Below are 57,671 nucleotides of genomic sequence, written 5' to 3'. Positions count from 1 at the left end.
GCAGGCGAGAAAGACGGCGACGACAACAGCGCGCTGACCGGAACCGGGGCGCGATGGGCGTGTGTACATCACGAATTGAACCTCCCCCGCCGGGGCGGGTGCGCGTGGCATCCAAGGGGGTGATGGCCAGCAGGCGACAGATATCGTACCCTTCCGGCGCGAGAAAAGCACTACCCGCCCCCATCGCGCCCCCAAACCCGACATGTCCTCCCATTCGCGCGCCCTTCGTGGGACGATCCGGATCGCCCCGGTGTTCGCGGCGTTCATGCTCGCGGCGTGTAGCCGTGGCCCTGCGCCGCGGCTCGTCCCCGACCGCGCTCCCTATGACGTCATCATCGAGAACGGGCGCATCGTTGACGGGAGCGGCAATCCGTGGTTCGCCGGCGACCTCGCCATTCGCGGCGACCGCATCGCCGCCATCACCATTGCCGGCGGCTTGCGCAACGCCACGGCGCGGGAACGCATCGACGCTCGCAATCGCGTCGTAGCCCCGGGTTTCATCGACATCCAGTCCCACTCGTGGGATGCCTTCCTCTGGCAGGATGGACGCGTCCTCTCCAAGGTCACGCAGGGCGTCACGAGCGAGATACTCGGCGAAGCGACGACCCCCGCGCCGGCCAATGCGCACGTCGACACGCTCCTCGGCGCCGACGCCTTCGCCCCCAGGCGCGCGGCACTGCAGCCCGGCTTTCACGGTTCCCGCGGCTTTGGCGCCTGGCTCACGGCCATGGAGCGCAACGGGATCTCGGTCAACGCCGGATCCTACCTTGGCGCCACCACCGTACGCGCGTACGTCATGGGGCAGGCGCCCGGGATGCCTAACGCCTCGCAATCGGACACGATGCGCGCGGTCGTCCGGCGCGCCATGGCCGACGGCGCCTTCGGCATCTCCACCGCACTCATCTACCCGCCAGGGTCGTACGCCAGCACCGGCGAGTTAGTCGAGATGGCGAAGGCCATGGCCCCCTTCCAGGGGGGCTACATCACCCACATGCGCTCGGAGGACGACTCGCTCTTCCAGGCCATGGACGAGGCCTTCCGCATCGGGCGCGAGGGCGGCGTGCGCGTCGACATCTATCACCTCAAGGCGTCGAACCGCCGCAACTGGGGCAAGGCGCCCGCCATGGTCGCCAGGATCGACTCGGCGCGCGCCTCCGGCTTCGACGTTGCCGCCACCATGTACCCCTATCCCTTTTCCGGCAACAACCTGGGCGAGTGCTTCCCCGACTGGGCCGCCGAGAACGGGAAGCTGATGGACAACCTGCGGAATGCTGACACACGCGCGCGCATCGTGCGCGAGATGACAGACATGAACGGGGCGCCGCTCTGCCAGCTGGAAGGGCCCGGCGCGTACATGATCGGCGGGTTCACCAGGGCCGAGCACAAGCAGTACGAAGGGAAGTACCTCGCCGACATTGCCACCGCGATGAACCGCCCCTGGCCCGATGCCGTCATCGAGCTGATCCTCGCCGAAGGGCACGACCTCGACAAGATCAACTTCACCATGTCCGAGGAGAACGTGCGCATGCAGCTCAAGTCCCCCTGGGTCTCCATCGGCTCCGACGCCGGCGGCGTCGATCCCGACAGCACCACCATCGTCGTGCACCCACGCTCCTACGGGACCTATCCGCGCATCCTGGGGCGCTACGTGCGCGAACAGCACCTCCTCACCCTCGAGGATGCCGTGCGGCGCATGAGCGGCGCCGTGGCCTCGCGCCTGGCGCTGCGCGATCGCGGCCTCCTGCGCGAAGGGCTGTTCGCCGACGTCGTCATCTTCGACCCCGCCACCATCATCGACCGCGCCACGCCGCAGCAGCCGCACCAACTCTCCACCGGCGTCGAGCAGGTGTGGGTCAACGGCGTCCGCGTCCTGCGCGATGGGCGCCACACCAACGCCCGCCCCGGTCGCGCACTGCGCGGCCCGGGATGGGATGGCACCGTCGTTCGGTAATCGCTCCCTCCGATCCAACGCACCGTGATCAGGAAACTGCTCGCCGTATTCGCCCTGGTCGTCGTTGCCCTGGGCGAAATCGGTAGTTGGCGCGCCACGCGACTCGTCCCGCATCCGGCGCCCGTCGTGCCCCCCGACGCGGCATTCGACGACAAGGCATCGGTCATCGGCATCCTGGAAGGGGTCGACCTCCTCCTCGCCCAGGGCTTCGCGCCCACACGCACCGTCCTCCTGGCCTTCGGCGCTCATCTCGGGAGGGCATGGAACCAATGAGCGGGCGCCGCTGGCGGACTTCGCGCACGGGATCAGATTCTGGGCGCAGTTGATCCGGAACGCTCAATAGCTGCCCTCCGGCCCTTACTTTGCTGTTCCCACCCTGATCGCCCCGCCTCCCCCCTCTCGTCCTCTCGTCCTCCCGTCCTCTCGTCTTCTCAAGAAAGGTGGCCAAGCTCTGCCCGCAATGTGGTAAGGAGTACGGCGACGACGATCGGTTCTGCACGATCGACGGCGCGGCCTTGGTCGCGTCCGGCAGTGGTGCCAACGCGCTGATCGGGACGGTGCTGGCCGATCGCTACCTGGTGAAGGAGCGCCTGGGCGAAGGGGGGATGGGCGAGGTGTACCTGGCGGAGCACGTGCGCATCAAGCGCAAGGTGGCGGTCAAGCTCATGCGCTCGTGGATGCTGGGCGATCCGGTGGCGGTATCGCGCTTCCACCGTGAAGCGGAGAATGCCTCGCAGATCTCACATCCCAACGTCGCCCAGATCTACGACTTCGGCGAGACGTCGGACGGGATGATCTACCTGGCGATGGAGTTCGTGCCCGGCGAACCGCTCTCGTCGATCCTGGACCGCGAGGGGCGGCTGCACACGGTGCGCGCGGTGGAGATCATTCGGCAGACGTCGGAGGCGCTGGTCGCCGCGCACGGGATGGGGATTCTCCATCGCGACCTGAAGCCGGACAACGTCATGGTCGCGCGCACGCGCGCCGGGACCGACCTGGTCAAGCTGGTCGATTTCGGGATCGCGCGGATGATGAGCCGCGGGACGCAGCAGTTCACGTCGACGGGGATGATCGTCGGCACGCCGGACTACATGAGCCCCGAGCAGCTGACGGGCGATGTCCTGGACGAGCGTTCGGACCTGTACGCCCTCGCGCTCATTGCCTTCCGCGTCCTCACGGGCTCGAGCGCCTTCAAGGCGAGCGGGGGGGGCGACGCGCTCATGGCGCGCATGCTGGGCAAGCCGCGCGCCCTCGGCGAGGTGCTCCCCGAGGTCGAGTGGCCGGCCGGGCTGCAGGCGGCCTTTGACCGTGCGCTCGACGTCGAACCGTCGGCTCGTTATGCAGACGCGATGGAGTTCGTGGCAGAACTCGATGGTGCGGTGAGCGAGATGCCGTTGACCGAGGAGGACCAGGCGTACCTCCTCCTCCTTTCGCAGCGCATGGCGACGCCGAGCCGTGGCGGGATGGCGATCGACAGCTCCACGCCGGTGCGCTCGATGTCGGCGGTGCGCGGTTCGCTCAATCCCACGCCCACGTCGGGGGAGCGCTCGGTGAGCGTGGTGACCCCGCCCAGCGAGTCGCAGGCGATTCCGCGCCCCACGCTCCCGCCCACGACCGTGTCGCCAGCCGCAACGCCCGGCGTGGCGGGCGACGGCGACACGGGAGAACGTCGCGCGCCGACGGTCGAGACGGCGGCATCCCGCGCCATCGAGCCGGCGCCGGACGTGACAAAGGCCACGCCGACCGTGAAGGTGCGCCACGCCGGCGCCACCACCCCGCTCCCGGCGGTGGGCGACGGTGCCGACGCGAGGCACCTCTCGCCACCGAGCGAGCGGCCGGCCGCTGCCCGGGGCGGGAAGTTGGGGATGCTGGCCGCAGCCGCGTTAGGCATCGCGGTCCTCGGCTTCGCCGCCACGAAGATGCTGGGAGGAAAGGGGGAGCAGCCCCCGGCGGTCAGTGCCGCCACGGACTCGATTGTCAGCGAGGTAGCGCCCAGTGCGAGCGACAGCGCACCGTCCGCGACGCTGCCGGCGGCCGCGGGCGCCGACAGCGAGTACGTGCAGCGCGCGCGCAGCGGCGTCCTCTTCGTGACGTCATCGGCAGGGCGTGGGAGCGCCTTCCTGGTCGACTCGGCAGGCATCTTCCTCACCGCCGCGTCGCTCGTCCCCCCCGACCAGCGCGTGGACGTCTTCATCGACGGCGAACACTCGGTGAAGGCCAGCGTTGCCTCCATCGACAGCGCCAACGGCGTCGCGGCACTTGTCGTCTCCCCACGCCGCTGCCGGCGCTGCCGGACGCTCGACGTGGGGCGGCGCGACACGACGGCCACGGCGGCCGCGGTGGGCGACTCGCTCCTTGCGCTGCGTGTCGTGGGGCGCAGCACCGTGACGCAGCAGCCGGTGGTCGTTGCCAGGGTGAGCGGCACCACGCTCGCCGCGGCGGGGGCGGTGGGCAACGCGGCGTTAGGTGCCCCTGTCCTCAACCCCAGGACCGGTGGGGTGGCGGGCATCGTCACCCGCCGCCGGGGGAGCACCGCGATTGTCGGCGCCGGCGCCCTGCGTTCGCTCCTGCACACGGCGCGCGGCGCGGCGGCGGCGATCGTCCCCGACACCACGCTCACCCGTTCGTGGCCGGCGCGCCCCGTTCCGTCAGATGCAATCGCCGCCGCCGAGGCGGGAAGCGTCGACCTCCAGCAGTACCGCGTCACGCAGGGCGGCTTCGACGTGCTGGCCATGACGCCGCAGCTGCTGGCCTGGCGCATGGCGAAGTCGGCGCCGGCGCCGTCGGACAACCCGTTCGACATCGGCGCCAGGACCCCCGCCGGCCCTCCCGATCCGCTGCTGGAGTGGAAGGCGTGGCGCGACTACCGCGAGGAGCGGCGTGCCGTGGTCATCCTCGAAGTCTCTCCCGACAAGGCCGCCTATCCGCAGCGCCCCGACAAGCCGCTCGATGCCAGGAAGGGCGACTTCTACTCCATGAGCATCACCCGCAACGGGACGCCGCTCATCCCGCTCGAGAGCCAGACCATCCACGCCGTCGGCAACCCGGACGCGTACAAGCGCGACCGCAAGAGCGTCCCCAACGCCGGGATCTACGTCTTCCATCCCTCCGACTTCGCCGATCCCTCGGCGGCGTACCAGGTGCAAGTCGTCGATGCGGACCAGAAGCGTCGCGTGACGATGTCGCTCACACCGGCCATGCTGCAGTCGATTGCCCGCGACCTGGGAGGGTGGCTCAGGTAGCGCGCTGCACGATCGCGTTTGGCGATCGCGCGGCTGCGTGGAGTTGGGGCGTGACGTTCGGTGGCGATGCGGCGTGGTGTCAGGCGTTCGCCAGCGCCTCGCTCGCCAGGCGCGCACACTCCGCCAGCACCGCCGCCCCCACCAGGATCGAGCCGTCGGCGGCGTAGAAGCGCGGCGAATGTGCGGCGATCGACGCCCCGCCCGGTTCGCGCGCGCCGATGCGCAAGAAGCACCCCGGGATCTTCTCCATGTAGAAGGCGAAGTCCTCGCCCCCCATGTTCGTGATCCCGAAGGGGACGACCGCGTGCTCGCCCAACACCGTGGTGGCCGCCTGCCGCGCCCATGCCGCCTCGCGCACCGGGTTCACGATCGGCGGCGTGCCCAGTTCGAGCGACACCTCGGCGCGCACGCCGTACGCCTCTCCCACCTGCGTGGCCAGTCGCGTCACCTCCTCGCCCAGGCGTCGCCGCGTGTCCGGGTCCATTGCCCGCAGCGTCCCGGTGAGCGTGGCCGTCTCGGGAATCACGTTAGGCGCGACCCCGGCGTGTACGCTCCCCACGGTGCACACGGCGGGGGCGGCGGGGTCCAGGCGACGGGCAACGATGGTCTGCAGCGCCGTGATGACCGCGGCGGCAGCGACGACGGCGTCGGCCGCCTCGTGCGGGCGCGCGCCGTGCGCGCCGCGCCCCACGAGGGTGATCTGGAAGCTGTCGGCCGAGGCGGCCAGCGGGCCGGGCTCGGCGATGACCTGCCCCACGTCGAAGCGCCGGTCGACATGCCCGCCGAAGATCGCCGCCACGCCGTCCAGCGCACCACTGGCGAGGATGGCGGGCGCGCCGGCGCCGATTTCCTCCGCCGGCTGCAACACGACGAGGACGTCGCCGCGCGCCGGGTGGCGCACGAGGTCCATCGCCGCCCCGATGGCCCACGTGGCGTGCACGTCATGCCCGCAGGCGTGCATGACGCCCGGGACGGCAGACGCGTAGTCGAGTCCAGTCTCCTCGTGGATGGGGAGGGCGTCGATGTCGCCCCGCACCGCCACCACCGGCGCGAGCGGATCGCGCCCCTTGAAGCGCGCCACGATCCCGGTGTTCGCCACGCGCGTCACCGTCCCGCCTAACGACTCGGCGACCGCAGCGAGTCGGTCCGAGGTCGCGTACTCCTTCCACGACAGCTCCGGGTGGCGATGCAGCTCCCGGCGCAGCGCCACCAGGCGCGCCAGTTCGTCGTGCGTGAAGCGATCCCGCGCCCGCGCCGGGGCGTCGAGGTGGATCGGGACCCCCGTCGTCGGCGTGCTGATCACCACCGGCGAACTACTCACCCACGCGCTCCAGTCGCACCGTGAGGTCGTCGATCCGGTCCAGGTCGACCGTGACCCCGATCCCCGCGCGATCGAGCGGGACGGTCACGTAGCCATCCGGCGACATGGTCCACTCCGGCGTCACCACGTCGCGCGCCCAGTAGCGCGCGCTCGGGCTCACGTCGCCCGGCTTCTGGAAGTTGGGGAGCGAAGCGAGCGCCACGTTGTACGCGCGCCCGATCCCGCTCTCCAGCATCCCGCCGCACCACACCGGGATCCCGCGCGATTCGCAGAAGTCGTGGATGGCCAGCGACGGGCCAAAGCCCCCCACGCGCCCCGGCTTGATGTTGATGATGCGCCCCGCGTCGAGCGTCACCATGTCCTGCGCCCGGGCGAGCGAGGTGATTGACTCATCCAGGCAGACCGGCGTCTTGAGGCGGCGCTGCAGCTCGGCGTGCCGGACGATGTCCTCCCAGTCGAGCGGCTGCTCGAACATCATCAGGTTCAGGTCGTCCATCGCCACCAGCGCATCGGCGGTTTCGAGCGTGTAGGCGTTGTTGGCGTCGGCCATGATCGGGGCGTCGGGAAACGCCGCGCGCACCGCGCGCACGTACTCCACGTCCTTCCCCGGCTTGATCTTGATCTTGATCTTGCGATACCCCTCGGCCAGGGCCGCGCGCGCCTTCTCCACCAGCTTGTCCGGCGACGCCTGGATGCCTAACGAAATCCCCACCGGGATGCGCTCGCGCGTCCCGCCGATGAGGCGGGCCAGCGGGATCTGCAGCCGCTCGGCCTCGACCCCCCACATCCCCATCTCCACCCCCGCCTTGGCCATGTTGTGCCCGCGAAAGTCCTGCTCCAGCACCGCGTGCACTTCCCCCGGCGCGTCGAACCGCTTGCCAAGGACGCGCGGCGCCACCCACTTGGTGATCGCCAGCCACGCCGTGTCGATCGTCTCGGACGTGTAGTTCGGCGTGTCGTCGGCCACCATCTCGCTCCACGCCGTGGCGCCGCTCGCGTCGCGCAGCTCAAGGAGGCAGATGCGGCGCGCGGTCATCGTGCCGGAGGAGATCTGGAACGGCTCGCGCAGCGGGAGCCCGATTTCGCGAAGGGTGATGCTGGTCAGCTGCAACATGCGTTGACTAACGGGAAACGGGGGAAAGCTTGCCCCAGCGAAGGCTGGGGGATGACGGAACGTGCTATTCCGAGGCTTCGAGAACGTAGTAGGGATATGCGTCGCCGCGCGCGCGGACAAAGCGGACGACCTTGAGGCCGCGGGCAAAGTGCGCGCCGAACGCGGCGCGGACACTCAGCCGCCACCGCATCGCGTCGTCACCGCCGGCACCCTGCACGGCCACCAGGTCGTGCGGAACCTGCACGCGCACCGAGCGCGCCGCGACATCGGCGGCAAAGGCGGGCAAGCCGTCGAGCGCCAGCGGGTTCGCCAGCGGACGGTCGTCGTCGCCCGCCAGGACCGCGTCGCTCCCCGGCGACGGCGTGAAGCGCTGCATCAGCTCCCACGCGTACACGAAGCGGTCCGTGGGTAGCTCGCCGTGCAGCGTGCTCCCCGTGTTGGCGCCGTAGATGTTCTCCACGTACTCGACGGGGCGCGCCCCAAGGCGGTTGATATTGAAGTGCGCATTGCGCGCCACCAGCGGGTCGGCCGTCCAGAGCATTGTTTGGACGCCAAGGGAAATGCACTTTTCCCGCTGGTAGTGCTTGAGCTGGTCGCCGATGTGGCGCCCACGCGCCTCCTCCCGCACCGCCAGCATGTCGGACCAGTGCGCCGGACGCCCGTCGCGAATGCCCGTCATGCCGAACACAAAGCCGATCATTCGTCCGTTACAGTCGAATGCGCCGGCGGTCACTCCGCCGATCTTCTGCGAGACGCGAAGAATTGCCCCGGGAACGCGTTCCGAAAAGCCGCGCCCCCAGGTCTCTTCCTGCAGGTCCACGCACTCGACGTACTCCTCGAGCGTGGCGAGGTCGCGGATCGTGACGGTGTCGAGCGGATTGGACATGCGGGGATCGTTGGGGCCGGTGCTCTTGCGTCCCTTCCACAAGAGTCGTAGAGTCAGGAGCCGCAGCAATTGTATACAAAATTGACCCGCGAGAGAAGAGCCGGTTTCTGCCGCACGGGGGAGGGTGCCTGATGGCCGCGTCGATGAAGGGTGCCCCGCAGCGGGCGGCACGTCCCGAACTGGTCTACCGCAAGCTCCGCGAACTCATCGTGCGCGGACAGCTCGCCCCCGGAACGCGCATCGTCGAGACCGACGTCGCGCAGCGCCTCGGCGTCTCGCGAACGCCGGTGCGTGGCGCCCTCCAACGCCTCCAGCAGGAAGGCTACATCCTCGACTCGCCGGCGCTGCAGCAGTCGCGACCCACGGTCGCCCCCCTCACGCGCGAGGACGCGCGCGAACTCTTCTCCATCGTCGCCGAGATCGAAGGGCTCGCCGCGCGCTTCGCCGCCCAGCGCCCCGCCGCCGAGCGCGAGAAGCTGGCCGCCGACCTCACCGCCATCAACGAACAGTTCCGCAAGGCCGCCGACGCCAAGCAGCAGAACCACAACCGGCTCTGGGAACTCGACGAGAAGTTCCATCGCCGGTATGTCGAGATCGGCGCCGGCCCCCGATTGCTCGCCCTCCACGACGCGGTCAAGCCCCAGGCCGAACGCTACGAACGCATCTACGTCTCCCTCCTCTCCCGCGACCTCACCCCCTCGGTGGCCGAGCACGTCACCATCATCAAGGCCATCAAGACAGGCAATGCCGACGTGGCACAGCAGTCCGTGCAGACCAACTGGCGCAACGCCGCCGATCGCCTGGGGAGCGTGATCACGAACGTGGGCGAGCGCGGGCAGTGGTGAGGATGCGTTGCGCCTGACGCCGCGGCACGGCTGACTCATCACGGCGGCCGGCGCGAGCGACCCACGCATGCACGAACGTCGCATCGGGCTCTGGGGAGCCGTGGCCACGCTGGTCGGGTACGTCATCGGCGCATCGATCTTCGTCCTCCCCGCCGAGCTGCTCCCGTCGACCGGCGCCGGGGTAATCCTGTCGTACGCCATCGCGGCGATCCCCGCCGTCTTCACGTGCGTGGCCGGAGCGGTGGTGGGCAACGCCTTTCCCGTCTCCGGGGCGTCGTACGTCGGGGTGCGCGAGACCATGTCGCCCTTCTTCGCCTTTCTCACCGCGTGGCTCATCGTCTGCGCCGGCGCGATCGGGGCAGCGCTCGTTGCCTACGGCTTCGCCGACTACATCGCCTTCTTCGTCCCCGCGATCGATGCGCGCGCCTGCGCGGTGGGGGTGGTGCTCGCCTTCGTGCTGCTCAACCTCACGCCGGTCACCGTGACCGTGGCGGCGCAGGCGGCCATGGTCGTCTTCTTCGCCGTGGTGCTGGCCGCGTTTGCAGCTGGCGGCTTCGTCGCCGGTGACTGGGGACGACTCTCGCCCCTGGTGCCGCACGGATGGTCGCCGGTCCTTGCCGGGGCGGTGGCGGCCTACTTCAGCTATGCAGGGCTGCAGGTTCTCATCGAGGTTGGCGGCGAGATCAGGGAACCGGGGCGCACGATCCCGCGCGCACTGGCCATCTCGTTCGCCGTCGTGCTCGCGCTGTATCTCCTGTTCGTGATCGCCATGGTGCTGCTGAGCGACACGACGACGCCGGCGAGCGCCAACGCGCTGGTGGGGCGCATGGCCGAGGAGCACTTCGGGGCTGGCTTTGCGCGCGCCGTGGTGCTGAGCGCGCTGCTCGCCGCCGCCACGTCGGTGAACGGGATCTTCTTCACGCAGGCGCGCGACGTGCGCGCCCTGGCGCTCGACGGGCGCCTCCCGCGCCTGCTCGCGCGGGACGAGGGGGGTATCCCTCGCCCGGCGGTGCTCGCGCTGGGGGCGGCGTCGCTCCTCGCCACCGCCGCCGGCGCGTCGATTCGCGAGTACGCCATCCTCACGGCGATGTGCATGATGACGGTGCAGGCCATGCTCGGCCTGTCGGCGTTGCGCCTGCCGGCCCGCGCTCCGGTCGCCTGGCAACGCTCGCCGTTCAAGCCTTCGCCCGCGGTGCTCGCTTTCTTTGGTTGGGGGCTCGTCGTGATCTCAATTGCCTTCCTGGCGCTGGCGGTGGCCCAGAGCCCGGGGAGCGTCCTGACCTTTGCTGGCGCGCTGGCCGCCGGCGCCGTGCTGTACCGGGTTCAACTCACGCCACGCAGGGAGGGAGCATGAAGTCGATCGTTCGAATGGCGCTGCTGGTGGGGAGCGCCGTGGTGACGTTGCCGTGGGCGGCGCAGGGGCAGGATCGCGCCCAGGACCGGCGCAAGTGGCTCGGTCCCAACCAGGTCACGTCCGACGACCCGCGCCGTGTCCCGATGCCGGCCACGCCGCGCGGCCCCGAGGGGACGATCGTGCTGCGCGGGGGGCGCCTGATCGACGGGACCGGGGCGCCAGCGCGTGCCGCCACGGTCGTCATCACGCGCAACCGCATTGCCAAGGTGCTCGGACCTAACGAGACCGACTGGCCCCGGGAGGCCCGCGTCGTCGACGTGAGCGGGAAGACGGTGCTCCCCGGGCTCATCGACCTGCACACGCACCTCTCGTACTTCGACCCGCCATACTCCAACTCGGAAATGCCGAGCGATCCCGATGGGACGCTGCGCGCGGTGCAGCGCCTGCGCTACTTCATCGAGAGCGGGATCACCAGCGTGCGCGACGTGGCCTCCGAGGGCGACGTCCCCTTCCGCCTCAAGGAGTGGGTGGCGCGGAACGACATCGTGGGGCCGCGCGTCTTTGCCGCCGGCCAGTTGATCACCGCGCCCGGCGGGCACGGCTCGGAGGGGGCGCTGGAGGTGAACAGCACCGGCTCCATCCGCACGGCGACCGGCGCCGACCAGTGGCGCGAGGCGGTGCGCGACATGTTCCGGCGCGGCGCCGACGTGATCAAGATTGCCTCGCACTTCTCGGTCGACGAGGTGAAGGCCGCGGTCGACGAGGCGCATGCGCTCGGCCTCAAGGTCACCTGCGACTGCGAGACCTTCTATATCGACCGCGCCGTCGACGCCGGCGTCGACATGATCGAGCACCCGCTGCCGCGCACCGACGACGTGATCCGGAAGATGGCGGAGCGAAAGGTGGAGGCCGATCCCACGGTCTATGTCTATACGATTCTCTTCGCCGCCTCGGGGGGTGGCTACTTCGCGTCGACGTCGCGCCGCTTCAACTTCAACGACTCGCTCAACCTCGACGTGCTGCGCCGGATGCGGCGCGCGGGGGTGAAGCTGGGCGTGGGCACCGACCTCGTGATCGACTGGTTCCGTCAGCTGCCAACGCCGTACATCAACGAGCTCAAGTACTTCACCGCGGCCGGGTACACGCCGCTCGAGGCGCTGGTGGCGGCCACGAAGACGAACGCCGAGTTGCTGGACATGGACGACAAGCTCGGGACGCTCGAGGCGGGGAAGCTTGCGGACGTGCTGGTGGTCGGCGGGCGTCCGGACGAGCGGCTCGACGACCTGGCGAAGGTGGAGACGGTGATTCGCGACGGCTGGGTGGTGGTGGAGGGCGGGCGTGTGGCGATTCCGCGTCACGTTCCCAAGTCGGGACCGGCGCCGTTCGGCGTGAAGTAGCGCCCGACATCGCCGTCGCTGGGCGCGCGGGCGCGCTGCGTTGGCGGCGCCGTGCGAACGCGGGCGTCGTGCGGGGGCGGGGAGCCGTTGCGAACGGCACGCGAAATTGTATACAATTGTGGCTCCTCCCTCCCCCAGGAGTCCGCCGCATGGCCGCGCGCGCCTCGCATGGTTCCGCCCACGTCCGCTCGCTTCGTTCCGGAGTGCTCGCTTCCCTTCGCCCGCTCGCGGCGTCCGCACTGCTGGGGCTCGGGGTGGTCGCCTGTCGTACGGCTCCCGTTTCGGCGCCGGCGCCGGCGGTGGCCCCTGCCGTGTCGGCGCAGGCCTCGCGCGAGGCGCTCGACGCCAGGGCACGACTTGGCGGCGCCGACTACGACGTCGTCATCCGCAATGGGCGCGTGCTCGACGGGATGGGGAACCCATGGATCCTGGCCGACGTCGGCATCATCGGCGGGAAGTTCGCCACCATCGGCAAGATCACCGGGCGCGGCGCGAAGGAGATCGACGCCAGGGGGCTCTACGTCTCCCCGGGATGGATCGACATGATGGACCAGTCCGGCGGCGTGCTGCCGCGCAACGGGTTGGCGCAGAACAAGCTGCTGCAGGGGGTGACGACGGCGATCGGCGGCGAGGGGGGCTTTCCCGTCCCGGCGTCGCGCATCGGCGAGTACTTCTCCAACCTGGAAAAGCAGGGCATCAGCATCAACTTCGGCAACTACTACTCGGCCACGCAGGCGCGCGTGGCGGTGCTGCAGTCGTTCAACCGCGCGCCTAACGCGGCAGAGCTCGACCGCATGCGCGCCAGCATGGACTCGGCGATGCGCGCCGGCGCGATGGGGATGACGACGGCGCTCATCTATCCGCCCAGTTCGTACAGCACCACCGAGGAACTCATCGAACTGGCCAAGGTGGCGGCGAAGTACGGCGGGACCTACGCCTCGCACATCCGCGGCGAGGGAGCGGAGGTGGTGCAGTCGGTGCGCGAGCTGATCCGAATCGCCGAGGAAGGGGGGCTCCCGGGCGAGGTCTTTCACCTGAAGGTGGCGTACCGTCCCGGGTGGGGGATCCTGATGGACTCCATCCGCCAGGCGGTGGAGGCGGCGCGCGCGCGCAACGTTGACGTCGCGGCCGACCTCTATGTCTACACGGCCGGCGGGACCGGACTCGAGGCGACGATTCCCTCGTGGGCCGCCGATGGCGGGCGCGATTCGCTGCGCAAGCGCCTCGCCGACCCGGCGATTCGCGCGCGCCTCAAGCGCGAGGTGCAGACCGGATCGCCAGGGTGGTGGAACATCATCGAGGCAGCTGGCGGGTGGGACGGCGTGGTGCTGGTGAACGCGCAGAACCCGGCCAACGTGAAGTACCAGCAGAAGACCATCGCGCAGATTGCGCGGGAAATGGGGAAGGACCCGGCCGATGCGGCGTGGGACCTCGTGCTGGAAGGGAGCGGGCGCGTGATGGCGATCTACCACATGATGAGCGAGCAGGACATCGAGACGGCGCTGCGCTTTCCGTGGACGAGCATCGGGAGCGACGCCGGGGCGGCGCTCGCACCGGGCTCGGTGGACCAGACGGGGCTGCCGCATCCGCGCATGTACGGCAACGCCGTGCGCGTGGTGTCTCGTTATGCACGTGACCGGAAGGTTCTGTCGCTGGAGGAGGCGATCCGCAAGCAGACCTCGTGGCCGGCGACGCGGATGCGGCTGGCGGGGCGCGGGTCGATCAAGGAGGGGAACTGGGCCGATGTCACGATCTTCGACCTGGCCACCCTCGACGACAAGGCGACGTACGATGCCCCGATTTCGACGCCGACGGGGATCGCGTACGTCCTGGTGAACGGCGTGGTGACGGTCGAGCAGGGGAAGCACACGGGCGTTCGCGCCGGGCAGGTGCTGTACGGCCCGGGACGCGGTCACTGACACTCGCATGGGGGACGGAATGATCAACGCACGTTGGAGGTTGCAGCTGGGCACGGCGGCGGCGCGGACGGGGGCGGCCATGCTCCTGGTGGCCGTGCTCAGCACGAGCGGCGCGGCGCAGAAGGGGAAGGGCGGCGGCGACGCCGCTCGTTATGCGAAGCTCGACGCCTACGTGGCGGCGACGATGAAGGCATGGAAGGTCCCGGGGATCGCACTGGCGATCGTGAAGGACGATTCCCTCGTCTACGCCAAGGGGTACGGGACGCGCACCGTGGGGAAGGACGAGACGGTCGACGCGAACACGATCTTCGCCATCGGCTCATCATCCAAGGCGTTCACCGCGGCGCTGGTGGCCATGGCGGTGGACGAGGGGAAGATGAAGTGGGACGAGAAGGTCTCAGCCTACCTCCCCGGGTTCGCGATGTACGACAACTATGCCTCGCGCGAGCTCACCGTGCGCGATGCGCTGTCGCATCGAAGCGGGCTCGCGCGCGGCGACTTCGCCTGGTACATCGGCGGCTTCGATCGCGCCGATCTCCTGCGTCGCGTGCGCTACCTGGCCCCGACCTGGTCGTTCCGGTCGACCTTCGGCTACCAGAACCTGATGTACCTGGCGGCCGGCGAGGCGGTGGCGGCGGTGGAACGTGCGTCGTGGGACGATCAGATCCGCACGAAGATCTTCGCGCCGCTCGGCATGACCTCGTCGTCGACGTCGGTCACCGCCCTCGCCGGGCGCCCCAACGTGGCAACCCCGCACTACCTGCTCAACGACACGCTGCTCACGGTTCAGTACAAGAACATCGACAACATTGCGCCTGCCGGTTCGATCAACTCCAACGTGCGCGACATGGCACAGTGGGTGCGCTTGCAGCTGGGGCGCGGGAAATTCGCGGGGAAGCAGTTGATCACCACGGGGAACCACGGCGACATGTGGCTCCCCAACACGCACATACGCCTCGAGGGGCCCACCGGCCGCTTCCTGGCGCCGGGGGCCAACCTCGCCTCGTACGGGATGGGGTGGTTCCTGCAGGACTTCAACGGGCGCCTCGCCGTGCACCATGGCGGCAACATCGACGGGATGTCGGCGATGGTGGCCATGCTGCCGGACGAGAAGCTGGGGGTCGTGGTCCTCACGAACCTCAACGGGACGCCGGCGCCGGAGTCGATCTTCCCGTACGTCTTCGACCTGTACACGCGCGACACGCCGCGCGACTGGAACGCCGAGTACCTGAAGATGCTCGCCCCCCTGACCGAGGCGGGGAAGAAGGCGGAAGCGGCGATGGAGAAGGCGCGCATCGCGGGGACCCGGCCGTCGCTCGAGGCGGCGAAGTACGCGGGGACGTACAACGACTCGCTGTATGGTGACGTGGTGGTCACCGCGCGAGACGGCGCGCTGCGCCTCCAGTTCGGTCGCTTTGGCGGGACGTTGGAGCACTGGAACTACGACTCGTTCCGCGTCGTGCTCGACAACCGGACGTTAGGCAAGCCGATGGCGACGTTCATGATCGATGCGGCGGGGAAGCCGTCGGAGTTGAGGCTCGACATTGCCCCCGAGGCCAGGTTCCGACTGGCGCCGCCGGCCGCCGACAGCGGCGGTCACGCTCGATGAGGAGCAGCTGCAAGCGCTGGCCGGCACGTACAAGCCGGACCAGGCGCCGTTCGAGGTCCAGGTGCAGGTGGTGGGCGGGACGGTCACGATGACCGTTCCCGGGCAGCCGAGGTACTCGCTGGTGGCGCTGACGCCCACGCGCTTCCGCCTAACGGGACCGCCAGGACTTCCCGATGGCTTCCTGGTCGATTTCGAGATGACGGGCGGGAAGGCGACCGGCGCCACGCTCGTCCAGGCGGCACCGCAACCCGCGCTCAAGTTCAAGAAGCAGGGGCGACCACACGAGACGGGCGGCGCACGATGCGCCGCCCGTCTTCTATCGGGGGCGTGCGCGACCTCAGGCGAAGAGCCCGACCTGCCCGCCGGTGTGCCAGAACATCACCGTCTCGCCGTCATGGAAGCGCCCGGCGCGGGCCATCGCGATGAGCCCGGCGAGCGCCTTGGCCGTGTACCAGTGATCGGTGAAGAGCGCCTCGGTGCGCGCGGCGAGCGACTGTGCCTCACGCGACGCCTCGCTCGGGATCCCATACCCATCGCCCACGTACGAGGCATCGGCCTCGAAGCGTGCCTCGAGGCCGAGCGCGCCGTGCGGCAGGACCAGCAACTCCTCGATACCGGCGCCGATCCCGGCGACCACGTGTGCGATGTCCGCAACGGGATCGTCGGCGCTGATCCCGATGACGCGCGTGCGGAGCCCAAACAAGGCGCAGCCAGCGAGGAGCCCGGCCTGGGTCCCGCCCGATGAGGTGGCGTGCACGATGACGTCGGGGACGATCCCCTGGCGGGCGATCTCGCCCACGCCCAGCGTCAGGCCGAGCGCGCCGAGGGGGGTCGACGCGCCTAACGGGATGATGAGCGGCTTGCGTCCCTCGGCGCGGAGGCGCTGGGCCAGCGACTCCATGCCCGGCGCGCGATCGGTGCGCTGCGCGACGTACGTGACCTGTGCGCCCAGGAGGTGGTCGAGCAGGGCGTTGCCGCTCAGTCGATCGGGGGGCGTTCCGTTGGCGACGATGTGGCACGCCATGCCGAGCCGGGCGGCGGTGGCGGCGGTGGCTCGGCAGTGGTTGGACTGCACGCCGCCGCACGTGATGAGCGTGTCGATATGCTCTCGCTGCGCCTGGGCGGCGACGAGTCCGAGCTTGCGCACCTTGTTGCCGCCGAATCCGAAGGGGAGCGCATCGTCGCGCTTGATGACGAGGCGGGCTCCCATGCCGATGGCCTCGCGCAGTCGGGGGGCGTCGTCGATTGGTGTGGGGAGCGCGCCGAGCGCGATGTGGGGAAGGGCGAGGAGTCGGTCGCGGGCGGCGGGGAGGGGCATGGGGGGCGGACGGGTGCCGGGGGAGGGGGGACGGGAGATGGGAGATGGGAGAATCTGGGGGGTGGGGTGCGGGGGCCCCCCCCGAAACCAAGATGCCTCCCCACCCCTCAACGCGCACCATCGAAACAGCTCGCATTGTACCATATCATTCCCGTCGTCCATTTGCGCACCGGCGTGCCATCGCACGGCTCCGTGTCCGCGCTAACCCCTCCCCCGCCTTACTCGTTTCCGCAGCACGTGTCCTCATCGATTGACGCCGAACTCTCTGACAAATGGCGACGAGGTCCCGGGATCTTCGTCGTCATCGATGCCCGGGGTCCCGCCGGAGAGAGCATCCACGCCATTCAGCATCGCTACGATCCCAAGCTCGCCAACTACCTCCCGCCGCACCTCACCCTGGCCGGGTCGTCGGGGGTGGGGCCGATCGACCCCCGCACTCCGCGCGAGCAGCTGCTCGAGGTGATGCAGGCGATCGCGGCGACCACGCCGCCGATGGAGCTTGCCTTCCTCCATCCCATTCGCTTCATGCAGACCGACATCATCGTCCTCCCCGTGGACCATCACGGTCCCCTGCGGGAGTTGCATGAGCGCATTGCCAGCAGCGGGCTGTCGTTCCAGCCGGCGCGCTTTTCCTTCACGCCGCACGTGACGCTCTCCTTCTTCCGGACGCTGACTCCCGTGCAGCGCCGCGAGCTGCTGGCCGTGCGGCTGGAGACCCCGCTGGTGGTGGACCACATCCGCTGCTCGCTCACCGACGAGCCACTCCCGCCGCGCCCCTTGTTCGAGCTCCGGCTCACCGGGACTACGGCAGGAGCGGTCGAGGGATGACGCGGCCCGACCGGCTCGACGCCTTCCGCGACTCGACGCCCTACCGATCGCTTGCCGACGATGCGACACCCGAGGCCGCGCATCGCCTGGTCGACCTGGCGGTGGAGTACCTCGCCACCGCTGGGGCGGGCGACGGTGCGGTGTCGCGCGGCACGCCCCCGATGCAGCTGGCGGAGCGCTTCGCCGGCGCGCTGCCGTGGGACGGTGTACCGCTCGACGTGGTGGCGCAGCGCCTGCGCGATGACGTGATGGCGGAGTCGAACCGCCTCACGCATCCGATGTACGTGGGCCACCAGGTGTCGCCACCGCTCCCCGTCGCGATCTGGACCGAGGCGGTGATCTCGGCGCTCAACAACTCGCAGGCGGTGCGTGAGATGTCGCCGGCGGGGACGATGGTGGAGCGGCAGGTGATTCGCTGGATGTGCACGCTGGCGGGCTTTGGGGCGGAGGGCGGTGGGACCTTCACGTCGGGCGGGACCGAGGCGACGCTCACGGCGCTGCTGGCGGCGCGCGGGCGCGTCATGCCGAATGCATGGGAGGAGGGGGTCGGCGCCGAAGCGCCCGTGGTACTGTGCGGCGCGCACGCGCACTACGCCGTGAGTCGCGCCGTCGGGATCATGGGGCTGGGGGTGCGGCAGGCCATCATCGTCCCTTCCGATGGCTATCGCATGGACGCGCGCCAGGTGGCGCCCATGCTGAAGCGCCTGCGCGGCGAGGGGCGGCGCGTCCTTGCCGTGGTGGCGACCGCGGGGAGCACGGCCACGGGTGCCTTCGATGACCTGGCGACGATTGCCGATGCCTGCGCGGCGCACGGCACTTGGCTGCACGTCGATGCGGCGCACGGCGCCTCGGCGCTGTTCACGGCGAGGCACCGCGAACGACTGCGCGGCATCGAGCGCGTCGACTCGCTGGCGTGGGACCCGCACAAGATGATGCTGATGCCGCTGGCGGCGGGGATGGTCCTGGTGCGCGACGCTTCAGTGCTGGACCGCGCCTTCAGCCAGTCGGCGCCGTACCTCTTTCACCAGGGGAGTGGGGCACCGGTGCTCGACCTGGGGCCGCGCTCGCTCCAGTGCTCGCGCCGTGGCGACGTGCTCAAGGTGTGGGCGTCGATCCTCCGTTACGGGCAGTCGGGAATTGCCGCGTTCTACGACTACCTGTGCGACCTCACGGCCGAGTTCCACGGCCTGGTGACGGCGCACCCGCACTTCGAGGCATTGCACCTGCCGGAGACGAACATCCTCTGCTTCCGCTTCACCGGCGGCCCCGGTGCGGCGCTGGACGAGGCAGCGCTCGACGACTGCAACCGCGAGCTGCGCGAGCGCTACAACGCCTCGGGTGCGGGATGGATCACGGCCACGCTGCTCGACGGCCGGCGCGTGCTCCGGGTGACGATCATCAATCCGCGCACCGGGCGTGATCACCTGGCGCGGCTGCTGGACGGGCTGGACGCGATCGGCGTGCAGCTGCTGCGCGAAGCCAGGGACGGCACGCGGGGATAGCGTTCCGCCGCAAGGGCGAGCGGCGCCGCGCGCCGCGTTCCAGCACGATCGCGTCCGAGGCGCCGCCGCGCGCCGCGCCGTCGCGCGCCGCGCCGTCGCCCGCCGCGTCGTCTCGCGCCGCGTCGTCCCGTACCGCGTCGTCCCGCGCCGCGCCGTCGCGTGCCGCGCGATCCCGCGCCGCGTCGTCGCGAGCTACAACGCCTTCCGGATCGCGGCCTCGATGTCCTGGTCGCCGCCGGCGCCGGCGTAGACGATCTTCCCCGCCTTGTTCACCACGATCACGGTCGAGGTGGCCTTCACGCCGTACACGGCGTCGGCCTCGCCCTTGCGATCGTACAGCGTCTCCACGTCGAAGCCGTGCTTCTCCATGTAGAGCTTCACGCGCTGCGGCGACTGGTTGAACGAGACGGCGAGCCCCAGGAACTTCACCTGCTGCCCGTACTTCTTCCTGGCGGCGAGGATCCTGGGCTCGAGCGCCTTGCAGTTCTCGCACCACGTGGCCCACACCTCGATCAGGAGCGGAGTTTTCCCGATGTAGGGGCCAATGCTGGCCGGCTGGCCGTCGAGCGTCTCGACCTTGAGGTCGGGGAGCGTCGAGCCTAACGGGAGGTCGATCGCGTGCTGCGCCCGCGCCGCGGCCGGCGTGAGCGCGAGCGCAATCCCCAGCGCGCCGGCGACAAGCACGCCGGCGACAAACGCGCCGGCGACAAGCACGCCGGCGACAAACGCGCCAGCACGCGCCCGGCGCGTCATCAACTTCAGTCGACCGATCATATCAGCAGCTGCCCCATCTTCACGAAGTAGTACTCGGCCACGCCGAGCATCACGAGCCCGAACAGCTTCTTCACCGTCACCATCCACACCCCGGCGCGCGGCAGGCGCGAGATGGCCCCCGACGAAAGCCCGACCACGACCAGGAGCGTGCACATCCCCAGGGAGAAGGCGAACAGATAGATGAAACCCAGCACCCCGCTCTTCGTTTCGGTGACCCACGTGAGGACGGCGATCATTACCGGGGCAGAACAGGGGGCGGCGACCAGCCCCGACATTGCGCCCATCGCGAACGCGCCACCGACTCGCCCCCCGGTTCCGGCGCTCGCGGCGCGCTGGAGGACAAACGAGGGGAGCCGCACCGGGATCACGTCGAACATCGAGAGCGCGGCCAGGACAAGGAGGTTGGCCATCGCGAAGTAGAGCCACGGATTGGTGCTCACACGCCCGAACATCGTCCCCGTCATCCCCGCGAAGAGCCCGAGCCCGGCGTACACGAGCGAGAGCCCCAGCACATAGCTCAGGGTGAGGAGGAGCGGGCGCACGCGCATGCTCACACTCCCGTCGCGAGTGCCGCCGCCGCTCCCCTCCGCCGCCTGGCCGCCGACAATCGCCGCGGTGATCGGGATCATCGGGTAGATGCATGGCGTGAGCGACGTCAGCACCCCCGCCACGAAAAGGAGCGGGAGCGCGGTTGCCGGCGAGCCGGAGAGGTGTTGCGCAATCGACGAGAAATCCATACGAGGGATCAAGCTAACCCTCGGCCCGAAGGTTTCTCGCGAGTGTGCGCGGGCTATCCGTGGCCGCGAGCCAATCGCAACCGGCGCCGCGCCAGCGCGCTGACCCCGGTTACGAATCCAGCGGGCGCGGGGTCGCCGGACGATCGAGGATCGCGCGCACTCGCCGCGCCAGCGCTTCGGGGGCAAACGGCTTCTCCAGCAGGTCCATCGCCGGATCGATCGCCCCCGACTGGAGAAAGGCGTTCTCGGTGTACCCCGAGACGTAGAGAACGCGCAGCTCGGGTCGTAGCTGCCGCATCTCTCGCACCAGGGCGAGGCCGCTCATGCGCGGGAGGACGATGTCGGTGACGACCATCGCGATCCATTCTTCCTCGGCCTTGAAGACGTTGAGCGCCGATTCGGCGGAGCGTGCCTCGAGGACGTGATAGCCATGGCGCGTGAGTGCGCCGGTGGAGACGCGCCGCACCCGGTCGTCATCCTCGACCACGAGGATCGTCTCGCTGCCGCTGAGGTGCATGGCCCCCTCGGAGGTGGTGCGAGGAACGCAGGCGTCGTCGCTGGCGGCACGGGGGAGGTAGACCTTGAACGTGCTCCCCTTGCCCGGCTCGCTGTAGACCCAGATGTGGCCGAGCGATTGGCGAATGATGCCGTAGCTCGTGGCCAGCCCCAGCCCGGTCCCCTTGTCGCGCTCCTTGGTGGAGAAGAAGGGCTCGAAGATGCGCGCCATGGTCGCGGCATCCATCCCGGTCCCCGAGTCGGTGATGGCGATCATCACGTGCTCGCCGGCGGTGGCGTTGAGGTGCGTCTCGGCGTAGGCCTCGTCGAGGAAGACGTTGGCCGTCTCGATGGTGAGGAGCCCGCCGTTAGGCATCGCATCGCGGGCGTTCACCACGAGGTTCATGATGACCTGCTCGAACTGCCCCGGATCGACGGTGACGGCGGCGACGTCGGGGTCGAGGAACGTCTGCACCTCGACGTCCTCGCCCAGCACGCGGGCCAGCATCTTCAGCAGGTTGCGCAGGAGCTCGTTGACGCGGACCACCTGCGGTTGCAGCACCTGGCGGCGCGAGAAGGCGAGGAGCTGGCGCGTGAGCGCCGCGGCGCGATCGGTCGCCTGCAGGATCTGCTCGATGTCGTCGCGGGCGCGGCTCGACGGGAGCTGGTCGTCGAGGGCAAACGAGGCAAAGCCGCGAATGGCGGTGAGGAGGTTGTTGAAGTCGTGGGCCACGCCCCCGGCCAGCCGCCCCACCGCCTCCATGCGCTGCGCGATGGCCAGCTGCTCGCTCACCGCCTGCTCGGTGGTGACGTCGGCGAGCGATCCGACGATGCGCTCCACCTTCCCGTCGCGTCGGGCAATGACCATGCGGCTCTCCACCGACGCGTAGCTCCCGTCGCCGCGCTGAAAGCGGAAGGCGGCCGTGAGCGTCTCCGTTCCCGACTCGGCAATCAGGCGCTGGATCTCGTGGCTGCGTCCCAGGTCGTCGGGATGAATGCGCGACAGGAACCACGTCCCGGTGGGGATGACCTCGTCAGGAGCAAAGTTGAAGAGGTCGTACAGGGCCTGCGTCCACTCCATCGTGTTGCTGTCGCCGTTCCATTCCCAGATCGCTTCCTTCGTGACGCGCGTCAGGAGGCGATGGCGCTCCTCGGCGCTACGCAGCGACTGGAGCGTGCGTACGCGCTCAGTGACATCGATTGCCTGCACCATTCGGCAGCGGCGCCCTTCCAACTCCACGTCGTGCGAGTGTATCTCCGCGAGGATCACCGTCCCGTCCTTGCGCCGGTGGCGGAAGACTCGCGGCTGGTGGGTCCCGCGCTCGATGTCGCGGAGGGCGGCGTGCACCTTGTCGCGCTCGGAGTCGGGGCGGATGTCGAGGATCGACATGGCCAGGAACTCGTCGCGCGAGTAGCCGTAGTCGGCCACGGCCGCCGGGTTCACGTCCATGAAGCGGAGCGTTTCGAGGTCGTAGAGCCAGAGGGGGAGCGGATTTCCCTCGAAGATCCGGCGATAGCGACGCTCCGATTCCTCGAGGAGCGAGAGCGCATTGGAGCTGAGTTCGAGCTCGTTGGTGAGCTGACGCACCAGCCGCGCGTTGTGAATCGCGAACGCGGCGCGTTGGGCAACGTCGGCCACCAGGCTCGCATCGTCGGCGGAGTAGGTGCGGCTCCCCCGCATCGACATGACCTGCATCACGCCCAACACCACGCCGTGCGCCCGCAGCGGCGCAACAATCACGGAGAGCGGCATGGCGGCGCGCAGGAAGTCGGCGCGAGCGGCGCTCGTTGGGGGGTACGGAAAGTCCTCGAAGGCGCGCACCTGGATGACGAGCGGTTCACCGCGCTGCAGGAGCTCATGCATGCTGCGCTCCTGCGGCGAGAGCCCGGATTCCGTCGTCATCTCGAGCGGTGGCGGCGCAGAGGCGCCGGCGTCATCGATGGCGAAGGCGACGCGCCGGAAGGCGGGGCCCTCCAGCAGGTCGATCGCCGCCGCCTGAGCAAGGCCGGGGACGAAGATGTCCGCGACGTTCCGCAGCGTGGCATTCAGGTCGATGCCTGAAGCAAAGAGCGAGGTCGTTCGCGCCAGAAGGGCGAGACGCTCGTGGCCGCCGTGAGGGTCCTGAGGGTCCAAGAAGCTCATGCCGGAGGGGGGAGAGGGCTCGCGCACGATCGCGGGCTGCGCGCGGAACGCCACGGCAGTTGCCTGACGGTTCCGCGGGGCGCACATCCGGGCGGCGCCCCTGCCTTGCTACATGAAATATCGGCGGCGCCGGCGACATGGCCAGAGTCGGTGCCGCGAGGTTGCCACTTTCGTTTGATGCGCGATCCTCGTCTCAACCCGCTTAGATTCACGCCATCACGCGAAGCCATCTCCCCAAGTACGCGACCGCCCGGTGCCGGCCCACGTTGCCGGCGCGCCGGCGTGCGGTCGCGCGTTGGCCGGTACCCTCCCCACCCCCGATTCCGTCCCGATACATGGCACCGCAGTTCATCTATGTCATGAAGGCGCTGACCAAGGTGGTCCCGCCTCAGCGCGTCATCCTCAACGACATCTGGCTCTCGTTCTACCCGGGGGCCAAGATCGGCGTTCTGGGGAGCAACGGGGCGGGGAAGTCGTCGCTCCTGCGCATCATGGCCGGGGTGGACAAGGACTGGAACGGCGAGGCGTGGGCGGCGCAGGGGACCAAGATCGGCTACCTCCCGCAGGAGCCGCAGCTCGACGCGACGCTGTCGGTGCAGGGGAATGTGGAGCTCGCGGTGAAGGAGCAGCGCGCCCTGCTCACCCGCTTCAACGACATCTCGATGAAGTTCGCCGAGCCCATGGGCGACGACGAGATGCAGAAGCTCCTGGACGAACAGGCCAAGGTGCAGGACAAGATCGACCACCTCGACCTGTGGAACCTCGACAACAAGATCGAGGTGGCGATGGATGCCCTGCGCCTCCCGCCGGCCGACGCCGACGTGACCACACTCTCCGGCGGTGAGAAGCGCCGCGTGGCGCTATGCCGTGTGCTGCTGGAGCAGCCGGACATGCTCCTCCTGGACGAACCGACGAACCATCTCGACGCCGAGAGCGTGGCGTGGTTGGAGCACTTCCTCGCCGACTTTGCCGGGACCGTCGTGGCCATCACGCACGACCGCTACTTCCTCGACAACGTGGCCAAGTGGATTCTCGAACTCGACCGCGGGAGCGGCTTCCCGTACGAAGGGAACTACACGCAGTGGCTGGAGCAGAAGAAGACGCGCCTGGCGCAGGAGGAGAAGTCGGCCAGCATGCGGCAGAAGACGCTGGAGCGCGAGTTGGAGTGGGTGCGCATGGCGCCGCGTGCCCGGCAGGCCAAGAACAAGGCGCGCCTGCAGGCCTACGAGGAGATGGCGAGCGAGGCGGCGCAGGAACGCGTGACGCAGCACGAGATCGTCATCCCGCCGGCCCCGCGCCTGGGCAACGACGTCGTCATTGCCGACCGGCTCAAGAAGTCGTTCGGCGACAAGCTCCTCTTCGAGAACGTGAGCTTCTCGCTCCCGCGCGGCGGGATCGTGGGGATCATCGGGCCCAACGGGGCGGGGAAGACGACGCTCTTTCGCATGATCACCGGCTCGGAGACACCTGACGAGGGGACGCTCAAGCTGGGCGAGACCGTGCAGGTCTCGTATGGCGACCAGACGCGCACGCTCGACGGGGCGCGCACGGTGTGGGACGAGATCTCGGGTGGGCGCGAGACGATCCCGGTGGGGAAGAAGGAAATGAACTCGCGCGCCTACGTGGGATCGTTCGGCTTCAAGGGGAGCGACCAGCAGAAGCTGGTGGCCAACATGTCGGGCGGGGAGCGCAACCGCTTGCACCTGGCGAAGACGCTGATGACCGGCGGCAACCTCCTCCTCCTCGACGAACCGACCAACGACCTCGACGTCGACACGCTGCGCGCGCTGGAAGATGCGCTCCTCGACTTCGCCGGCTGCGCGGTGGTCATCTCCCACGACCGCTGGTTCCTGGACCGCATCGCCACGCACATCCTGGCGTTCGAGGGGAACTCGGACGTGGTCTGGTTCGAGGGCAACTACGGCGCCTACATCGAGGACCTGAAGAAGCGCAAAGGGCCCGACGCCGACCAGCCGCACCGCATCGCGTACCGGAAGTTGGTGCGCGGGTAGCGCCCCGCGCGTTTGCCGAGCGCCTCCGACCAGCGGCCAGATCGCTCCTCGCGGCGGTCTGGCCGCCTTGTGACGCGGAGGTACCTTTGTGTCGTCTTAACGGGACGAGGCCCGGGCGCGCATCGGCGCTCGCCTCGCTCGGCGCGCCGTCGCGCCGTTCCGTTCATTGAGCCCTGCGCCGGACACTTCGTGGTGAGGCCCGCGTTCCTTACTCGCCCGCCGTTTCGCCACGTCTTCCCGTTACGCGAAGGGGGGCTGGCGGTGCTCGGCTATCACCGGGTGGGCGATCCCGCGCGCACGGCGTGGGATCCCGATCTCTTCTCGTCCACGGCGGATGAGCTGGACCGGCACATTGGCTACCTCAAGCGTGTGCACGGGATCGTGGGGAGCGACGAGGCGTTGCAGCTGCTGGCGGGGCGCCGGTCGGGGAACCCGGGCGGGGTGCCGCCGGTCCTTCTGACCTTCGACGACGGCTATCTCGACAACTATACGACTGCCTATCCGGTCCTCGCCGCGCATGGCGTGAGCGCGACCTTCTTCCTGGTCGTGGATTACGTGCGCGGGGCGACGGTGCCGTGGTGGGATTCGATTGCCTGGATGTGCCGGCGCGCGCGCGGCGAGGGAGAGCTGGACGGCGACGTGGCGCTGGAGGCGCGACGCGAGGCGGCGGCGCTCATCGCCAGCTACAAGTCGCTCGACGCCGAGTCGGCGCGGGCGATGCTCGAGGGGCTCCCGGCGCGACTGGGCGTCGCCGCTCCCACCAACGCGCGCGAACTCTTCCTCTCGGTGGAGCAGGCGCGGGAGATGGTGCGCGGCGGGATGACGATCGGGGCGCACACGCGCACGCACCCCATCCTCGGCAAGCTGCCCCGCGAGCAGCAACGCGACGAGTTGCGCTCCGGCAAGGCGTGGCTGGAGCGCGAGCTGGGGTGCAAGGTGGCCACGCTGGCCTATCCGGTGGGCTCGAGCGATGCCTTCACCGAGGAGACGATGCGCGAGGCGCGACGCGCCGGCTACCGCGCGTGCTTCTCGTTCCACGGCGGAATCAACGACCTGGCGCACACCGACGTGCGTGACGTGAAGCGCATCCCCGTGTACTTCGGCGTCCCCGACGACGACCTGGTGCGCCCGGACTAGTCGTCGTTTGCAGGACTGGTCGGCCGTGCGAACGCCGAGCGGCTACGCGCGCTGCGCGGCGCGGCGGACCACCCCACGCGCGTCCCCACCAACTGCCCCAGCGACGAGGCGACCGAGACGGCGATGTCGGCGGCCAGCATCACGACCGCGGCAACGCCGAACATCGGGATGTTCGGTTGGCGCGCCTGCCACAGCGCGGCCAGGGCGCTCATTCCCGGGGCGAGGAGATAGGCGGCGGGGATCCAGAGCGGGAGCATCCCCGCGGCCGCCAGCGCCACGGCGAGCACCAGGACGATGCGATCGAGGTAGCCGGCCACCACGAACAGTTGCTCGATGCCATGCGCCGCCGGCGCGCTCTGGAGGATGCCGCGTCCCCAGCGGGTGCGCTGGGCGACGAAGGCACCCAGGTGCTCCACGACGTCCTCGCGCACCTCGGCCTCGCGCACCCACCGCAACGTCCAGCCGTTGTTGAGGAGCGCCATTGCGAGGTCGATGTCCTCCGACATGCGTCCCACGGGAAAGCCCCCCGCCTGGTCCAGCGCCGTCCGACGGACCGCGAAGACGACGCCGATGATCGACGGATTGAGCCCGAGGCGATCCTTCCCGGCCAGGATGACGAGGTGATGCGTCCACCGTTCGAGCGCTGCATAACGAGCGACGAGGCTCGCGCAGGCGTTGCCGGGCGAGGGATAGCCGGTGGCCGCGCCGACGCGTGCGTCGTCGAAGGCGCCGGACAGCGCCTGCAGCACGCCGGGGCATGGCACGCTGTCGGCGTCGAAGACAACGACGAGGTCGGTCGGCGGTGCCTGCTCCAGCGCGACGGCGAGCGCCCCTCCCTTGCCGCGCGACTGCCCGAGTGCCACGGCGCTCGTCTGCGGGCGTCGCGCCGACCATGCCTGCATGCGCGCCGCGGTGTCGTCGGTGGAACCGTCGGAGACGAGGACGACGTGCACCAGTTGCCGCGGATAGTCGAGATGGTCGATGGCGTCGAGCAGGGCGTCGACATGCGCCCCCTCGTTGCGCCCGGAAACGAGGATGGCGATCGAGCGCTTCGTGTTGCGCCCGGCGGCGCGCCGCGGCAGCGACGACGCCACGATCAGCAGGTAGCGTCGCACGAGGAAGATCCCCAGCAACGCCACCACGCCCCAGTCCACCACGGCGACCAGCACGCGCATCATTCGGCCGTCACTCCAACCCGTGATAGCGGGCGATGATGGCCTTCGGCTTGCCGCTGCCGAGCAGCGCTCCCTTGTCGAGGAGGATGGCCCGGCTGCAGAACTCGGAGATGACTTCTGCCGTGTGGTTCACCAGGAGGATGGTGCGCCCCGCCGCGGCGAGTTCACGCACCCGGTTGAGGCATCGCGCCTGGAACGCTTCGTCGCCGACGGCGAGCACCTCGTCGAGCAGGTAGATGTCGCGATCGAGGTGTGCGGCGACGGAGAAGGCGAGGCGCATGCGCATCCCGCTCGAATACGTCTTTACCGGGGCGTCGAGGACGTCGCCGACGCCGGCAAACTCGACGATCTCGTCGACGCGCTGCGCGATGTCGTCCAGGCGCATGCCGAGGATCGTCCCGTTGAGGAAGATGTTGTCGCGTCCGCTCAGCTCGTGGTGGAAGCCGGCGCCGACCTCGAGGAGCGGGGCCACGGTCCCGCGCACGGTGACCGACCCCTCGGTGGGGCGCGTGACGCGCGAGAGCATGCGCAGCAGGACCGACTTGCCGGCGCCGTTGCGCCCGACGATCCCCAGGATCTCGCCAGGCGCAACGTTGAACGACACGTTGCGCAGCACCCAGGTGTGCCCGCCGGCGCTGCGCCCCTCGCCGAGCACCGCGGCCTTGAGCATGCGCAGCGGCGAGCGCATCGCCCGCTCCAGCGCCTCGTGCGCGCGCACGGGGCCGGGTCCGTGCGCGCTGGCAGGGTAGCGCTTGCCCAGGCCGCGGACCACGAGGGCCAGTTCGCGCTGGCTCACAGGCTGTCCCCGATGACGTCCTGCTCGCGCAGGACGAACCAGAAGCCCGAGACGAGGAGGAGGCACGACATCGCGATGGAGACCCACACCGCCCCCGGGAGCGCCTCGCCCGCCTGGCCAAACAGTGCCCAGCGGAACCCCTCCACCATCCCCGTCATCGGGTTGAGCCCGGCCGCCAGGTGATAGCGCTCGGGGATCGCGCTCATCGGGTACGAGATGGGGGTGGCGAAGAAGAGGAGCTGCGTGACGAAGGGGAGCATGTTTCCCACATCGCGGTATCGCACGTTGAGCACCGCCAGCCACAGCCCGAGCCCCAGCGAGGCCCCCACGGCCAGGAAGACAAACAGCGGAATGGTGACGGCGGCGATCGAGGGCACCACGCCGAAGTACACCATGAACAGCGGAACGAGCACCGCGGCGGTCAGGAAGTCCACCAGCCCGCCGAGGACGGCCGCCAGCGGCAACACCACGCGCGGGAAGTACACCTTGTCCAGCAGGTACTCGTGCGACAGGATGCTGTGCGTGGCCTGCGTGAGCCCGTGCGTGAAGTACGTCCACGGCACCAGCCCGCTGATGAGAAAGAGCGGGTACGGCACGCGCTCGCCGCTCACGCCAAACAGGCGCGCGAAGCCGACCAGGACCACCATGGTGAGCAGCGGCTGCACCACCGCCCACGCCGCCCCCACCGCCGTGGTGCGGTAGCGCAGCTTGATGTCGCGCAGCGTGAGCAGGAGCACCAGGTCGCGAAAGCGCCACAGCTCGCGCAGCGAATCGGCCAGCGGCGTGCGCCGGCCGTCGAGCACCGTCTCCACGGGCGCGGCAGGCGCGGGCGTCACGCCCGGCGTGCGCAGCAGGGTGCTCATGCGTCGCCGATGGCCGCGTGGTAGAGCGCGAGCATGTCGGGAATCACCGCCCCCTCGTGGTACCGGCTGGCACGGAAGCGCGCCAGCGCCGCCTCGGCCAGCTGCTCGCGCAGCCCGTCATTTGTCGAGACGCGACGCATGGCCTCGGCCAGCGCGGCGGCGTCGTCAGGCGCAACCAGCACTGCGCTCTCACCGTCGTGCAGCAGCTCCGGTATCCCGCCCACGCGCGTGGCGATGATCGCCTTGCGGTGGGCCATCGCCTCCACCAGTGACACGGGCAGCCCCTCGGTACGCGACGCGAGCACCACGCCGCCGGCCGCGTGCAGCACCGACGACAGCGCCTCCTGCGGCAGCATCCCCAGGAACTGCACGCGCTGCGAAATGCCGAGCGAATGGGCCAGCGCCTGCAACGCCTCGCGCTCGCTCCCATCGCCGGCGAGGACCACCTCGTACTCGGGATCGCTGGCCAGGCAGAGTGCGAGGGCGCGCAACAGGACGTCGATCCCCTTGTGCCGCTCGAGGCGCGCCACGCACACCCAGCGATAGGGCGAGTACGCGTCCGGGTTCCCCGACGCCGACTCGTGCACGATGTGGTTGGAGAGCGCGATGGGACGCGCTTCCGGAAGCACCGACTGCAGCGAGGCACACGCGTGCGACGACACACTCGACAGCACGCCGGCCGTCATCGCCAGTGCCGGGGCGATGGCCTCCCACGGCCCCCCCATGTCGGCAATGGCGACGTGCTCGGTGTACATGCTGGGCACGCCGCGCCGCTGCGCCCACTCCAGCAGCCACGCCTGCCCCAGGCGCGAGCCGTGGACATGCACCACGTCAGGCTTTCCATCGTTGGCCGCGACGCGCTCCATCTCGCGGACGAGCGCGGCGCTCAGCAGGTCGCCCTCGGTGAGACGCTCCAGCCCCGCATAGCGCCGCCACGCCGTCATCCAGCGCACGAGCGGATGCCCAAGCACCGCGCGCCGCCACTCGTTGGCACGCGCCCGCCGCGCCGATGGGGCATGCACCCGCACGCCCAGGCGCTCCATCTGCGAGCGGTACGCGTTGCCCGGCGGGAGCGGCATCTCGCTGAAGTAGTCCACGCGCACTCCCGATCGCACCAGCGCGCAGGCCAGTTCGCAGATGTGCCGCTCCATCCCGCCCAGCGTGTCCATCCACCAGCTCACCAGGAAGACGCGCTGGATCCCCGGCGCGGGGACGACGGCGCGCAGCGCATGCTCCTCCAGCGCCTCCACCAGCGGCGCACATAGCCGCTCGACGGTTTCCACCTTGTCGTGGTATTCCACCACGGAGCCAGCCTGCGCCTCCTGCATGATGGCGTTGAACTCGTCCAGCGGGGGGAGCGCCCAGTCCCGCGTGACGACGGTGCTGGGCCAGTCGCGGCGCTGCCGGTCGGCGGGGTCGAGCTGCATCCGCACCGCCTCGGGGATGGAGAAGCCGAGGTCGTCGAGGAGGCGCTGGAAGTCGTCGTGCCGCTCGCCCCCCGAGTCGAGGTACGGAAAGCGGAACCACTTCCCGGGGCGCGCCACGCCAGCGCGCGCGTACAGGGCGTCGATGCGCGCCTCGGTGTCGAGGATCTCGCGGCGCGCCACCTCGACGGTGATCTCCGAGAAGTTGGGGTGCGAGAACGAGTGGTTGCCTAACGCGAAGCCGCGCCGGATGGCATCGATGAGCGACGCCTCCCGCCCCGCCACCTCGCACCCGAGGAGGAACAGAACGGCCCGGTGCCCCCCGGCCTCGAGCATGTCGAGCATGCGCGTCGTCGCCGGCGACGGCCCGTCGTCGATGACCAGCGTCACCTCGCCCCCCATGGCCTGCGCCACGTCGCTCATGCGGGCCTCGGGGTCCCGAGGTAGCGGTCCACGTTCCACCGCCGGGCCACGCGATCGGCGAGGGCGCCGGGAAGGAAGGCGTTGAGGAGGGGCGCTCCCCACATGTAGTACCCCGGATTGCGCAGCGGGCGGGGATCGACGAGGAGGGCGCGCCACATCCACCACCGCGACGCCCAGTGGCGCCGGCGCCAGTACTCGCCCAGCGACATGTTGAGGTAGAGATTGTGCCGCGCTCGCCGCGCCTCCGGCCCGCTATCCGTCGGCTGCAACTCGCGCAGGTGCTTGCGCATCACCTCGAGCCACGGCTTGGCCGCGTCGGCCCAGCTCGACGTCGTGTTGTCGTCGTGGGTGCGATGCAGCACGAGCGGCTCGGGGACCGTCACCACGCGCCCCCCCTTGGCAATGCGCCAGAGGACATCCCAGTCCTCGAAGTTCGACAGCCGCGGGTCGAAGCCCCCACTGGCCTGCAGCGCCTCGCGCCGCACCACCGCTGCCGATGTGTAGAGGCGGCTCCACGTCTCGGTGATGCCCCCGTAGCCGTAGCCGCGCTCCAGCGCGCGCGCGAACTCGCGCGCCAGCGCCTCGCCGTCACGCACGAGCGGCTCCCCCTCGGCGTCGATCTTCCCCACCCAGCAGTGCACGAGCACGACGGAAGGATCGCGGAAGTGCTCCACCTGGCGCGACAGCTTGTCGGGGAGCCAGAGGTCGTCGGAGTCGAGGAAGGCGACCAGCTCACCGCGCGCCATCTCCCACCCCAGGTTGCGCGCCGTCGATCGCCCCACGTTGTGCGGCAGGCGCACCAGGCGCACGCGATCGCCAAACGTTGCCTCGACGAGTTCGGGCGAGCCATCGCTCGAGCCGTCGTCGATCACGAGCACCTCGACGCCGGGATGACGCTGCGCGAGCACGCTCTCGACCGTACCGACGATGTAGCGGCGTCGGTTGTACAACGGAATCACCACGCTCACCAGCGTCATCCCGGCACTCCGACTCACGCCTCGAGGGCATCCGCGTAAGTCGCCAACGCTTCGTCGGCGAGGAGCTGCTCGATCCCCGTGCGTCCGTCGACCGCCGGCACCCGCCGGCGCGCGGCGACGGCGAGCGCGAACGACAGCATCGAGTCGCGCGCCAGCTCGTCGATCGCGTCGGCGATGGTCGCCGCGTCTTCCTTCACCACGAGCGCGCTCGCGCGGTGCACCAGCGGCAACTGCGCCACGGCTCCCCCCAGGATGAGGGGAACGCCGCAGGCGACCACGAAGCCGCCAATGCGGGCGGCGCATGCGGCGTGCGGGGACAGGTACACGATGTCGGCGCTCGCCAGCGCGTCGCGCGAGATCCCGGCCAGGTGCGTCTCGGTGGTCCCACGGCTTGCAGCCGCCGGCGACGCGATCACCAGTGCTTCGAGCGCCGGCGTGCGCGCGCTGATGCGTTCCAGCGCGTCCTCGACGCGCGTGCGTTCCTCGGCGTCGGCCACGACCGCCACCAGGCGCACGGCCTCATCCTGTTCGCGCGGGGCCTGCAGCGCGTGCGCGGGGGCGGCGCCGAGCGCGAGGACGGCGTCGTTTCCGTGCGAAAGCGCGTGCACCGGCGCCTGGACCACGCCACCCAGGAGGTGCGCCGTCTCGGCGTGTGCCGAGGTGAGGACGACCGCGGCCCGCGCCCCCTCGAGGTCGGCCTCGTTAGGTGGCGGCGCGCCGAGCCACGCCTCGGGCCCTGCATGCTCGGTGTAGACCACGGGAATGCCGACCGTGCGCCCCCAGGTTCCCACGGCGGCAAGGCCGAGGCGCCATCCGTGCACGTGCACCACGCTCGGGCGCCCTTCGCGCACGCGTTCGGCGAGCATCGCCAGGAGGTTGAGCCCTGCGTTGACCGCGGCCTTGCGAATCCCGCCGCGGCGGCCGTGGCGCAGCGACCAGCGCACGCGATCCATCGCCGCGCGCGCCACCGCGCGCCCGCGCGCCAGTGGCGTTCCCACGCGCACCTCGACGCCTGCGCGCTCCAGTTCCGCCACGAGGCGACGCGACGGGGCGCGCACCGACGACGCGAGGATCGTCACCGACACGTTGCGGCTGGCGAGCTGCAGCGCCAGCGACCGGATGTGATCGATCATCGCCCCCTCGCCGTGCAGGCTCCACGTCACGAGGCAGATCGAGCGCACGCGCTCCGACGCCGTGTCCTCGGCGCGCTCGGCCATCGGGTCGCGACGGCGGCGGCGGGCGGCGGCGCGATACAGCTCCACCGTCTCGGCGACGACGTCGTCGGCGCTCCAGCCGCCGTCCTGCCAGGCCTGGCGCGCCGTGTTGCCCAGGCGCTCGACCAGCGGGCGGTCGTTCGACAGCTGCAACAGCGCGTCCGCCAGCTGGTCGGGGCGCTCGGAATCGACGAGGAGTCCCGTCTCGCCGTGGCGCACCACCTCGGCGTTGCCGCCGCTGCGCGTGGCCACGACGGCGCGCCCGCAGGCCATTGCCTCCACCAGCGCCACGGGGAGCCCCTCGCCGCGCGACGGGAGGACCACGACGTCGTCGTCGCGCATCAGCGTGCTCACCCACGCCGGGGCCACCGCCCCCAGGAAGTGGATGTCCTTGAGCCCCAGGGCGAACGCGAGCTCGCCCAGCCGCTGCCGCTCGGGGCCGTCGCCTGCAATCGTCAGTTTGAGGTCGGCGCCGGCGCCGCGGGCGCGCGCCACCGCGTGCAGAAGGACGTCGATCCCCTTGTACGGATTGAGCCGGGCCGCGCACAGGAGACGGAGCGGGCCGTCGGACGACGGCGAACGCACCGGCCCCGCGTCCTCGACCACATGCCGCACCACCGCCACGGGGACCTCGTCACCCAGCGTGGCGTGAAGGCTCACACGCGATCGCTCCGAGACACAGGCGATAACGCCGGCGTGCTCGCGCATCACGTCCACCGAGCCGGCGTCGCGGGGGCCGCCCCACTCGTCGAGCGTGACGTGCTCCGTGTAAACGGTCGGGATGCCGCGCGCGGTGGCCCATTGCAGCACCCACCACTGCCCCAGCCGCGAGCCGTGCACGTGCACCACGTCGGGGGGGGCGGCGTCGGCGGCCGCGTCGAGCCGGGCAAAGAGGTCCTGCGTGACCGGATGGTACAGGCGCTGCGCCAACACCGCCTCGACGTCCGGTTCCGTGACGCGCGCGTTGGTGGGGAGGCGCTCGCCTAACGAGCGAAGCCCCGCCATGACCCGCGCAGCCCCCGACCAGACCGGGGCCAGCGGGAGCTGCCCCACCGCGTTCGCCGCACCGGCGGCGAGCCCCGCCCCGCTCACCGCGATCCCCGCATCGCGCAGTCGGCGCACGTAGGCGTTTGTCCCCGATACCGGAACCTCGGAGAACACCAGCACCTCGGCGCCGCGGCGCGCCAGCGCGAGCGACAGCTCCGTCAGGTGGTGCTCCAACCCCCCAAACTGGTCGAAGCCCCACACCACCTGGAAAATCCGGGACGGGACGCGTGTCATCAGGCGGTACGGTCCTGTCGTCCCAGGAGACGACCAAAGGTGCGCAGCCCCGCCTGCCATGCCCGCGTGTGTAACGGTGGCGGCGCTTCCGGGACCGACTCGCCCAGGTGGGCCAGGTGCGTCACCGGCCAGTACTCGGGCGGGCGATTGACCCCGTCCTCCACCCATTCCTTGGACGGGTTGTCCAGGTTGATCACCGACGGCTGCACGCCGGGGTCGATCAGGAGCGGCGAGGCGGCAAACGCCTTGATGGCGCGCGCCTTCACCACGTCCATATAGACGCGATCGACGGCGTCGCCCACCGGCGTGAGCGCCTTGTGGAAGATGGCCGCCCCCGTGGCGCTCAATGCGTACGCCGCCCCACCCTGCGGCACCCACGGAACCACCGTGCGCGGCGACAGGCGCCGCACACGATGCTCGATGTCGAAGCAGCGGTAGAGGTACCAGGCCTCCCAGTCGCGCGGAAGGTCACGAAACGCCGCCTCACTGCGTGCGCGCCATGTGGCCGGATCGCCCGCCAGTTCGACGTCGTCCTCGAGGACCAGCGCCGTGCGCCACCCGCGCTCCAGGATGTCCTGCAGGACCAACGCATGGCTCACCGCGCATCCAATCTCCCCCTCGTAACACCCCGCGGAGAAGCGCGAGAGGTCGGTCGACAGCACCCCGCGCCGCTGCAGCGATTCCATCCCCTGCGCACCGAGCGCCCGCCCATCCACCGCCGAGAAGCGGATGACGTTCGGGAGCCCCGCCAACGCCGTGATGCGCTGGGCATGCGCCCAACGATCCACCGACCGGTCCAGATTGATTACGTAGGTCGCGTCAAACATCCGTCATTGGGGAAGTGATGCCATCGCCCGGCGCTCGCGTGAGGACGCCTCGAGCTCCTCGAAGACCCCGAGCTGCTGCTCGGCGATGTCGTCCCAGTCGTACGACCGCTCCACCAGCGCGCGCGCCGTGCGCGCAATCGCCTGGCGACGCGCGGTGTCCCGCAACAAACCGGCAATGGCGTCTGCCATCGCGTCGGCCGACTCGGCGAGCACGATATCGCGACCGTCTGACACATCGAGTCCCTCGGCACCCAGCGCGGTGGACACCACCACGCGCCCCAGCGCCATCGACTCCAGGATCTTGAGGCGCGTCCCGCCTCCGGCACGCAGCGGCACGACGGAGAGACTCGCGCGCGCGTAATACGGGACGACGTCGGGGACCTCACCCATGACGAAGACGCCGGCGCCGGCCAGCGCCAGCACGTCGGCAGGCGGGAACTTCCCCACGATCCAGACCTCGGCGTCGGGAATGGTGGCGCGAAGACGCGGCAGGATCTCGCGCACGAGCCAGATGGCGGCGTCTGCACACGGTCGGTAGGCCATCGAGCCCACGAAGAGGATCGACGGCCGGCCGCCGTGCTCGGGGAGCGGCTGCAGCGCGCGCGTGTCCACGCCATTGGGGACCACGGCGATGGGGAGCGCGGCGTCGCGCGCCAGCAGCGTGCGCCGATCGTCCTCCGACACCGCAATGATGCGATCGAACTCTCGCGCGACGCGCGGCTCGTAGTGCCACATCCACTGCGCGTTCCACCGCTTCATGGCGCGTCGCCCGGCCGATGGCTCGATGGCGGCAATGCGACGGTCCTGCGCGAAGTGCACGTTGTGCAGCGTCAGGACCTTGAGCGGGCGCTCGCCGGGCGCGACTGACCGCGCGTACGGCGTGAGGATCGTCTCCTCCACGTGGAGGAGGTCATAGCCGCCACGCTGGACCAGCTGGTGCAACGCCGGCGACTCGTACTGCGCGGTCTCCGGCGGGATCCCGCGCAACGCCCGCCGGATCCCCGGAAGCGCGTGCTGACGCAGCGACCCCGAACGGACCATCCCGCCAACGGTCCGGATCCCCATGCGCGACAGGACCTCGCCGCTCTCCCGATCCCGCTCGTCCCAGAAGTGGCAACCCAGCGTCACCTCGTGGCGCTGGGCAACGCGCGACAGGAGGTTCAGGATCCGCAGGTGAATGCCACCTCGCGCCGGATACGGCGTGATGTTGGCGAGCGACAGGATGCGCATGAGCCCGTTTCATCGCAGGTCCTGTGCCGTGATCTAGATCACAAAAACCTCGCAGATAGCCCGGGCTCCGACTCCGGTTTTTGGGTTGCTACGCGCCTGAAACCGGCGGAATCGCAGCGCAGACCGCGCGAGTGCATCACTCGTCAGTCGGGGAAAGCCGTGCATGTCTGTCCGGAATCCGGACGCGAGATGCGTAACGCGCGAAAGCCGCGCGGCATGACGCCAATTCCAGCCTGCGACATTCGTTGCGCACCGGCGACAAGGGAGCTGAACGCGTGTGTTGGGAAGGCGCCTCGCCGCCTCGCCCCCTCGTCACGCCAAGCCGTCACCCGCGCCGGAATCGGCGGCCGCGCCAGCGCCGGACATGGCGTGCGGGACGACCGCTACGCTCATGGGGGCGTGGTGGAGCAAGCCGCGAGAGATCGAGGCGTTCCACAGGCGTTCGAAGCCGTGTCGCTGGTGCGAGCCAACCACGAGCAGGTCGGCATGTTCGCGCCGCGACCAGTCGACCAGTGCGCCATCGACGCGCCCCATGTTGGCCTCCAGCTGCAACGAGACGGGGCGGTCGGGGAGGACCTCGCGAGTACGGCGCGCCAGTTCGCTGGTGAGGGCGTCGAGCGTGGCGGGGAGGAGTTCGATGCCGGCCCCTTCGCCCGAGGCGCCGTGCCGCTCGTTCTCGAAGGCGGGGTGGACGACCCAGCACGCCGAGAGGCGAACCTCACCCAGCGACGCGAGCCACCCGGCCCAGGCCAGCGCGTCGCGCGCCGAGGCGCCGGAGTCGAAGGCGACGGCCACGCGCAGCGGGGCGCGATGCGCGTCCCACTGGCGCCACGGTGCGCCGTCGCGCACGACGATCACGGGGCGCGGCGACGACATGGTGACGCGCTCGGCAACGCTCCCCAGGAGGAGGCGCTCCAGCGCGGTGTGACCCAGCGCGCCGAGGACGAGGAGCTCGACGCCAGGGTGCCGGGCCCGGTCGAGCAGGGCGACGTCGGCGCTGCGCGCGTCGAGCGTTCCGTCAGCCACAACGTCGTGCGTGCGCGCCGCCGCCACGGCGCGCTCGAGCCGCTCGAGCACCTGCGCGTGGCGCGCCGCGGCGTCGCGCATCCCGTGCGACGTGTCGGGCAGTGCCGACAGGTGCAATGGGTGCCCCTCGGCGTGCACGAGCGAGAGCGGAAGCCTGGCGCGGCGCGCGATGGCCACCGCCGCGTCCACCGCCCCCGTGGCGGCTGGGGAGAAGTCGGTTCCACACAGGATCGGCATGGCAGCTCTCGCGTCAGCGGTGCGTGGGCATGCGAACGAGGACCGGGACCGGGGCCGCGCGCACGACCTTGTCGGCCACGCTGCCTAACAAGAGGCGCCCGGCTCCTTTTCGCGCGTGCGTCGTCATGGCAATCAATGATGCACGGGCCCGCTCCGCGCAGGCGAGTATCGCCTCCGCTGCCCTCGCGTGCACCACGACCTCCACCGTCGCCTCGACTCCGCGCGCGCGCAGTTGCCCCGCCACGCGGTCGAGCCGCTGCATCGCTGCGTGGCGCTGCTCCTGGGTCAGCTCGCCTTGATCGACGACGGCGGCGGTCTCGCCCGCCGCGACGACCTCGAGCGCCGAAGGCGGGGGGAGCCACCGCGCGGGGACCACCACGTGGACGAGGTGAATGAGCGCATCGGTTCCCGCGAGTCCCAGCACGTCGGAGAGTATCTCCTCGCTCACGTTCCCCTCGTCGAGGGGGACGACCACCGTGGCGCCTGGCGACAGCGCCGGGCGCGTGGCACCCGCCGTCTCCTCTCGCAGCAGGAGGACCGGAACGCTGGAAAGGCGGAGCACGCCATCGGCGACGCTCCCCAGCCAGGCGCGGCTTACCCCGGTGCGCCCGTGCGTCGTCATGACGATGAGGTCGAACTCGCCTTCACGCGCGAAGTGCGCGATGCGCTCGGCGGCGTCGCCGTAGAGCAGCGTGAGCGACGGCGCGAGCTCGGGGGCGAGCGTGAGGAGCTGCTGGCGCATCGCGGCCGCGTAGCGCTCCATCTCCGCATAGAGGTCATGGTCGAAGCGGCGGTCGGTGACCGGGGCGCCGCTCACCTGGACCACGGCGGGAGGAGGGGCGAGGACGACGAGCGCCTCGAGTCGCGCTCCCGGCGACCGGCGGGCGAGGGCGATGGCGGTGTGCAGGGCCGACTCGGCCAGCGCCGAGCCGTCGAGTGGGACCAGGAAGGCACGCATGACGTCTTCTCCGGTAACGGAGCGCTGCCGTATGGCGGATGGCTTCGTGCCGCCCCTACGCGCGCGGCACCGATCTACAAATGGAGAGCGGGACGCGGGAAGACAACCGCCGGTCGTCGCGCTTCGCGGGGAAATCCCCCGACATCCGCGCCCGGGGGCGTCGCGTCAGGCGCGGTCCGCGTCAGGCGCGGTCGAGGTACTCGCGCGCGAGCCAGAAGCCGGCAAAGGTCCCCGTGAGGGCGAGGAGCGCGCTGGCAATGGCATAGGTCGCCGCCTTCGCCACGTGTCCGGTCTCGAGCAGGACGGCGGTTTCGTAGCTGTAGGTGGAGAACGTCGTGAAGCCACCGCATAAGCCCACGGTGAGAAAGGCGCGCATGGCGGGGGAAAAGTCGGCCGACGCCATCGCCACGCGCATCAGGAAGCCGAGCAGGAGCGCGCCGGAGATGTTGATGACGAACGTCCCCCAGGGGTAGGCGCCCGGCTCGCGCGACTGCAGCAGCGCGCCGAGTGCGAAGCGTGCCACGCTCCCGATCGCCCCGCCAAGGGCGATGGAGGCGATCATGCGCATGCGGCCGTGGCGTGACGGGTCATGGCACGGTGATGCATCACGGTGCCGATTCGTGGAAGGTCACGCTCGTCTCGCGTTCCAGCGCCCAGCGCAACCCCCACGAGTCCTCGAAGAGGATGAGCGGCGCCCCGTTGGCGTCGTACAGGATCGAGCGGCCGCGCTCGCGCCCCACGCGTTCGATCGCCTCCGCCGGCCCCGTGACCCATCGCGGATAGCGCCCGGCGATCTTCTCCAGGCGGCAGCGCACACCGTACTCGTGTTCCAGGCGGTGCAGCATCACGTCGAACTGCAGCATCCCCACCGCGCCAATGAGCGGCGTGGGGCCGGAGACTTCCGTGGGTGAGGTGAAGAAGACCTGCGCCGCCCCTTCTTCCGTCAGTTGCCGAAGCCCGGCGTCGAGCTGCTTGCGCTTCATCGGGTCGATGAGGACGACGCGCGCGAAGTGCTCGGGCGGAAAGCGCGGGATACCGGTGAACTCGGGGTTCCCTTCCTCGGCCAGCGTGTCGCCGATGCGCAGGCTGCCGCGGTCAATCACGCCGATCACGTCGCCGGGCCACGCTTCCTCCACGGCGGTGCGTTCGCGCGCCATGAACTGCTGCGGCGCCGACAGCCGCACCTTCTTCCCCGTCCGTACCTGCGTCACTTCAAGGCCGGCGGTGAAGCGCCCGGAGCAGATGCGCACGAAGGCCACGCGATCGCGATGCCGCGGGTCCATGTTCGCCTGGATCTTGAAGACGAAGCCGGTGAAGTTGCTCGACGCCGGTTCGATGGGGCCCAGGGTGCTCTCGCGCGGGAGCGGCGGCGGCGCCAGCTCGAGGAATTCGCGCAGGAACGGTTCGACGCCGAAGTTGGTAAGCGCGCTCCCGAAGAAGACGGGGGAGAGTTCGCCGCGCATCACCGCGTCGCGATCGAACGGATGCCCCGCCGCGTCCAGGAGTTCGATGTCGTGGAGGAGTTGCGCGTACGGTCCGTCGCCCACACGCTCGCGCGTCCCCGGGGCGTGCAGCGCCAGCCGCTCGGACAGTGCCTTGTGCGAGCCGTGGTGCTCGTCCTTGCCGAAGAGGTGCACCTGATCCAGGCGGCGGTCGTACACGCCGACGAAGGCGTTGCCGTTGAAGATGGGCCAGGTGATCGGGTGGCAGGCGATTCCGAGGTCGGCTTCGACGTCACTCACCAGCTTGAGCGAGTCCTCGCCCACGCGATCGCACTTGTTGACGAAGGTGAAGATCGGCGTCCGGCGCTTCTTGCAGACTTCGAAGAGCTGGCGCGTGCGTTCCTCGACTCCCTTGCGGTTGTCGAGCAGCATGACGGCGCTGTCGGCGGCGACCAGCGTGCGATAGGTGTCCTCGGAGAAGTCCTCGTGCCCCGGGGTGTCGAGCAGGTTGACCGCGAAGCCGTCGTACTCGAACTGCATCACGCTCGACGTGACCGAGATTCCGCGCTCCTGCTCCAGCTTCATCCAGTCCGAGGTGGCATGTCGTTCGGCGCGGCGCGACTTGACGGCGCCGGCCAGGTGGATGGCGCCGCCGTAGAGGAGGAGCTTCTCCGTGAGCGTCGTCTTCCCGGCGTCGGGGTGGGAAATGATGGCGAAGGTGCGCCGGCTGGCGACGGCTCGCTCGAGTTCGGAGGGGGCGGCGGTGGGCATCACGAAGAATACATACGAACAGAAGACGAGAGGAAGAGAAGACGAGAGGCATGCCCCAGCGAAGGCTGGGGCCGAGAGGTGGCGGGGTGGAGGGGGGTGGGGAGGTTGGGGAGGGCGGCGCGTGGGAGACTTCAGCGGTTCCTCTCCCTCCCGCGCTTTCCTCAACTCGCGCGTATACTCTGCCGAGGTCCGGTTTGGGGCCTGCCACAGCAACGCTGGAGTACCCATGGAACACACGGTGGTCCGTTCTCAATCCTGGCGCATGGCGATCGTCGCGATCGCGGGTGTGCCGAGTCTCGTCCTTGCGCAGCAAGGCGATCCCGGGTGGCAGCCGCGCGAGGTCCTGACGAAGGAGACGTATGTCGCGCCCCCCTCGGCGATCGCGCGTCTCGTCACGGCACCGCGCCAGAATCAGGGGCCGTTGAGCGATGTCTCGCCCGACCGGAAGTTCTTCCTGCGCACGCTCACCGACGGGTTGCCGACGGTGCAGGTGTTCGGAAAGCCGCACTACTACTTCGCGGGGTTGCAGGTCGATTGGCAGGGGAACCGCGCGCGCTCTCTGACCAACCGCGGGGCGACGTCGCTGGCGCTGGTGGAGGCGACGAGCGGGAAGGTGCGGACCATCGAGGCGCCCAAGGGGGCGACGATCGCCTCGCCGGCGTGGTCGCCCGACGGCTCGCGCATCGCCTACCTGGCCGACTTCGACAACGCGACCAAACTGTACGTTGCCGACGTTGCCACCGGGAAGTCGCGTCCGCTTGGCGCGGGGAACCTGCTGGCGACGCTGGTGACGGCGCCCGAGTGGTCGGGCGACGGGTCGAAGGTCTATGCGGTCTATGTTCCCGACGCGCGCGGGGCGGAGCCCAAGCGGCCGGCGATCGAGACGGGGCCGCTGGTGCGCATCACCGACGCCGACAAGAACAAGACGCGCACCTACGCCTCGCTGCTGCGCGATCCGTTCGAGCGGGATTTGATGAAGTACTACGTGATGGGGCAGCTGGCGGCGGTGGATGTGAAGAGCGGTGCGGCGACGAAGATCGGGACGCCGTCGCTGATTGCCGCGATCGACCCGTCGCCCGACGGGAAGTACGTGCGCGTGACGCGGATGGACGAGCCGTTTTCCTACATCGTGCAGTACACCAACTTTGCGCAGCGGGAAGAGCTGTGGGACGCGGCGGGGAAGGTGGTGACGACGCTCGTGGTGCGCCCGCTGCGCGAGGGGGATACGCCGGTGGCCGACGGCCCGGTGGCTTCGCAGGCGAGTGACACCGCCAGGCGCAACGTGGGGTGGCTCCCCAACGGGGCGGGGTTGTACTTCCTCAAGCAGGACCCGGCGCCGGCGCGCGGGGCGGGGAGCGACACGGCCGCCGGTGAATCGCCGCGCGGGCCGCTCGCCAACGGGGCCCGCCGCAAGGACAAGCTCTTCACCTGGGCGCCGCCGTATGCCGCGGGGACGGAAAAGAGCGTCCTCGAGAGCGACAACCGGATGAGCGGCGTCCTCTTCTCCGAGGATGCGCGGACCGTCTTCGTGGCGGAGAATGCGCAGAACACCGGGACCGTGTACGCGGTGAGCCTCGACGATCCGGGAAAGAAGTACACGCTGTGGCGCCTGCGCGGGATCACGGCGAGCGTGGGACGGCGCGGCGGCTTCTTTGGCGGCGGCGGGCGTGGCGGGGCGGGCGACGACTCGCTCACCTTCTATCAGAATCCGGGCGACCTGATGGTCAAGCGCGGGAAGCTTGGCGTCGACGTGGCGCTGCTCTCCAGCGATGGCTCGAGCGCGTACCTCGAGGGAACGCGCTACTTCAAGGACTGGCAGTCGCAGGCGCCGCGCGGCTTCGTCGACCGGATCGAGGTCAAGACGGCGAAGAAGACGCGCCTCTTCGAGGGGGCGGGCGACACGTTCGACAACGTGGTCACCGCGCTCGATGACGACTTCAAGCAGGCGGTGATCACGCGCGAATCGCCGTCGATGGTCCCCAACTCGTTCGTGCGCGACATGGCGAGCGGGCAGTACACACCCATCACGAACAACACCGACCTCACGCCGGAATTCACGAACGCGGTTCGCAAGCGCGTGCAGGTGACGCGCGCCGACGGGATCACCTTCATGGTGAACGTCACGCTCCCCGCCGGCTACGTGGCCGGGACGCGGCTGCCGGGGCTGCTCTGGATCTACCCGTACGAGTATACCGACCAAGCCGGCTACGACCGCACCCTACGCACCGAGAACATCAACCGCTTCCCGCAGGCCGGGCCGCGCACCATCGAGTACATGGTGACGCAGGGCTATGCGGTGGCGAACTTCTCGCCGCCGGTGATCGGCGCCGCCGGCCGCATGAACGACAATTACGTCACCGACCTGCAGAAGAACCTCTCGGCGATCATCGACGAGCTGGATCGCCAGCAGTTGATCGACCGCACCAAGCTCGCGATCGGCGGCCACAGCTACGGTGCCTTCACCACGGTCAACGCCCTGGTGCACACGCCCTACTTCAAGGCGGGGATTGCCGGCGACGGGATGTACAACCGCACGCTCACTCCCAGTGGCTTCCAGAGCGAGCGTCGCGACTTCTGGGAAGGGCAGCAGACCTACCTCGAGATGTCGCCCTTCTTCAAGGCCGATCAGCTCACCGGCGCCCTGCTGATGTACCACTCGATCGAGGACCAGAACGTGGGCACGGCGCCCATCTCGTCGGAACGCCTGATGCACGCCCTCGAGGGGTTGGGGAAGACGGCGTCGCTGTACATGTACCCGTATGAGGATCACGGCCCCGCCACGCGCGAAACGCTGCTCGACCAGTGGGCCCGGTGGACGGCGTGGCTCGACGTGTACGTGAAGCAGGGGGAGAAGAAGCCGGTGAAGGGGCAGAAGCCAGTCTCATAGGAGAGGACGAGAGGACGAGAAGACGAGAAGACGAGGGGGGACTGGGACGCGGGCGCGCGAGTGTCTGGCGTTCAGGGTGTTCATCTCGTCTTCTCGTCCTCTCGTCTTCTCGTCTTCTCCCTTCACGCGGTTCCCACCCGCTCTCCCTCCAGCATCCGCACGATCGCCTCCTCCGATACCGGGCGCGAGTAGAACGTCCCCTGCCCCAACTCGCAGCCCAGTGACTGGAGCGCCACTCGTTGAGCCTCGGTGTCTACCCCCTCGGCAATCGTCGCGAGGTTGAGGGCCCGGCCTAACGCCAGAATGGTGCGGGCCAGTGCGGTCTGCGATCCGCCGCGCGCCACTCCCTGCACGAAGCTGCGGTCGATCTTCAGCATGTCCACCGCAAGCCCCTGCAGGTAGCCCAGCGACGAGGCCCCCATCCCGAAGTCGTCGACGATGAACCGGATCCCCATGTTGTGCAGCCGTTGCATCTGGTCGCGGGCGGCCGCCGATGCGCGGGTGAGTGCCTCTTCCGTGACCTCGAGAAGGAGCGACGACGCGGGCAGCCCCGACGTGGCCAGGATGCGCTGGACCGTCGTCGCGAAGACGGCCGATTGCAACTGTCGGATCGATACCTTGAGCGTCAGCGAAATGGGACGCTCCTCGCCAACCCGGTCGCCCGCCACGTTGGGCCACTGCGCCACAGCCGTGCAGGCGCGCTCCAGCAGCCACTCGCCGATGTCGACCACCAGCCCGCTCTCCTCGGCCAGCGGTTGCCACACCGCGGGAGCCACCGTGCCGCGACGAGGATGGTCCCAGCGTGCCGTGGCCTCCACGCCGCGCAACGCCCCGCGCTCGATGTCGCAGATGGGCTGGAACAGGAGCTGCAACTCGCCACTCGCCACCGCCTCGCGCAGCTCGCCCTCCAGCTGCCGGCGCGACCGCTCCTCCTCGTGCATCGACGACTCGAAGATCACCCAGCACGACTTTCCCGCCGTCTTCGCTCGATAGAGCGCTACGTCTGCCTCGTGCAGCAGCACGTCCACCAGGTCACGATGACGTTCCTGCGGATTGGCGAGCGCGCCCGCCTCGTCCGTCCGCGCTTCCGTATGCCCGAAGGCGATCCCGATACTCGTCCCGATCCCCACCAGGCGGTCGCCGATCGTGATGGGCTGCGACACCGAGCGCAGGATGCGGTCGGCCACCACCACGGCTTGCGCGTCGTCGGGGACATGCTCGAGCAGCACCGCGAACTCGTCGCCCCCCAGGCGCGCCACCAGGTCGCTGCCGCGCGTGGCATTCAGCAGGCGATCGGACACGGTCTGCAACACGCGGTCGCCGGCGGCGTGGCCCAGCGTGTCGTTGACCTCCTTGAAGCCGTCGAGGTCCAGCGCGAGCAGGGCGACGCGCTGCGTCCCCTCGCGCTCCAGCGACTGCGACACGCGCGCGCGAAAGCGCCGGCGGTTGGCCAGCCCGGTGAGCCCGTCGTGGTGCGCCTGGTGCGACAGCGCCTCCCGCGACGATCGCAACTCCTCGACTAAAAGAATGTTGCGCAACGCGGTGGCGGCGAGTGCGGCCAGCGCCTCGAACACGGCCACATCGGCCGTGCCGTAGGCGTCGGCGCCGCTCACGGCGAGGACCCCCACCACATCGTTTCCCACAATGATGGGGGTGCGCATCATCGTCCCCGGCGCTGTGGGGGCGCCGCCATCGGCCCCGTCGAACGGCTCGTCGGAGATGCACGACTGCCGCTCGTCGATCACGCGGCGAAGCGCGCCACGCGTGGGAAGGGGGCGCGACACGTCGTCCCCGTTCGAATCCCCTAACACACGAATGGTGCCCGCGCGCCTGTCCACGAGGATGATCGCGAATCGCTGAAGGTGGAGCACGTCGGCACACGCCCGTCGCAACACGTCGCGCAGCGCACGCGCCGAGTCGGTCGCCAGGACGCCGGCCGCCGCCTGCGCCACGGCCGACATGCGCTCGGCCATCTGCGTCGCCTCGTGGCGCGCCACGCGCATCGACTCCTCGGCGCGGGCGCGCTCCTCGACCTCGTCCTCGAGCGCGCGGACCGCCGCCCCGAGCTGCTCCGCCGTCACATTGAAGCTCACACCCAGAAAGCCGACGTCGTCCAGGGCGCGCGTGGGAAGACGCACGGACCAATCCCCCTCTGCCAGCGCCGCCAGCGCCCGCCGCGCCCGACGTACTCGGAACACGTAGCGAATCGGCGTCTGCATCGCGAGCCACGAAATCGCTCCCATCAGGAACGTCTCGAGCAGGATGTGGACGACCGAGAACGACGGCGAGAACATCCGCTCGCCCATGAGGTGCGCGATCGGATACAGCAGACAGCTCAGCACCAGCTGTCGCCGCGCCGCACGCGGATGCCCCATCGCGTAGCCGGCGACCGTCAACACGAGGAAGGGGATCACCAGATGTCCCTCGTGACCGAACGACGCGATGATGAGGCCGAACATGATTGCGTCGAGCACCTGCATTCCCAACAGGTGCCGCTCGTTCGTCGCGCCGCGCCGGTTCCAGCTCCGCACCAGCTCATTGACCAGCAGCAGCAACACCGAGTCCACCACGAGGAACTGCCACGGCCCCGGCAGGACGTTGAACGCGAAGTCCACGATCCCCACCGCGAGTTCGAGGACGACGAGCCGGAAGCGCACCTGGGTGGCGCGGTTCAGCAGTTCCCGCTGAAAAATGGTCTCCTCGCGCGCGATCAGGTCGTGCGCGGAGATGGAGTCCGTGTGAATGCCGGATCTCGACAAGGCGGGGCCAAACGACATGGACGGGGGGCTGGCGAGGCGCGGCGAACGGGGGAGGAGGCGTCACCCCCCATGCTGAGGATTGTCGGCGCCGTCCAGCGCCGACTCCACTGCGCTGTCATTGGAGCACGCCCATCTCACGGGGGTTTGTCGCGCCTCCCGGCGCTGCGCACCGGCGAGTGGGTGTGATCTTTCGCCCGGCTTTGCACGTCGGCCGTGGTCACCCGCCCTACCGGTATTCAACGTCTGCCGGACAACGCTATTTTCATCGCCCGCGTACCAGCTCTGAGCCCTCCAGGCCGGGACACGTGCGCGCTAGGTGGAGGAGCAGCCTCCCGATCCCTCCCCATTTCATGCACCTCCTCCCACGAGCCGTGCGCTCGACCGGTCGCGCATCGTCAGCGATTGCGCCGGCGACTGATTGGCGCCCACCGGTGCGCACCGTTGCCCGCACCGTTGCCCGCACCGTTGCCCGCATCGCTGGCGCGCTCCTGACCGCGGCGTGTGCGTCGGCGCCGCCGCGCACGGTGGGAGGGCTCCCAAGCACGAGCGCCGCTCCCGGGCGAAGCTGGGCACCGCCGCCGGCCGCGACCGCCCCCACCCATACAGTCAGCGCCGCCGCCACCTCGCGAACGCCAGCCATTCCGGCCGACGTGCAGTCGCGGATGCAGCAGTTGAGTCTCACCGACGTCGTCGATCTCGCGCTCGGCAATTCGCCCGTCACGCAGACGAGCTGGGCCCAGGCGCGCGCGGCGGCGGCGGCGTACGGTTCTGCCAGGGGGCGCTGGCTCCCGACCATCACTGGCGACGTGAACGGCGGGCCGGCGCGCGCAATCTCCGCCAACCCGGCGCGACTCCCCGCCAATCGCACGACGTGGACTCCCTCCGTGTCGCTGCAATACCTCCTCTTCGACTTCGGGGCGAGAGGAGGTGCGGCGTCGGCGGCGCGGGAAGGACTCTTCGCCGCCGACTTTACGCACAACGCGCAGGTGCAAGCGGTCATCCTGTCGACGCAGCAGGCGTACTTTGCCTTCCAGTCGGCGCGCGGGGGGCTGGCAGCGGCCCAGGCAAACGTGGAGACGGCGCGCGAGAACCTCGCCGCCGCCGATCGCCGGCATGAGGTGGGGCTGGCGACCATAGCCGACGTGCTGCAGGCGCGCACGGCGCTGGCCCAGGCCGAACTCGCCGCGCAGGGGGCCGACGGGACGCTGCAGGGAGCGCGCGCCACGCTGGCCGCATCGATGGGGCTGGAGGCCAATCGCCCGTTCGAGATTGCCAGCGACACCACGCCGGTCCCGTTAGGCACGGTGGCCGAGTCGGTCGACTCGCTCATTGCGCGCGCCGAGCGCGAGCGACCGGACCTGGCCGCCGCGCGCGCCCTCGCGCGCCAGGGCGAGGCGCAGGTGCGCGTGGCGCGCTCGGCGACGCTGCCGAGCCTGACGATGGGAAGCACCGCGGGGCGCAACCTCTCGAATGCCCCCGCGCTCGAGGGGCAGACGTATGCGCTCACCCTTGGCTTCTCCATCCCGATCTTCAGCGGGCTGGCGCGGCAGTACGATGTCGTGGTGGCGCGCGAGAACGCGGCGGCCACGGCGGCCCGCGCCGCGCAGGCGCGAGTGCAGGCGGCGGCGCAGGTGTACACGTCGTATCACACGCTGCGCACCGCCACCCAGCGCGTGGCGACGTCGTCGCGACTCCTGGCCAGCGCAACGCAGTCCGAGCAAGTGGCGCGCGGACGTTATGCCGAGGGCGTCGGAAGCATGCTCGACGTCCTCGCGGCCCAGCAGGCGCTGGCCGATGCGCGCGCGCAGGCGGTGACCGCTCGCTGGTCGTGGTTTTCGTCACTGGCCCAGTTGGCCCGCGACGCTGGTGCCCTCTCCCCGACTGGCGCCACGGCGCTCCGTCTCTCGTCCGACTCCACCGGTGGATTGCCGCGATGATGCATAGAGTTCGTCCCGATTCGTTGCTCCTGCGAGTTGCCATCGCGGGCGTCGTGGTGCTGGCGGGAGCGTGCAGCAAGCCAGCGCCCCCCACCAAACCGCCGGTTGCCGTTGCGGTCGCCACCTCGGCGCGTGGCGAGGCGCCGTACCTGGTGACGGCCAACGGCCTGGTCGAGCCGATGCAGTCGGTGTCGGTGCAATCGCAGGTAGGCGGTGTCCTGCTGCGCGTGCACTTCCGCGAGGGCGACGAAGTGCAGTCGGGGCAACTCCTCTTCACGATCGATCCGCGCCCGTACGAGGCGGCGCTGCGGCAGGCCGAGGCGGTGCTGGCACGCGACCAGGCGCAAGCGGAGAACGCGCGCCGCGACTCGTCGCGCTTTGCGGCGCTGGTGCAGAAGGACTACGTGACGCGGGCACAGGCCGACCAGGCGGCGGCCAATGCGACGGCGCTCGCAGCCGTGGTCGAGGCCGATCGGGCAGGGGTGTCCAACGCGAAGTTCAACCTCGACAACGCGACCATCCGTGCGCCAATTGCCGGGAAGACCGGCGCGCTCCTGGTGCGCGAGGGGAACCTGGTGCGCCCGGGGGCGGCGCCGCCGCTCGTGGTGATCAACCAGATTCGCCCCATCCTCGTGCGCTTCTCCGTCCCCGAGCGGGAATTCCCGCTGGTGCAGCGCTATGCCAGCAAGCGCGCGCTCCCCGTGCGCGTGCGTTATGCCCCAAACGAGGCGAAGCCGGAGGCGCCGGTGGCGGGAACGCTCAGCTTCCTCGACAACGAAGTCGACACCACGACGGGAACCGTCACGCTGAAGGGGCGCTTCGCCAACGAGGACCGTCGCCTGTGGCCGGGCGAGTTCGTGCGGGTCGAGCTCGAGCTGTTCACCGAGCCGGGGGCGGTGCTGGTCCCGAGCCAGGCGGTGCAGACGGGACAGGACGGGGCCTTCGTCTTCATCGTCGACGACGAGAAGAAGGCGGTGATGAAGCCCGTCACCCCGGGGCGACAGGTGGGCGATTTCACCGTCATCGAGCACGGGCTCGACGGCGGTGAACGCATCGTGACGGACGGGCAGGGGAAGTTGGCGCCCGGGTCGAAGGTGGATATCAAGGCCGAGGCTGGCGTGAAGGGCGCCGCTCCCGCCAAGGGAGGTGGCACGCCATGAACTTCACGGCGCTGTTCATCCGGCGTCCGGTCATGACCACGCTGGTCATGGTCGCGATCCTCGCGTTCGGGACCATGTCGTACCGCCAACTGGCGGTGAGCGACCTGCCTAACGTCGACTATCCCACGCTCACGGTCAGCGCGTCGCTTCCCGGGGCCAGCCCGGAGACGATGGCCTCGGCCGTCGCCACGCCGCTGGAGAAGCAGTTCACGACGATTGCCGGCATCGACAACATGGTGAGCTCGTCGTCGTTAGGCGGGACGACCATCACCATCCAGTTCACCCTGGACCGCAGCATCGACGCCGCCGCGCAGGACGTGCAGGCGGCCATCTCCAAGACGCTGCGCGAACTCCCGCCGGGCATCGTCCCGCCGTCGCTGCAAAAGACCAACCCGGCCGACGAGCCGTTCCTGTACCTCAACCTGCGGTCAAAGTCGTTGCCGCTGTCGGCACTCGACGAGTACGGGCAGACCGTCCTGGGGCAGCGCATCTCGACCATCAGCGGCGTGGCGCAGGTGATCATCTACGGGACGCAGAAGTACGCGGCCCGCATCCAGGTGGATCCGCGCGCCCTGGCCTCGCGCGGGATCGGGATCGACGAGGTGGCAAGCGCCGTCTCGCAGGGCAACGTCAACCTCCCCACCGGCGTCCTGTGGGGGCCCAACCGTGCCTACACGGTGAAAGCCGACGGCCAGTTGGAGAACGCGGCACAGTTCGGCGACCTCGTCGTTGCCTATCGCAACGGCAACCCGGTGCGCCTGCGCGACGTGGGACGGGTGAAGGACGACGTGCAGAACAACCGCGTCGCCGCCTGGTTCAACGACACGCGCTCGGTGACGCTCGCCGTGCAGAAACAGCCCGGGACCAACACCGTGGCGGTGGCCGAGAAGGTCAACGACCTCCTCCCCACGCTGCGCGCGCAGATGCCGGCCTCCGTCGAGATCGAGACCTTCTTCGATCGTTCGGAGGGGATTCGCTCGTCCGTGGCCGACGTCAAGTTCACGCTCGTTCTCACCCTCACGCTCGTCGTGATGGTGATCTTCCTCTTCCTGCGCAACCTCCCGGCAACCGTCATCCCCTCGCTCGCGCTCCCGATGTCGCTCGTCGGGACGTTCGCGGTGATGTGGAGCCTGGACTACAGTCTCGACAACCTGTCGTTGATGGCGCTCACGCTGGCGGTGGGCTTCGTGGTCGACGATGCCATCGTGATGCTGGAGAACATCGTCCGGCACATGGAGATGGGAAAGAAGCCGATGCAGGCGGCGCTCGACGGCGCCAGGGAAATCGGCTTCACGATCCTGTCGATGACGATCTCGCTCACCGCCGTCTTCATCCCGCTCCTCTTCATGAGCGGGATCGTGGGGCGCCTCTTCCACGAGTTCGCGGTCACGATCGCCGCCGCCATCCTCGTGTCGGGCTTCGTCTCGCTCACGCTCACCCCCATGCTGTGCGCGCGCTTCCTCAAGGGAGGGCACCACAGCGAGCAGGAGATCCACAACCCGCTCTTCGACGCCTTCGAGCGCGGCTACGAGGCGGTGCTCGGCTTCTACGAACGCACGCTGCGCTGGGCCATGCAGCATCGCCGCACCGTGATGGCCTTCTCGCTGGCCACGCTCATTGCCACCATCACGCTCTTCCGACTCGTCCCCAAGGGGTTCATTCCCAGCGAGGACACGGGGCGCATTCGTGCATCGACCGAGGCCGCACAGGGAACTTCGTTCGCCGACATGGTGGAGCACCAGAAGCGCGCCGGCGAGCGCGTGCGGCAGAACCCGTACGTCGACGCCGTCCTCTCGAACATCGGGACCGGGTCGGGGAACTCGGCGGGGCTGCCGAACCAGGGGCGCCTCACCGTGCGCCTCAAGCCGCGTGACCAACGACCGAGTGCCGACGAGATGGTGCGCATCCTGTCCAAGGAGACCGCCGACATCCCGGGGATCTCGGTGTACTGGCAGAACACCCCCATCATCCAGCTCGGCGGGCGCACGGCCAAGGCGCTCTACCAGTACACGCTGCAGGGGGCGGACCTCGACGTGCTCTATCCGGCGGCGCAGGCAATGGAGGCGAAGATGCGCACCCTTCCCGCGCTCACCGACATCTCCACCGACCTGCAGATCCGCAACCCGCAGGCGACCATCTCGATCGATCGCGACCACGCGTCGCGCCTCGGCGTGACCGCCGAGCAGATCGAGCAGGCGCTGTACAACGCCTACGGCTCGCGCCAGGTCTCGACCATCTACACGCCCAACAACCAGTACTGGGTCATCCTCGAGCTGCTCCCCGAGTACCAAACGGACCTCAGCGCGCTCGACCTGCTGTACGTGCGCGCGCGGAGCGGCGTCCTTGTCCCGCTCTCGACCGTCACGCGCACCGACCGCAGCATCGGGCCGCAACTGGTGAACCACACGGGGCAGATCCCCTCGGTGACGCTGTCGTTCAACCTGCGCGAGGGGGCCTCGTTAGGTGAGGCGGTGACCGAGGTGGAGCGGGCGGCCCACGAGATCCTTCCCGAGGGAATCAGCACCGGCTTTGCCGGCGCCGCGCAGGCCTTCCAGGACACGCAGCGCGGGCTGGGCGTGCTCTTTCTCGTCGCGATCTTCGTCATCTACGTGGTGCTGGGGATCCTGTACGAGTCGTTCATCCACCCCATCACCATCCTGTCGGGGATCCCGTTCGCGGCCTTTGGCGCCTTCATCGCGTTGCTCCTGACGAAGACGGAACTGAGCGTCTACGCCTGGGTGGGGGTCATCCTCCTGGTGGGATTGGTGAAGAAGAACGCGATCATGATGATCGACTTCGCGCAGGAGGCGGAGCGCAAGGATGGCAAGAACGCCTTCGAGGCGATCTTCGAGGCGTGCATGGTGCGCTTCCGCCCCATCAGCATGACGACGATGGCGGCGCTGGTCGGGACGCTCCCCATCGCATTGGGTCACGGCGCCGGCGCCGAGTCACGCCGTCCGCTGGGGATCGCGGTGGTGGGCGGGCTCGCCTTCTCGCAACTCGTGACGCTGTACGTGACGCCGGTCATCTATACGTACTTCGACGACTTCACCGGCCGCATGCGCCGCCGCAAGCGCACGGAGGAGAGTGAACAGGTGGAGGAGCAGTCACCGCCCCCCGTTCTCCGCCCAGTCGCCGGCACGCCAGCCGCCGCGTCTATCATCGCGCCGCAGCAGGGCTGAGCGCCCCGCCGCCAGGCGCCGTTCGGCACTCCCGTCCCCCGTCTCCCGTCCCCCCTACGTCCCCGTCCCGAACTGCTTCGTGTACTTGATCACCAGCGACCGTGACCGCGGGCGCTGCCAGCTGAAGAACGAGTCCGCCAGCTCCCCGTCGTTGAACACGACAAACAATCCGGTGCCGGCGGTGTTGAGCCAACCGAAGCGCAGGTTGGCCGTCCACACCTTCTGCTGGTTGTTGAACTGCGTGAGCGTCTGCAGGAAGATGCGCGGCGTGAAGAAGTACGCCCCCTTGATCCCGATCAGCGAGCGCGTGAACGCCCCCTCGTCGAGCTTCACGTCCTGGTAGTCGAGCAGGAGCGACGAGGAGATCGTCGCGCCCTTGCGCGCGGTGACGGTGAGCGTCCCGCCGTTGCGCGTCCCCGTGTAGAACGGGCCGAAGTCGCCGCGCAACACCATCGAGAGCGCCGAGCTGGGGTCGGTCGACCAGTCGAGCCCGATCGACGACCAGTCGTAGCCCCCGGGCTGCAGAATCACGTTCTCGGCAATCGCGAACGGCTCCTGCAACCCCTCGTGATAGGCGTTGAACTCGGGGCCGAAGCGCCCGCCGTTCGAGAACTCGATCTCCGAGAAGTCGACGTGGTACTGCGCACTCTGGAAGAAGCCGTCGGTACCGTAGTAGCCGCGATACGTGATGTGCGGGTTCCACTGGCGGAACCACTCCCACTCCTTCTTCCGCACGTAGCGCATCAACCCCACTTCGTAGTAGCGATACCCCGCGGTGCGCCCCAGGAAGCCGACCTCGGGGTTGAAGTCCTCGCCAATCTGCAGGAAGCGGACGTTGTTGTTCCAGTCGCGCGTGGTGTACGCGGCACGCGCGCTGTAGCCGAGGTCGTCGCCGGTCTTCCCCGGCGTCTGCGTCCCGGCTCCCCACCAGTCGATGGTCCAGGCGTCGCCGAGCCCGATGCGCCCGTCGAGCCCGATGGTGCGATTGTAGCTGCCGGAGCTGTCGGTCGACTGCCGCTGCACCCCGATCACCCCGATGCGCCCGCGCCGCGACACTTCACGCAGCGCACGCAGCACCGTGTACGATTGCCCCGATACCGTTCCCGCGGGCGATTGGTCGGTGAAGATCTGCATCGCGCCAACCGTGGTGCTCCCCACGCGCCCCGTCAGGCGCCCGCCGCCGATGATCGGAACCGGCGTCCCGTTGTCGATCCCGATCTTGCGGCTGAAGAAGAGGTCGACCGCCTGCGGCGTGCCGGCGGAGAAGACGCCGGCGTTCTCGAGGAAGAAGGGACGCTTCTCGGGGAAGAAGAGCGGGAAGCGCGTAAGGTTCGTGCGCTGCTCGTCCACCTCCACCTGGGCGAAGTCGGTGTTGTACGTGAGGTCGAGCGTGAGGCTTGGCGTGAGGCCGTACTTCATGTCGGCCCCCCACTCCACCGGGTACTTCGCCTTGACCTGCGAGACGAAGTCGCGCGTCGCCGATCCCAGCACGTAGGGCGTGACGGTCGCGACGCGGCGCACCGGGACCGTCAGCCCTTCCAGCGTCCCCGCGAGCGACATGCGGTACAGGTTGAACTGCCGCGGGACAAACGACCAGAACGACTCCTCGTTCTTGCGGCGAATCATGCGCGCCACGTTGAGCCCCCACGTCTGCACCGCGGCGCCCCCGTACCGCAGCGTCGAGAACGGGATGCGGAACTCGGCGTACCACCCCAACGAGTCGCTCGACGTCGCCACCCGCCAGCTGCCATCCCAGTTGAGGTTGAACCCTCCCATCGATCCCGCCTGCATCCGGTTCTGCCCGGATTGCATCACCCCGCCCCCTTCGCCTTCGCGAATGATCTGCCCGTCGTATTCGATCCCCGCGGGGGTGGTGGCGAAGAGGAAGCCGTTCTGCTTGTCGTGGAACGTGTCGAGCATGATGGCCACGTAGTCGCTGTTGGTCAGCGTCACGTCGCGCACCTTCTCACCCGGGACGATGCCGGACGGTTCGCGATCGTACAGCCACGCGCCGATGTACAGCGCCTCGCCATCGGTCAGGAAGCGGATCTCGGTGCGTTCGGTGGCCGGCGCCCCCTCGCTCTGCTCGCGCTGCACGAAGCCGCGGAACGGCTCACCGTCCTTCCACTCGGCGTCGTCCAGGCGACCGTCGATCACCGGCGCCTTGGTAATGGTGTGCGCGGCGCCGACACGCGCGGTGCGCAGCGGGCGATTCGCTGCCGTGGGGGTGATTTCCTGCGCATGAGCGACGCGCGGGGCGGCGAGGGACAGGAGGCACGCCAGGGCGAGCGGGGCCAGCGTCGCGCCGGGGCGGAAGGCAAGCAGGTGCATCGAGAAGATCGAGGGGAGGAGTGAGAGCGTCCCCGTCCTTACGTCGGACGCAGGCGCGGCGCTGCGAAGGTGCGCGGACGCACCGCCCGATGGAAGGCGTGAGGCCGCGCGGCGCTTGTCGTGCAGTCGTCCCGCTCCGAGCGCGGACGCGCTACCTTGGCAGCGGCCGGCCCGTTCGACGCCGCGCCCCCCAACGCGCCCCTGGACAGACGCCGCATTCGCATGAGTGCCACCGACGCCCCGCTGCCACTGAAGGATCTTCAGGAACTCGCCCCCGTCGCCCGCGAGCTGGTGGAGCGCGAACTGGAGCGCCGCCTCCCCGATCAACACACGTCGATCCGCTTCTATCGCGAGTGGAGCGGCGGGTGGCGCGTACGCGTCGAGATCGGCAGGCCTGCGCGCGGGAAGCTCGATTTCGTCCTCTTCGAGATCGCCCCGGACGCGATCGTCGCCATGCCGCACCCCATCCCCGACGCCTGGCGCGATGCCATCGGCGTCGAGGCCTCCGATGGGTCGCGGTGGTTCTGGAACGATGAGGGGTTCCCCGAGCGCGTGCCGCCCGCGAGCTGAGCTGGACTTCGCGCTCACCGGCGCGCTCACCGGCGCGCTCACCGGCGCGCTCACCTGTGCGATCATCGGCGCGCGCCCCATAAACTCACCCCCCCAAAACGACACGGTGATTTGACGGCGCGTCGGGGGCGATGCACGTTGCCGCCGCCCGCCCACCAGAGGATCTCCCATGTCGTCACTCCGCTCCCGACGCGCGACGGTCGCCGTCGGCGTTGCGCTCGCCCTTGCTGCGCTGTCGCCGGCCCACGCGCAATCGGCCGGTACTCGGCTTCGCATCGCCGTCACCCTTCCCGCCACCATCCCTGGCGGGATCCCCGGCGGTGCGACCGGGCTGGACGGGCGCCTCGTCGTCGTCTTCTCCGCCGACTCGAGCGCCGAGCCGCGCTTCCAGGTGGGGTACGGCGTCAGCACGCAGCCGGCCTTCGCCATCGACGTCACCGACTGGAAGCCCGGTGACACGCGCGTCATCGATGCCAGCGCCTTCGGCTTTCCGCTCGCCTCGTTAGGTGCGCTGCCGCGCGGGACGTATCGCGTGCAGGCGCTCCTCAACCGCTACGAGACCTTCAGGCGTGGCGACGGCGTCACGGTCTCGCTCCCCCCCGACCAGGGGGAAGGGCAGAAGTGGAACGCCAAGCCCGGAAACCTCTACTCGGTCCCGCGCAGCATCGCCGTCGACCCGGCGCGCGGCGGCGAGTTGCGTCTGACGGTTGACCAGGTGATCCCCGCGATCCCGGCGTTCCAGGAGACGAAGTACGTCAAGCACGTGCGCATCCGCAGCGAGCGCCTGTCGCGCTTCTGGGGACGCGACATGTACCTCGCCGCCTTCGTGACGCTCCCCGAGGGGTTCGAGTCGCACCCGCAGTCGCGGTACCCGCTCGTCATCAACCACGGGCACTTCTCCACCGTCCCCGATAACTGGCGCGAGACCCCGCCCGACCCGAACCTCAGGCCCGACTACAGCGAACGCTTCGCGCTCGCCGGCTACAACCGGATCCAGCAGGAGGAGTCGTACAGGTTCTTCACCGAGTGGACCGGCCCCGGCTTCCCGCGCGTGCTGCTCGTGCAGATCCAGCACGCCACGCCGTTCTACGACGATTCGTATGCCGTCAACTCGGCCAACAACGGCCCGTATGGCGACGCGATCCAGTACGAACTCATCCCCGAGATCGAAAAGCGTTTTCGTGGACTCGGGCAGGGGTGGGCGCGCTTCGTCTTCGGCGGCTCGACCGGTGGGTGGGAGTCGATGGCGGTGCAGATGTTCTATCCGGACGAGTACAACGGCGCCTGGATCGCCTGCCCAGACCCGATCGACTTCCGCCACTACACGGTGGTGAACATCTACAGCGACACCAACGCCTACTGGGCCGGTTCGCAGTGGAAGCGCACGCCGCGCCCCGGGCACCGCAACTACCTGGGCCACGTGGACGCGACGCTCGAGGAGATGAACCGGTACGAATACTTGTTAGGCACCAAGGCGCGGTCGGGCGACCAGTGGGACGTGTGGGAGAGCGTCTACTCGCCCGTGGGCCCCGACGGATATCCCCGCCGCATCTGGGATCGCCTGAGCGGAAAGATCGACCCCGTCACGGCGAAGTTCTGGCGCGACAACTACGACCT

General features: G+C 69.6%; 40 protein-coding genes (1 of these 40 running past the window's edge). 18 read left to right on the top strand and 22 right to left on the bottom strand.

Going from position 1 to position 57,671, the window contains the following annotated elements:
• Nucleotides 1-72, bottom strand: partial view of a carboxypeptidase regulatory-like domain-containing protein gene (locus tag IT359_04070; GenBank protein MCC6928151.1) — the start only. It extends 1,095 nt beyond the left edge of the window; 72 of the gene's 1,167 nt are visible here — the first part of the coding sequence; it begins with the start codon at nt 70-72; its stop codon lies beyond the left edge, outside the window.
• 130 nt (nt 73-202) lie between these two features.
• Between IT359_04070 and IT359_04065 the strand changes: the two genes are divergently transcribed.
• The 3 genes from IT359_04065 (at nt 203) to IT359_04055 (ending at nt 5,193) form a co-directional block, all read left to right on the top strand.
• Complete coding sequence (locus IT359_04065; GenBank protein ID MCC6928150.1) at nt 203-1,951, top strand: D-aminoacylase; 1,749 nt, start codon at nt 203-205, stop codon at nt 1,949-1,951.
• Nucleotides 1,952-1,975: 24 nt separating this feature from the next.
• The gene (locus tag IT359_04060; GenBank protein MCC6928149.1) at nt 1,976-2,224 is read left to right on the top strand and encodes a hypothetical protein; all 249 of its coding nucleotides are present in this window, start codon (nt 1,976-1,978) and stop codon (nt 2,222-2,224) included.
• 167 nt (nt 2,225-2,391) lie between these two features.
• The gene (locus IT359_04055; protein ID MCC6928148.1) at nt 2,392-5,193 is read left to right on the top strand and encodes a protein kinase; all 2,802 of its coding nucleotides are present in this window, start codon (nt 2,392-2,394) and stop codon (nt 5,191-5,193) included.
• A 79-nt stretch (nt 5,194-5,272) separates the two neighbouring features.
• Here IT359_04055 and IT359_04050 read toward each other — a convergent pair whose 3' ends face one another.
• The 3 genes from IT359_04050 to IT359_04040 all read right to left on the bottom strand — a co-directional run bounded on the left by IT359_04050 (nt 5,273) and on the right by IT359_04040 (nt 8,514).
• Complete coding sequence (locus IT359_04050) at nt 5,273-6,514, bottom strand: amidohydrolase (GenBank protein MCC6928147.1); 1,242 nt, start codon at nt 6,512-6,514, stop codon at nt 5,273-5,275.
• Nucleotides 6,507-7,628, bottom strand: a complete 1,122-nt coding sequence (gene menC, locus IT359_04045; protein ID MCC6928146.1) for an o-succinylbenzoate synthase — start codon at nt 7,626-7,628, stop codon at nt 6,507-6,509. The genes IT359_04050 and menC overlap by 8 nt, the downstream gene beginning before the upstream one ends.
• A gap of 64 nt (nt 7,629-7,692) precedes the next feature.
• Nucleotides 7,693-8,514, bottom strand: a complete 822-nt coding sequence (locus IT359_04040; protein MCC6928145.1) for a hypothetical protein — start codon at nt 8,512-8,514, stop codon at nt 7,693-7,695.
• Nucleotides 8,515-8,645: 131 nt separating this feature from the next.
• Between IT359_04040 and IT359_04035 the strand changes: the two genes are divergently transcribed.
• The 5 genes from IT359_04035 to IT359_04015 all read left to right on the top strand — a co-directional run bounded on the left by IT359_04035 (nt 8,646) and on the right by IT359_04015 (nt 15,638).
• Nucleotides 8,646-9,359, top strand: coding sequence for a GntR family transcriptional regulator (locus tag IT359_04035; GenBank protein ID MCC6928144.1), 714 nt, complete (start codon nt 8,646-8,648; stop codon nt 9,357-9,359).
• A 67-nt stretch (nt 9,360-9,426) separates the two neighbouring features.
• Nucleotides 9,427-10,713 carry an amino acid permease gene (locus IT359_04030; protein ID MCC6928143.1) on the top strand — a complete coding sequence of 429 codons (1,287 nt, stop codon included), beginning with the start codon at nt 9,427-9,429 and terminating at the stop codon, nt 10,711-10,713.
• Complete coding sequence (locus IT359_04025) at nt 10,710-12,110, top strand: amidohydrolase family protein (GenBank protein MCC6928142.1); 1,401 nt, start codon at nt 10,710-10,712, stop codon at nt 12,108-12,110. The genes IT359_04030 and IT359_04025 overlap by 4 nt, the downstream gene beginning before the upstream one ends.
• A 410-nt stretch (nt 12,111-12,520) precedes the next feature.
• Nucleotides 12,521-14,029 (top strand): amidohydrolase family protein, encoded by a 1,509-nt coding sequence (locus tag IT359_04020; protein MCC6928141.1) that lies wholly within the window; start codon nt 12,521-12,523, stop codon nt 14,027-14,029.
• 19 nt (nt 14,030-14,048) lie between these two features.
• A complete protein-coding gene (locus tag IT359_04015; GenBank protein MCC6928140.1) occupies nt 14,049-15,638 on the top strand; it encodes a serine hydrolase in 1,590 nt (529 codons plus the stop codon).
• 337 nt (nt 15,639-15,975) lie between these two features.
• Here IT359_04015 and IT359_04010 read toward each other — a convergent pair whose 3' ends face one another.
• Entirely contained in the window at nt 15,976-16,956 is a 981-nt protein-coding gene (locus tag IT359_04010; protein MCC6928139.1) for a pyridoxal-phosphate dependent enzyme, read from the bottom strand.
• A 237-nt stretch (nt 16,957-17,193) separates the two neighbouring features.
• Between IT359_04010 and IT359_04005 the strand changes: the two genes are divergently transcribed.
• A complete protein-coding gene (locus tag IT359_04005) occupies nt 17,194-17,784 on the top strand; it encodes a 2'-5' RNA ligase family protein (protein ID MCC6928138.1) in 591 nt (196 codons plus the stop codon).
• The gene (locus IT359_04000; protein ID MCC6928137.1) at nt 17,781-19,286 is read left to right on the top strand and encodes a hypothetical protein; all 1,506 of its coding nucleotides are present in this window, start codon (nt 17,781-17,783) and stop codon (nt 19,284-19,286) included. The genes IT359_04005 and IT359_04000 overlap by 4 nt, the downstream gene beginning before the upstream one ends.
• Before the next feature lie 192 nt (nt 19,287-19,478).
• On the opposite strand, the gene IT359_03995 is transcribed toward IT359_04000, so the two are convergent.
• From IT359_03995 to IT359_03985, 3 genes are all read right to left on the bottom strand, one after another.
• Nucleotides 19,479-20,060 carry a TlpA family protein disulfide reductase gene (locus tag IT359_03995; GenBank protein MCC6928136.1) on the bottom strand — a complete coding sequence of 194 codons (582 nt, stop codon included), beginning with the start codon at nt 20,058-20,060 and terminating at the stop codon, nt 19,479-19,481.
• Nucleotides 20,057-20,797 carry a sulfite exporter TauE/SafE family protein gene (locus IT359_03990; protein ID MCC6928135.1) on the bottom strand — a complete coding sequence of 247 codons (741 nt, stop codon included), beginning with the start codon at nt 20,795-20,797 and terminating at the stop codon, nt 20,057-20,059. The genes IT359_03995 and IT359_03990 overlap by 4 nt, the downstream gene beginning before the upstream one ends.
• Nucleotides 20,798-20,906: 109 nt before the next feature.
• On the bottom strand, nt 20,907-23,435 hold the full coding sequence (locus tag IT359_03985) for a PAS domain S-box protein (GenBank protein MCC6928134.1): 2,529 nt from the start codon (nt 23,433-23,435) through the stop codon (nt 20,907-20,909).
• Between the two features lie 335 nt (nt 23,436-23,770).
• On the opposite strand from IT359_03985, the gene ettA reads away from it, so the two are divergent.
• Both ettA and IT359_03975 read left to right on the top strand, forming a co-directional pair.
• Nucleotides 23,771-25,447: an energy-dependent translational throttle protein EttA gene (ettA, locus tag IT359_03980; protein ID MCC6928133.1), complete on the top strand. Its 1,677-nt coding sequence runs from the start codon at nt 23,771-23,773 to the stop codon at nt 25,445-25,447.
• A 192-nt stretch (nt 25,448-25,639) separates the two neighbouring features.
• Nucleotides 25,640-26,584 carry a polysaccharide deacetylase family protein gene (locus IT359_03975; GenBank protein MCC6928132.1) on the top strand — a complete coding sequence of 315 codons (945 nt, stop codon included), beginning with the start codon at nt 25,640-25,642 and terminating at the stop codon, nt 26,582-26,584.
• On the opposite strand, the gene IT359_03970 is transcribed toward IT359_03975, so the two are convergent.
• The 12 genes from IT359_03970 to IT359_03915 all read right to left on the bottom strand — a co-directional run bounded on the left by IT359_03970 (nt 26,581) and on the right by IT359_03915 (nt 41,228).
• Nucleotides 26,581-27,762 (bottom strand): glycosyltransferase family 2 protein, encoded by a 1,182-nt coding sequence (locus IT359_03970; GenBank protein ID MCC6928131.1) that lies wholly within the window; start codon nt 27,760-27,762, stop codon nt 26,581-26,583. The genes IT359_03975 and IT359_03970 overlap by 4 nt on opposite strands.
• Before the next feature lie 7 nt (nt 27,763-27,769).
• Nucleotides 27,770-28,555, bottom strand: coding sequence for an ABC transporter ATP-binding protein (locus IT359_03965; GenBank protein MCC6928130.1), 786 nt, complete (start codon nt 28,553-28,555; stop codon nt 27,770-27,772).
• A complete protein-coding gene (locus tag IT359_03960) occupies nt 28,552-29,418 on the bottom strand; it encodes an ABC transporter permease (protein ID MCC6928129.1) in 867 nt (288 codons plus the stop codon). The genes IT359_03965 and IT359_03960 overlap by 4 nt, the downstream gene beginning before the upstream one ends.
• Entirely contained in the window at nt 29,415-31,265 is a 1,851-nt protein-coding gene (locus IT359_03955; GenBank protein ID MCC6928128.1) for a glycosyltransferase, read from the bottom strand. The genes IT359_03960 and IT359_03955 overlap by 4 nt, the downstream gene beginning before the upstream one ends.
• Nucleotides 31,262-32,260 carry a glycosyltransferase family 2 protein gene (locus IT359_03950; protein MCC6928127.1) on the bottom strand — a complete coding sequence of 333 codons (999 nt, stop codon included), beginning with the start codon at nt 32,258-32,260 and terminating at the stop codon, nt 31,262-31,264. Before IT359_03950 ends, IT359_03955 begins: the two co-directional genes overlap by 4 nt.
• Nucleotides 32,257-34,737: a glycosyltransferase gene (locus tag IT359_03945; protein MCC6928126.1), complete on the bottom strand. Its 2,481-nt coding sequence runs from the start codon at nt 34,735-34,737 to the stop codon at nt 32,257-32,259. Before IT359_03945 ends, IT359_03950 begins: the two co-directional genes overlap by 4 nt.
• The gene (locus IT359_03940) at nt 34,737-35,564 is read right to left on the bottom strand and encodes a glycosyltransferase family 25 protein (protein MCC6928125.1); all 828 of its coding nucleotides are present in this window, start codon (nt 35,562-35,564) and stop codon (nt 34,737-34,739) included. Before IT359_03940 ends, IT359_03945 begins: the two co-directional genes overlap by 1 nt.
• 3 nt (nt 35,565-35,567) lie before the next feature.
• A complete protein-coding gene (locus IT359_03935; protein MCC6928124.1) occupies nt 35,568-36,794 on the bottom strand; it encodes a glycosyltransferase in 1,227 nt (408 codons plus the stop codon).
• Between the two features lie 312 nt (nt 36,795-37,106).
• The gene (locus IT359_03930; protein ID MCC6928123.1) at nt 37,107-38,057 is read right to left on the bottom strand and encodes a universal stress protein; all 951 of its coding nucleotides are present in this window, start codon (nt 38,055-38,057) and stop codon (nt 37,107-37,109) included.
• Between the two features lie 13 nt (nt 38,058-38,070).
• Nucleotides 38,071-39,015: a universal stress protein gene (locus IT359_03925; protein ID MCC6928122.1), complete on the bottom strand. Its 945-nt coding sequence runs from the start codon at nt 39,013-39,015 to the stop codon at nt 38,071-38,073.
• Nucleotides 39,016-39,196: 181 nt separating this feature from the next.
• A complete protein-coding gene (crcB, locus tag IT359_03920; GenBank protein MCC6928121.1) occupies nt 39,197-39,583 on the bottom strand; it encodes a fluoride efflux transporter CrcB in 387 nt (128 codons plus the stop codon).
• 37 nt (nt 39,584-39,620) lie between these two features.
• Nucleotides 39,621-41,228 (bottom strand): peptide chain release factor 3, encoded by a 1,608-nt coding sequence (locus tag IT359_03915; protein MCC6928120.1) that lies wholly within the window; start codon nt 41,226-41,228, stop codon nt 39,621-39,623.
• A gap of 262 nt (nt 41,229-41,490) precedes the next feature.
• Between IT359_03915 and IT359_03910 the strand changes: the two genes are divergently transcribed.
• Nucleotides 41,491-44,115, top strand: coding sequence for a prolyl oligopeptidase family serine peptidase (locus tag IT359_03910; protein ID MCC6928119.1), 2,625 nt, complete (start codon nt 41,491-41,493; stop codon nt 44,113-44,115).
• Between the two features lie 122 nt (nt 44,116-44,237).
• Here IT359_03910 and IT359_03905 read toward each other — a convergent pair whose 3' ends face one another.
• The gene (locus IT359_03905) at nt 44,238-46,892 is read right to left on the bottom strand and encodes an EAL domain-containing protein (GenBank protein ID MCC6928118.1); all 2,655 of its coding nucleotides are present in this window, start codon (nt 46,890-46,892) and stop codon (nt 44,238-44,240) included.
• 332 nt (nt 46,893-47,224) lie between these two features.
• On the opposite strand from IT359_03905, the gene IT359_03900 reads away from it, so the two are divergent.
• From IT359_03900 to IT359_03890, 3 genes are read left to right on the top strand one after another with little or no spacing between them, the layout of a single operon-like run.
• On the top strand, nt 47,225-48,811 hold the full coding sequence (locus IT359_03900) for a TolC family protein (protein ID MCC6928117.1): 1,587 nt from the start codon (nt 47,225-47,227) through the stop codon (nt 48,809-48,811).
• Entirely contained in the window at nt 48,808-49,971 is a 1,164-nt protein-coding gene (locus IT359_03895; GenBank protein MCC6928116.1) for an efflux RND transporter periplasmic adaptor subunit, read from the top strand. Before IT359_03900 ends, IT359_03895 begins: the two co-directional genes overlap by 4 nt.
• Nucleotides 49,968-53,153 carry an efflux RND transporter permease subunit gene (locus IT359_03890; protein ID MCC6928115.1) on the top strand — a complete coding sequence of 1,062 codons (3,186 nt, stop codon included), beginning with the start codon at nt 49,968-49,970 and terminating at the stop codon, nt 53,151-53,153. The genes IT359_03895 and IT359_03890 overlap by 4 nt, the downstream gene beginning before the upstream one ends.
• A 54-nt stretch (nt 53,154-53,207) precedes the next feature.
• On the opposite strand, the gene IT359_03885 is transcribed toward IT359_03890, so the two are convergent.
• Nucleotides 53,208-55,484 carry a carbohydrate binding family 9 domain-containing protein gene (locus IT359_03885; GenBank protein MCC6928114.1) on the bottom strand — a complete coding sequence of 759 codons (2,277 nt, stop codon included), beginning with the start codon at nt 55,482-55,484 and terminating at the stop codon, nt 53,208-53,210.
• A 222-nt stretch (nt 55,485-55,706) separates the two neighbouring features.
• Here IT359_03885 and IT359_03880 point away from each other — a divergent pair, with 222 nt between their 5' ends.
• Nucleotides 55,707-56,054, top strand: coding sequence for a hypothetical protein (locus IT359_03880; GenBank protein ID MCC6928113.1), 348 nt, complete (start codon nt 55,707-55,709; stop codon nt 56,052-56,054).
• A gap of 169 nt (nt 56,055-56,223) precedes the next feature.
• Nucleotides 56,224-57,671: hypothetical protein (locus IT359_03875; protein ID MCC6928112.1), on the top strand; the 1,448-nt coding region annotated here is incomplete at its 3' end.

This window comes from Gemmatimonadaceae bacterium (assembly GCA_020852815.1).
Lineage (GTDB): Bacteria > Gemmatimonadota > Gemmatimonadetes > Gemmatimonadales > Gemmatimonadaceae > SCN-70-22.
Note: the sequence above shows the minus strand (reverse complement) of the source record. Positions and strands in the feature narration are given on the sequence as shown.

What these genes read in the sequence shown, in the direction of transcription:
- IT359_03940 (MCC6928125.1), bottom strand. Translation starts at nt 35,564, where the DNA reads ATGTTTGACGCGACCTACGTAATCAATCTGGACCGGTCGGTGGATCGT.
- IT359_04030 (MCC6928143.1), top strand. Translation starts at nt 9,427, where the DNA reads ATGCACGAACGTCGCATCGGGCTCTGGGGAGCCGTGGCCACGCTGGTC.
- IT359_03885 (MCC6928114.1), bottom strand. Translation starts at nt 55,484, where the DNA reads ATGCACCTGCTTGCCTTCCGCCCCGGCGCGACGCTGGCCCCGCTCGCC.
- IT359_03930 (MCC6928123.1), bottom strand. Translation starts at nt 38,057, where the DNA reads ATGCCGATCCTGTGTGGAACCGACTTCTCCCCAGCCGCCACGGGGGCG.
- menC (MCC6928146.1), bottom strand. Translation starts at nt 7,628, where the DNA reads ATGTTGCAGCTGACCAGCATCACCCTTCGCGAAATCGGGCTCCCGCTG.
- IT359_04040 (MCC6928145.1), bottom strand. Translation starts at nt 8,514, where the DNA reads ATGTCCAATCCGCTCGACACCGTCACGATCCGCGACCTCGCCACGCTC.
- IT359_03890 (MCC6928115.1), top strand. Translation starts at nt 49,968, where the DNA reads ATGAACTTCACGGCGCTGTTCATCCGGCGTCCGGTCATGACCACGCTG.
- IT359_04035 (MCC6928144.1), top strand. Translation starts at nt 8,646, where the DNA reads ATGGCCGCGTCGATGAAGGGTGCCCCGCAGCGGGCGGCACGTCCCGAA.
- ettA (MCC6928133.1), top strand. Translation starts at nt 23,771, where the DNA reads ATGGCACCGCAGTTCATCTATGTCATGAAGGCGCTGACCAAGGTGGTC.
- IT359_03910 (MCC6928119.1), top strand. Translation starts at nt 41,491, where the DNA reads ATGGCGATCGTCGCGATCGCGGGTGTGCCGAGTCTCGTCCTTGCGCAG.
- IT359_03905 (MCC6928118.1), bottom strand. Translation starts at nt 46,892, where the DNA reads ATGTCGTTTGGCCCCGCCTTGTCGAGATCCGGCATTCACACGGACTCC.
- IT359_03880 (MCC6928113.1), top strand. Translation starts at nt 55,707, where the DNA reads ATGAGTGCCACCGACGCCCCGCTGCCACTGAAGGATCTTCAGGAACTC.
- IT359_03990 (MCC6928135.1), bottom strand. Translation starts at nt 20,797, where the DNA reads ATGGATTTCTCGTCGATTGCGCAACACCTCTCCGGCTCGCCGGCAACC.
- IT359_03955 (MCC6928128.1), bottom strand. Translation starts at nt 31,265, where the DNA reads ATGAGCGACGTGGCGCAGGCCATGGGGGGCGAGGTGACGCTGGTCATC.
- IT359_03915 (MCC6928120.1), bottom strand. Translation starts at nt 41,228, where the DNA reads ATGCCCACCGCCGCCCCCTCCGAACTCGAGCGAGCCGTCGCCAGCCGG.
- IT359_03900 (MCC6928117.1), top strand. Translation starts at nt 47,225, where the DNA reads ATGCACCTCCTCCCACGAGCCGTGCGCTCGACCGGTCGCGCATCGTCA.
- IT359_04025 (MCC6928142.1), top strand. Translation starts at nt 10,710, where the DNA reads ATGAAGTCGATCGTTCGAATGGCGCTGCTGGTGGGGAGCGCCGTGGTG.
- IT359_03935 (MCC6928124.1), bottom strand. Translation starts at nt 36,794, where the DNA reads ATGCGCATCCTGTCGCTCGCCAACATCACGCCGTATCCGGCGCGAGGT.
- IT359_03995 (MCC6928136.1), bottom strand. Translation starts at nt 20,060, where the DNA reads ATGATCGGTCGACTGAAGTTGATGACGCGCCGGGCGCGTGCTGGCGCG.
- IT359_04015 (MCC6928140.1), top strand. Translation starts at nt 14,049, where the DNA reads ATGATCAACGCACGTTGGAGGTTGCAGCTGGGCACGGCGGCGGCGCGG.
- IT359_04000 (MCC6928137.1), top strand. Translation starts at nt 17,781, where the DNA reads ATGACGCGGCCCGACCGGCTCGACGCCTTCCGCGACTCGACGCCCTAC.
- IT359_03960 (MCC6928129.1), bottom strand. Translation starts at nt 29,418, where the DNA reads ATGAGCACCCTGCTGCGCACGCCGGGCGTGACGCCCGCGCCTGCCGCG.
- IT359_03945 (MCC6928126.1), bottom strand. Translation starts at nt 34,737, where the DNA reads ATGACACGCGTCCCGTCCCGGATTTTCCAGGTGGTGTGGGGCTTCGAC.
- IT359_04010 (MCC6928139.1), bottom strand. Translation starts at nt 16,956, where the DNA reads ATGCCCCTCCCCGCCGCCCGCGACCGACTCCTCGCCCTTCCCCACATC.
- IT359_03985 (MCC6928134.1), bottom strand. Translation starts at nt 23,435, where the DNA reads ATGAGCTTCTTGGACCCTCAGGACCCTCACGGCGGCCACGAGCGTCTC.
- IT359_03895 (MCC6928116.1), top strand. Translation starts at nt 48,808, where the DNA reads ATGATGCATAGAGTTCGTCCCGATTCGTTGCTCCTGCGAGTTGCCATC.
- crcB (MCC6928121.1), bottom strand. Translation starts at nt 39,583, where the DNA reads ATGCGCATGATCGCCTCCATCGCCCTTGGCGGGGCGATCGGGAGCGTG.
- IT359_03925 (MCC6928122.1), bottom strand. Translation starts at nt 39,015, where the DNA reads ATGCGTGCCTTCCTGGTCCCACTCGACGGCTCGGCGCTGGCCGAGTCG.
- IT359_03970 (MCC6928131.1), bottom strand. Translation starts at nt 27,762, where the DNA reads ATGATGCGCGTGCTGGTCGCCGTGGTGGACTGGGGCGTGGTGGCGTTG.
- IT359_04065 (MCC6928150.1), top strand. Translation starts at nt 203, where the DNA reads ATGTCCTCCCATTCGCGCGCCCTTCGTGGGACGATCCGGATCGCCCCG.
- IT359_04020 (MCC6928141.1), top strand. Translation starts at nt 12,521, where the DNA reads ATGGGGAACCCATGGATCCTGGCCGACGTCGGCATCATCGGCGGGAAG.